This is a genomic window from Brevundimonas sp. 374 (genome assembly GCF_900102995.1).
GTDB classification, from domain to species: Bacteria; Pseudomonadota; Alphaproteobacteria; order Caulobacterales; family Caulobacteraceae; genus Brevundimonas; species Brevundimonas vesicularis_C.
The window spans coordinates 1-54,147 of the sequence record NZ_FNKT01000006.1 but is presented as its reverse complement, the minus strand read 5'-3'; the positions used below and the strand labels follow the sequence as shown (position 1 = coordinate 54,147).

60 protein-coding genes and 1 rRNA gene (1 of these 61 only partly in view) are annotated in these 54,147 nt (G+C 65.8%); 38 read left to right on the top strand and 23 right to left on the bottom strand.

Translation table 11 applies throughout. The features are described from left to right. Nucleotides 1-404 carry the 3' portion of an OsmC family protein gene (locus BLR19_RS13170; RefSeq protein WP_091751909.1) on the top strand. Its footprint begins 61 nt before the window's first position, so only the last 404 of its 465 coding nucleotides appear in the window; its start codon lies beyond the left edge, outside the window; its stop codon occupies nucleotides 402-404. Here BLR19_RS13170 and BLR19_RS13165 read toward each other — a convergent pair. Genes BLR19_RS13165 through BLR19_RS13155 form a run of 3 tightly spaced genes read right to left on the bottom strand, consistent with a single transcriptional unit; the run spans nucleotide 401 to nucleotide 2,607 of the window. Next, complete coding sequence (locus tag BLR19_RS13165; protein ID WP_255366668.1) at nucleotides 401-1,342, bottom strand: NAD(P)/FAD-dependent oxidoreductase; 942 nt, start codon at nucleotides 1,340-1,342, stop codon at nucleotides 401-403. The genes BLR19_RS13170 and BLR19_RS13165 overlap by 4 nt on opposite strands. Further along, nucleotides 1,320-1,799, bottom strand: a complete 480-nt coding sequence (locus tag BLR19_RS13160) for an RrF2 family transcriptional regulator (protein ID WP_091751901.1) — start codon at nucleotides 1,797-1,799, stop codon at nucleotides 1,320-1,322. Before BLR19_RS13160 ends, BLR19_RS13165 begins: the two co-directional genes overlap by 23 nt. Before the next feature lie 58 nt (nucleotides 1,800-1,857). Beyond that, nucleotides 1,858-2,607 carry a dienelactone hydrolase family protein gene (locus BLR19_RS13155; protein WP_091751898.1) on the bottom strand — a complete coding sequence of 250 codons (750 nt, stop codon included), beginning with the start codon at nucleotides 2,605-2,607 and terminating at the stop codon, nucleotides 1,858-1,860. A gap of 108 nt (nucleotides 2,608-2,715) precedes the next feature. Between BLR19_RS13155 and BLR19_RS13150 the strand changes: the two genes are divergently transcribed. Continuing rightward, on the top strand, nucleotides 2,716-3,345 hold the full coding sequence (locus BLR19_RS13150) for a PadR family transcriptional regulator (protein ID WP_091752104.1): 630 nt from the start codon (nucleotides 2,716-2,718) through the stop codon (nucleotides 3,343-3,345). Beyond that, entirely contained in the window at nucleotides 3,342-4,142 is an 801-nt protein-coding gene (locus BLR19_RS13145) for a siderophore-interacting protein (RefSeq protein ID WP_091751895.1), read from the top strand. Before BLR19_RS13150 ends, BLR19_RS13145 begins: the two co-directional genes overlap by 4 nt. Before the next feature lie 3 nt (nucleotides 4,143-4,145). Here the strand turns inward: BLR19_RS13145 and BLR19_RS13140 are convergent, their stop codons facing one another. Together BLR19_RS13140 and BLR19_RS13135 are read right to left on the bottom strand one after the other, a co-directional pair. Further along, nucleotides 4,146-4,784, bottom strand: a complete 639-nt coding sequence (locus tag BLR19_RS13140; protein ID WP_091751892.1) for an alpha-ketoglutarate-dependent dioxygenase AlkB — start codon at nucleotides 4,782-4,784, stop codon at nucleotides 4,146-4,148. Beyond that, the gene (locus BLR19_RS13135) at nucleotides 4,747-5,115 is read right to left on the bottom strand and encodes a hypothetical protein (protein ID WP_091751888.1); all 369 of its coding nucleotides are present in this window, start codon (nucleotides 5,113-5,115) and stop codon (nucleotides 4,747-4,749) included. The genes BLR19_RS13140 and BLR19_RS13135 overlap by 38 nt, the downstream gene beginning before the upstream one ends. Nucleotides 5,116-5,372: 257 nt before the next feature. On the opposite strand from BLR19_RS13135, the gene dnaK reads away from it, so the two are divergent. The 3 genes from dnaK (at nucleotide 5,373) to dapB (ending at nucleotide 9,437) form a co-directional block, all read left to right on the top strand. After that, the gene (gene dnaK, locus BLR19_RS13130; protein ID WP_255366673.1) at nucleotides 5,373-7,313 is read left to right on the top strand and encodes a molecular chaperone DnaK; all 1,941 of its coding nucleotides are present in this window, start codon (nucleotides 5,373-5,375) and stop codon (nucleotides 7,311-7,313) included. 175 nt (nucleotides 7,314-7,488) lie between these two features. After that, complete coding sequence (dnaJ, locus tag BLR19_RS13125) at nucleotides 7,489-8,691, top strand: molecular chaperone DnaJ (RefSeq protein WP_091751885.1); 1,203 nt, start codon at nucleotides 7,489-7,491, stop codon at nucleotides 8,689-8,691. After that, entirely contained in the window at nucleotides 8,688-9,437 is a 750-nt protein-coding gene (gene dapB / locus BLR19_RS13120; protein ID WP_091751883.1) for a 4-hydroxy-tetrahydrodipicolinate reductase, read from the top strand. Before dnaJ ends, dapB begins: the two co-directional genes overlap by 4 nt. 218 nt (nucleotides 9,438-9,655) lie before the next feature. Here the strand turns inward: dapB and dnaQ are convergent, their stop codons facing one another. The 5 genes from dnaQ to BLR19_RS13095 are packed head-to-tail and all read right to left on the bottom strand — an operon-like array spanning nucleotide 9,656 to nucleotide 13,357. Then, nucleotides 9,656-10,378 (bottom strand): DNA polymerase III subunit epsilon, encoded by a 723-nt coding sequence (gene dnaQ / locus BLR19_RS13115; RefSeq protein WP_091751880.1) that lies wholly within the window; start codon nucleotides 10,376-10,378, stop codon nucleotides 9,656-9,658. A gap of 24 nt (nucleotides 10,379-10,402) precedes the next feature. Next, the gene (gene coaE, locus BLR19_RS13110; RefSeq protein ID WP_091751877.1) at nucleotides 10,403-11,032 is read right to left on the bottom strand and encodes a dephospho-CoA kinase; all 630 of its coding nucleotides are present in this window, start codon (nucleotides 11,030-11,032) and stop codon (nucleotides 10,403-10,405) included. Continuing rightward, entirely contained in the window at nucleotides 11,029-11,859 is an 831-nt protein-coding gene (locus BLR19_RS13105; RefSeq protein ID WP_176758352.1) for a shikimate dehydrogenase family protein, read from the bottom strand. Before BLR19_RS13105 ends, coaE begins: the two co-directional genes overlap by 4 nt. Beyond that, nucleotides 11,856-12,491 (bottom strand): Maf family protein, encoded by a 636-nt coding sequence (locus tag BLR19_RS13100; RefSeq protein ID WP_255366666.1) that lies wholly within the window; start codon nucleotides 12,489-12,491, stop codon nucleotides 11,856-11,858. Before BLR19_RS13100 ends, BLR19_RS13105 begins: the two co-directional genes overlap by 4 nt. After that, the gene (locus tag BLR19_RS13095; RefSeq protein ID WP_091751869.1) at nucleotides 12,488-13,357 is read right to left on the bottom strand and encodes a pyruvate, water dikinase regulatory protein; all 870 of its coding nucleotides are present in this window, start codon (nucleotides 13,355-13,357) and stop codon (nucleotides 12,488-12,490) included. Before BLR19_RS13095 ends, BLR19_RS13100 begins: the two co-directional genes overlap by 4 nt. A gap of 449 nt (nucleotides 13,358-13,806) precedes the next feature. Between BLR19_RS13095 and hemE the strand changes: the two genes are divergently transcribed. The 11 genes from hemE (at nucleotide 13,807) to BLR19_RS13040 (ending at nucleotide 24,218) form a co-directional block, all read left to right on the top strand. Next, on the top strand, nucleotides 13,807-14,865 hold the full coding sequence (gene hemE / locus BLR19_RS13090; RefSeq protein ID WP_091751866.1) for a uroporphyrinogen decarboxylase: 1,059 nt from the start codon (nucleotides 13,807-13,809) through the stop codon (nucleotides 14,863-14,865). Continuing rightward, nucleotides 14,862-15,923 carry a ferrochelatase gene (hemH, locus tag BLR19_RS13085; RefSeq protein ID WP_091751863.1) on the top strand — a complete coding sequence of 354 codons (1,062 nt, stop codon included), beginning with the start codon at nucleotides 14,862-14,864 and terminating at the stop codon, nucleotides 15,921-15,923. The genes hemE and hemH overlap by 4 nt, the downstream gene beginning before the upstream one ends. Beyond that, entirely contained in the window at nucleotides 15,920-16,387 is a 468-nt protein-coding gene (locus BLR19_RS13080; protein WP_091751860.1) for a CopD family protein, read from the top strand. Before hemH ends, BLR19_RS13080 begins: the two co-directional genes overlap by 4 nt. A gap of 207 nt (nucleotides 16,388-16,594) precedes the next feature. Continuing rightward, on the top strand, nucleotides 16,595-18,028 hold the full coding sequence (rho, locus tag BLR19_RS13075; RefSeq protein WP_091751857.1) for a transcription termination factor Rho: 1,434 nt from the start codon (nucleotides 16,595-16,597) through the stop codon (nucleotides 18,026-18,028). Nucleotides 18,029-18,110: 82 nt separating this feature from the next. Continuing rightward, entirely contained in the window at nucleotides 18,111-18,335 is a 225-nt protein-coding gene (locus BLR19_RS13070; protein WP_091751854.1) for a DUF6489 family protein, read from the top strand. 36 nt (nucleotides 18,336-18,371) lie between these two features. Then, the gene (mnmE, locus tag BLR19_RS13065; RefSeq protein ID WP_091751851.1) at nucleotides 18,372-19,679 is read left to right on the top strand and encodes a tRNA uridine-5-carboxymethylaminomethyl(34) synthesis GTPase MnmE; all 1,308 of its coding nucleotides are present in this window, start codon (nucleotides 18,372-18,374) and stop codon (nucleotides 19,677-19,679) included. Nucleotides 19,680-19,781: 102 nt separating this feature from the next. Next, entirely contained in the window at nucleotides 19,782-21,662 is a 1,881-nt protein-coding gene (gene mnmG / locus BLR19_RS13060) for a tRNA uridine-5-carboxymethylaminomethyl(34) synthesis enzyme MnmG (RefSeq protein ID WP_091751848.1), read from the top strand. Further along, the gene (gene rsmG, locus BLR19_RS13055) at nucleotides 21,662-22,294 is read left to right on the top strand and encodes a 16S rRNA (guanine(527)-N(7))-methyltransferase RsmG (protein WP_091751845.1); all 633 of its coding nucleotides are present in this window, start codon (nucleotides 21,662-21,664) and stop codon (nucleotides 22,292-22,294) included. The genes mnmG and rsmG overlap by 1 nt, the downstream gene beginning before the upstream one ends. Then, nucleotides 22,275-23,093 carry a ParA family protein gene (locus BLR19_RS13050; RefSeq protein WP_039246649.1) on the top strand — a complete coding sequence of 273 codons (819 nt, stop codon included), beginning with the start codon at nucleotides 22,275-22,277 and terminating at the stop codon, nucleotides 23,091-23,093. Before rsmG ends, BLR19_RS13050 begins: the two co-directional genes overlap by 20 nt. 25 nt (nucleotides 23,094-23,118) lie before the next feature. Continuing rightward, nucleotides 23,119-24,009 (top strand): ParB/RepB/Spo0J family partition protein, encoded by an 891-nt coding sequence (locus BLR19_RS13045; RefSeq protein ID WP_091751842.1) that lies wholly within the window; start codon nucleotides 23,119-23,121, stop codon nucleotides 24,007-24,009. Between the two features lie 26 nt (nucleotides 24,010-24,035). Beyond that, nucleotides 24,036-24,218 (top strand): hypothetical protein, encoded by a 183-nt coding sequence (locus BLR19_RS13040; RefSeq protein WP_091751839.1) that lies wholly within the window; start codon nucleotides 24,036-24,038, stop codon nucleotides 24,216-24,218. Nucleotides 24,219-24,220: 2 nt separating this feature from the next. Here the strand turns inward: BLR19_RS13040 and holA are convergent, their stop codons facing one another. The 4 genes from holA to BLR19_RS13020 all read right to left on the bottom strand — a co-directional run bounded on the left by holA (nucleotide 24,221) and on the right by BLR19_RS13020 (nucleotide 28,970). After that, nucleotides 24,221-25,273, bottom strand: a complete 1,053-nt coding sequence (gene holA, locus BLR19_RS13035; protein ID WP_066553619.1) for a DNA polymerase III subunit delta — start codon at nucleotides 25,271-25,273, stop codon at nucleotides 24,221-24,223. After that, nucleotides 25,270-25,749 (bottom strand): LPS assembly lipoprotein LptE, encoded by a 480-nt coding sequence (lptE, locus tag BLR19_RS13030; RefSeq protein WP_091751836.1) that lies wholly within the window; start codon nucleotides 25,747-25,749, stop codon nucleotides 25,270-25,272. The genes holA and lptE overlap by 4 nt, the downstream gene beginning before the upstream one ends. After that, nucleotides 25,749-28,328, bottom strand: coding sequence for a leucine--tRNA ligase (leuS, locus tag BLR19_RS13025; protein ID WP_091752097.1), 2,580 nt, complete (start codon nucleotides 28,326-28,328; stop codon nucleotides 25,749-25,751). Before leuS ends, lptE begins: the two co-directional genes overlap by 1 nt. Nucleotides 28,329-28,505: 177 nt before the next feature. Next, the gene (locus tag BLR19_RS13020) at nucleotides 28,506-28,970 is read right to left on the bottom strand and encodes a DUF3576 domain-containing protein (RefSeq protein ID WP_017505409.1); all 465 of its coding nucleotides are present in this window, start codon (nucleotides 28,968-28,970) and stop codon (nucleotides 28,506-28,508) included. A gap of 363 nt (nucleotides 28,971-29,333) precedes the next feature. Here BLR19_RS13020 and BLR19_RS13015 point away from each other — a divergent pair, with 363 nt between their 5' ends. Next, on the top strand, nucleotides 29,334-29,714 hold the full coding sequence (locus tag BLR19_RS13015) for an NtrZ family periplasmic regulatory protein (protein WP_091751833.1): 381 nt from the start codon (nucleotides 29,334-29,336) through the stop codon (nucleotides 29,712-29,714). Between the two features lie 10 nt (nucleotides 29,715-29,724). On the opposite strand, the gene BLR19_RS13010 is transcribed toward BLR19_RS13015, so the two are convergent. After that, nucleotides 29,725-30,369, bottom strand: a complete 645-nt coding sequence (locus BLR19_RS13010; RefSeq protein ID WP_218119425.1) for a thiamine phosphate synthase — start codon at nucleotides 30,367-30,369, stop codon at nucleotides 29,725-29,727. Here BLR19_RS13010 and BLR19_RS13005 point away from each other — a divergent pair. From BLR19_RS13005 to BLR19_RS12990, 4 genes are all read left to right on the top strand, one after another. Continuing rightward, entirely contained in the window at nucleotides 30,368-31,084 is a 717-nt protein-coding gene (locus BLR19_RS13005) for a YggS family pyridoxal phosphate-dependent enzyme (RefSeq protein ID WP_091751830.1), read from the top strand. The two genes, BLR19_RS13010 and BLR19_RS13005, sit on opposite strands and share 2 nt — an antisense overlap. Nucleotides 31,085-31,149: 65 nt before the next feature. Further along, complete coding sequence (locus tag BLR19_RS13000; protein ID WP_039246636.1) at nucleotides 31,150-31,836, top strand: response regulator transcription factor; 687 nt, start codon at nucleotides 31,150-31,152, stop codon at nucleotides 31,834-31,836. 41 nt (nucleotides 31,837-31,877) lie between these two features. Then, nucleotides 31,878-32,384 (top strand): hypothetical protein, encoded by a 507-nt coding sequence (locus BLR19_RS12995; RefSeq protein ID WP_091751827.1) that lies wholly within the window; start codon nucleotides 31,878-31,880, stop codon nucleotides 32,382-32,384. A 35-nt stretch (nucleotides 32,385-32,419) separates the two neighbouring features. Further along, a complete protein-coding gene (locus tag BLR19_RS12990) occupies nucleotides 32,420-33,181 on the top strand; it encodes a S41 family peptidase (RefSeq protein WP_091751824.1) in 762 nt (253 codons plus the stop codon). 48 nt (nucleotides 33,182-33,229) lie between these two features. On the opposite strand, the gene BLR19_RS12985 is transcribed toward BLR19_RS12990, so the two are convergent. Then, nucleotides 33,230-33,817: a membrane protein YczE gene (locus tag BLR19_RS12985; RefSeq protein ID WP_091751821.1), complete on the bottom strand. Its 588-nt coding sequence runs from the start codon at nucleotides 33,815-33,817 to the stop codon at nucleotides 33,230-33,232. A 62-nt stretch (nucleotides 33,818-33,879) separates the two neighbouring features. On the opposite strand from BLR19_RS12985, the gene BLR19_RS12980 reads away from it, so the two are divergent. After that, entirely contained in the window at nucleotides 33,880-35,328 is a 1,449-nt protein-coding gene (locus tag BLR19_RS12980) for a MocR-like transcription factor YczR (protein WP_091751818.1), read from the top strand. A 3-nt stretch (nucleotides 35,329-35,331) separates the two neighbouring features. Here BLR19_RS12980 and BLR19_RS12975 read toward each other — a convergent pair whose 3' ends face one another. The 4 genes from BLR19_RS12975 to BLR19_RS12960 all read right to left on the bottom strand — a co-directional run bounded on the left by BLR19_RS12975 (nucleotide 35,332) and on the right by BLR19_RS12960 (nucleotide 38,997). Further along, entirely contained in the window at nucleotides 35,332-36,129 is a 798-nt protein-coding gene (locus tag BLR19_RS12975) for an exodeoxyribonuclease III (protein WP_091751815.1), read from the bottom strand. Nucleotides 36,130-36,345: 216 nt separating this feature from the next. Then, nucleotides 36,346-36,849, bottom strand: a complete 504-nt coding sequence (locus BLR19_RS12970; protein WP_045810938.1) for a hypothetical protein — start codon at nucleotides 36,847-36,849, stop codon at nucleotides 36,346-36,348. 47 nt (nucleotides 36,850-36,896) lie between these two features. Beyond that, nucleotides 36,897-37,829, bottom strand: coding sequence for a Gfo/Idh/MocA family protein (locus BLR19_RS12965; protein ID WP_091751812.1), 933 nt, complete (start codon nucleotides 37,827-37,829; stop codon nucleotides 36,897-36,899). A gap of 4 nt (nucleotides 37,830-37,833) precedes the next feature. Beyond that, nucleotides 37,834-38,997: a DegT/DnrJ/EryC1/StrS family aminotransferase gene (locus tag BLR19_RS12960; RefSeq protein WP_091751808.1), complete on the bottom strand. Its 1,164-nt coding sequence runs from the start codon at nucleotides 38,995-38,997 to the stop codon at nucleotides 37,834-37,836. Between the two features lie 176 nt (nucleotides 38,998-39,173). Here BLR19_RS12960 and BLR19_RS12955 point away from each other — a divergent pair, with 176 nt between their 5' ends. From BLR19_RS12955 to BLR19_RS12945, 3 genes are all read left to right on the top strand, one after another. Next, the gene (locus BLR19_RS12955; RefSeq protein ID WP_091751805.1) at nucleotides 39,174-40,250 is read left to right on the top strand and encodes an AGE family epimerase/isomerase; all 1,077 of its coding nucleotides are present in this window, start codon (nucleotides 39,174-39,176) and stop codon (nucleotides 40,248-40,250) included. Then, a complete protein-coding gene (locus BLR19_RS12950) occupies nucleotides 40,247-40,756 on the top strand; it encodes a D-glycero-alpha-D-manno-heptose-1,7-bisphosphate 7-phosphatase (protein ID WP_091751802.1) in 510 nt (169 codons plus the stop codon). The genes BLR19_RS12955 and BLR19_RS12950 overlap by 4 nt, the downstream gene beginning before the upstream one ends. A gap of 63 nt (nucleotides 40,757-40,819) precedes the next feature. After that, nucleotides 40,820-41,701: an alpha/beta fold hydrolase gene (locus tag BLR19_RS12945; RefSeq protein ID WP_091751799.1), complete on the top strand. Its 882-nt coding sequence runs from the start codon at nucleotides 40,820-40,822 to the stop codon at nucleotides 41,699-41,701. Here BLR19_RS12945 and BLR19_RS12940 read toward each other — a convergent pair. Then, a complete protein-coding gene (locus BLR19_RS12940; protein ID WP_091751795.1) occupies nucleotides 41,698-42,672 on the bottom strand; it encodes an ABC transporter ATP-binding protein in 975 nt (324 codons plus the stop codon). The two genes, BLR19_RS12945 and BLR19_RS12940, sit on opposite strands and share 4 nt — an antisense overlap. A gap of 185 nt (nucleotides 42,673-42,857) precedes the next feature. On the opposite strand from BLR19_RS12940, the gene BLR19_RS12935 reads away from it, so the two are divergent. From BLR19_RS12935 to polA, 5 genes are all read left to right on the top strand, one after another. Further along, nucleotides 42,858-43,142, top strand: coding sequence for a hypothetical protein (locus tag BLR19_RS12935; protein ID WP_255366663.1), 285 nt, complete (start codon nucleotides 42,858-42,860; stop codon nucleotides 43,140-43,142). Nucleotides 43,143-43,198: 56 nt separating this feature from the next. Further along, nucleotides 43,199-43,438, top strand: coding sequence for a zinc-finger domain-containing protein (locus BLR19_RS12930; RefSeq protein ID WP_091751789.1), 240 nt, complete (start codon nucleotides 43,199-43,201; stop codon nucleotides 43,436-43,438). Between the two features lie 81 nt (nucleotides 43,439-43,519). After that, entirely contained in the window at nucleotides 43,520-43,960 is a 441-nt protein-coding gene (locus BLR19_RS12925) for a VOC family protein (protein WP_091751787.1), read from the top strand. Continuing rightward, nucleotides 43,960-44,577, top strand: a complete 618-nt coding sequence (locus BLR19_RS12920; protein WP_017505427.1) for a DUF6655 family protein — start codon at nucleotides 43,960-43,962, stop codon at nucleotides 44,575-44,577. The genes BLR19_RS12925 and BLR19_RS12920 overlap by 1 nt, the downstream gene beginning before the upstream one ends. Nucleotides 44,578-44,614: 37 nt before the next feature. Then, entirely contained in the window at nucleotides 44,615-47,527 is a 2,913-nt protein-coding gene (gene polA / locus BLR19_RS12915; RefSeq protein ID WP_091752091.1) for a DNA polymerase I, read from the top strand. A 7-nt stretch (nucleotides 47,528-47,534) separates the two neighbouring features. On the opposite strand, the gene BLR19_RS12910 is transcribed toward polA, so the two are convergent. Further along, a complete protein-coding gene (locus BLR19_RS12910) occupies nucleotides 47,535-48,689 on the bottom strand; it encodes a hypothetical protein (protein ID WP_091751784.1) in 1,155 nt (384 codons plus the stop codon). Nucleotides 48,690-48,845: 156 nt separating this feature from the next. Between BLR19_RS12910 and BLR19_RS12905 the strand changes: the two genes are divergently transcribed. Next, entirely contained in the window at nucleotides 48,846-49,049 is a 204-nt protein-coding gene (locus tag BLR19_RS12905; RefSeq protein WP_055755048.1) for a twin transmembrane helix small protein, read from the top strand. Nucleotides 49,050-49,051: 2 nt separating this feature from the next. Next, entirely contained in the window at nucleotides 49,052-49,624 is a 573-nt protein-coding gene (locus BLR19_RS12900; RefSeq protein WP_091752089.1) for a cob(I)yrinic acid a,c-diamide adenosyltransferase, read from the top strand. 10 nt (nucleotides 49,625-49,634) lie between these two features. Here BLR19_RS12900 and BLR19_RS12895 read toward each other — a convergent pair whose 3' ends face one another. Then, the gene (locus BLR19_RS12895) at nucleotides 49,635-49,979 is read right to left on the bottom strand and encodes a hypothetical protein (protein WP_055755047.1); all 345 of its coding nucleotides are present in this window, start codon (nucleotides 49,977-49,979) and stop codon (nucleotides 49,635-49,637) included. Nucleotides 49,980-50,095: 116 nt separating this feature from the next. Here BLR19_RS12895 and BLR19_RS12890 point away from each other — a divergent pair, with 116 nt between their 5' ends. From BLR19_RS12890 to BLR19_RS12870, 5 genes are all read left to right on the top strand, one after another. Continuing rightward, the gene (locus tag BLR19_RS12890; protein ID WP_091751781.1) at nucleotides 50,096-50,860 is read left to right on the top strand and encodes an electron transfer flavoprotein subunit beta/FixA family protein; all 765 of its coding nucleotides are present in this window, start codon (nucleotides 50,096-50,098) and stop codon (nucleotides 50,858-50,860) included. Between the two features lies 1 nt (nucleotide 50,861). Next, nucleotides 50,862-51,791: an electron transfer flavoprotein subunit alpha/FixB family protein gene (locus BLR19_RS12885; protein ID WP_091751778.1), complete on the top strand. Its 930-nt coding sequence runs from the start codon at nucleotides 50,862-50,864 to the stop codon at nucleotides 51,789-51,791. A 76-nt stretch (nucleotides 51,792-51,867) separates the two neighbouring features. Further along, a complete protein-coding gene (locus BLR19_RS12880) occupies nucleotides 51,868-52,158 on the top strand; it encodes a DUF167 family protein (protein ID WP_091751774.1) in 291 nt (96 codons plus the stop codon). A 54-nt stretch (nucleotides 52,159-52,212) separates the two neighbouring features. After that, nucleotides 52,213-52,413: a hypothetical protein gene (locus BLR19_RS12875; RefSeq protein WP_091751771.1), complete on the top strand. Its 201-nt coding sequence runs from the start codon at nucleotides 52,213-52,215 to the stop codon at nucleotides 52,411-52,413. Nucleotides 52,414-53,083: 670 nt separating this feature from the next. Continuing rightward, a 16S ribosomal RNA gene (locus BLR19_RS12870) occupies nucleotides 53,084-54,147 on the top strand; the annotation flags it as partial.

Here is a 54,147-nt window from a genome sequence, read left to right as displayed (position 1 = left end):
GCTACAGCCGGGCCCATTCCTGGAGCTTCGACGGCGGAGCGGTGGTGCCGGGGTCGTCGGCGCCCTCCAGCGTGCCCGTGCCAATGTCCGATCCGGCCGGCGTCGATCCGGAAGAGGCGATGATCGCCTCTCTGTCCAGCTGTCACATGCTGTGGTTCCTCGCCTTCGCCGCCAACGCCGGCCTGGTGGTCGACACCTATGTTGACGAAGCGTCGGGCAAGATGGGCAAGGACGAGAACGGCAAGCGCTACCTCGCCGAGGTGACGCTGCGCCCCTTCACCAGCTTCACCGGCCGCGAACCCGATCAGGCCGAGATCGACGCCCTGCACCACCAGGCCCACGATCACTGCGAAATGGCCCATTCAGTCCGCGCGACCATCACGGTCGAGGCGACGATCGGTTAGGCGGCGACCGCCGTCTCTTCCTCGACCAGGGACCTGAACAGAGCGTGGGCGGCGATCATGCCGTCCGAGGTCGCCAAGGTGATTTTGGAGGCGGCGCGCGCCAGATCGCCGGCGGCGAAGACGCCCGGCTGGGTCGTCTGCTGCATGGCGTCCACCTTGATCACTCGCCCCATCGGGGTGTCGGTCATCTCGCAGCCCAGCCGCTCGGCGAACGGGCTGGCGACACGCACATTGGCGCCGACGAAGATGGCCTTCAGCTCGACGAACCGTCCGTCGGTCAGCCGCGCGCCGCTCAGGTCCGGCGCCTCGCCCTCCAGCCGCGCGATGGGCGTGGCTTCGATGGTGACCCCGCGTCGATCCAGCAGATGGGCCTCCTCGGGCGACAGGCCGACGTCCAGATCCATGAACAGGGTGACCTGGCCCCATTCGGCGACCGTCGCCGCATACTGGACCACGTGATCGCCGCGCCCCAGCACGCCGATGGGGCCGCCGCCGATCTCATAGCCGTGGCACCAGGGACAGTGCAGGGCGGTGCGGCCCCAGCGTTCCTTCACCCCCGGGATGTCGACCAGCACGTCCTCGACACCGTGCGACAGCAGCAGCCGGCGACCGCTTGTCCGTGTGCCGTCAGCGAAGGCGACCGAGAAACCGCCATCGATCCGTTCGACCTCGACCGCCTCCGCCATGCGGAAGGCGGCGGTCGGATAGGCCGCGACCTGGGCTCGAGCCGACGCCGTGATCTCAGCGCCGGGCTTTCCGTCATTCGTCAGGACGCCATGGGCGCGAGCGGCGAACCGATTGCGCGGCCGGCCGTCGTCGATGACCAGAACGCGGCGGCGCGCGCGGACCAGCTGCATGGCTGCGGACAGGCCGGCATAGGAGCCGCCTATGATCAGGGCGTCGTGCGGCATGACGTCAGGACTTTCGAGCGTGGGCATGCAGGAGGTCTCTCTTGGGATGTTCGGCCATGCGGCGCGAGAAATCCGCCGCCAGATCGGCCAGGGTTATGTCGTTCAGGCGCCCGATCAGCAGGGCGCGAGCGGCGGCGTAGGTCTCGGCCAGGGCGTCGTTGACCGCCGCCTCGACCAGGCAGCCGTCGGCCTCGATAGGCGGAGCGGCCGGAAACAGATCCGCGCCGCCGAGGGCCGCGTTCACCTGGCCCAGGGTGACCTGATCCAGCGATCGCGACAGACGCCAGCCCCCGCCATGCCCCTTTTCCGACGCCACCAATCCCTGCTCGCGCAGGCCAGCCATGGTTCGGCGCACCACCACCGGATTTGTCGAAAGGCAGACCGCCAGCTGATCCGAGGTCATGGGCGAGCCGGTGCGTGTCTCATGCTCGGCCATGTGCAGCAGGGCGTGGAGGATGTTGGACAGTCGGGAATCCCTTTTCATGTAACCGCAATTGTTACGTGATGGATCGCCCGTCAAGAGCGCGGGTCAGTTTTCTTTTTCAGCCGTGTGGGACGGCGTCGGTCAGGAAGGCGCCAAACCGGCGCAGGGCCTCGGCCGTCAGGGTCGGATCGTGGCGCATCGGCCCATTGTTGGTGGGTTCGTCGAAGGCGTGGGTGCCCCCGGCGATCCAGCTTTCGACCTGGGAGCCGCAGTTGCGGATCATGGCGTTGACCTGTTCGGCGTTGCGAACGGTCGTCAGGTGGTCGCGCTTGCAGGTGACGGCCAGAACGCGCGGGCAATGCCGCCAGGGCTTCAGCCGGTTGAAGGCGAACGGGCCGATGTAGGGATAGGCCAGCCACACCGCCTTGACGCCGGACAGGCTGGCCTCGGCGGGATCGGTCACGCCAAAGGCGCCGGGCGTCGGCGCGCCGCTCATCATCTCCATGATCGACCAGCCGCCGTGGCTCCAGCCGGCCAGGGCCAGCTTCGTCGCGTCGACATCGGGGCGGGCCGAAACGCCTCGGATCGCCGCCAGGACGTCGCCCACCCGTTCATAGCCCCGGAACGACAGGCCCGTGCAGACCGCCGCCAGAGTGAAGGCCCGGCCCCAGCCGCGCGGGCCGTAGGAATCGATGATGAAGGCGCGCCAGCCCGCCGCCTTGGCGACCTCGGCATAGCGGGGCAGGTGATCGCGCAGACCCCCGCAGCCGTGGAAAAGCAGCACGGCGGGGCGAGGCCGCTCGTCGTCCGGCCCGACGACGGTGACATGGGGCTCCAGCCGGGCCCAGCGGCGCTTCAGATCGTCCATTTCCGATTTACGCCGCAGCTTACGCTCCAACGCCAGCCCCTCTTGCGCATTTCCTCATTCAGATATATCTGAACCGCTGTGAATAGATATATCGAAAAGGAATCGATCATGAGGTCCAAGGGGATCTTGCAAGGACGCCGCAACGGATGCGGCGAAAAACACGGTCGCCATGGCGGCCTGGCCTTCGGACGTGGCATGCGCGGCGGGCGCGGCGCGGACTTCGGTCCCGGCTGGGAAGGCGGCGAGGCGCGCGGACGTGGTCACGGCCATGGCCGGCGCGGCGGCGGGCGCCTGTTCGACCACGGCACGCTGCGCTGGGTGCTTTTGTCGCTGATCGCCGACAAGCCCAGCCACGGCTATGAGCTGATCAAGGCGGTCGAAACGAGACTGGGCGGCGCCTACTCGCCCAGCCCCGGCGTCATCTATCCCAGCCTGACCTTGCTGGAGGAGATGGGCGCGCTGGAGTCCGAGGCCCAGGGCGGCAAGAAGCGGTACGCTATTACCGAGGCCGGACGCGCCATGCTGGCGGAAAACGAAGACGTGCTGAAGGCCGCCGAGGCGACGATGGACAAGTTCGCCGCGCGCGCTCTGCGTCCGACCGCCATCCAGGACGCCATCGGCCGACTGCGCCACACCCTCCATGGGCGGCTGACCGGCGAGATCGCCCTGACCGACGCTCAGGTCGAGGCCATCGCCGCCGTTTTGGCCGAGGCGGCCGACAGGATCGAAAAGGCATGAGCGCGCGCGAAAGCCGTCGCGTTCGGCACGAGCTGAAGTTTCGCACGCTTTCGGTCGTCTCGGTCGAAGGCCTGACGCCCACGCTGAAGCGGGTGATCCTGAGCGGCGACGACCTAGCCGGCTTCGTCAGCGCAGGATTTGACGATCATGTGAAAATCTTTCCCGTACGGGACGGAGAGACGCTGAACCTGCCGACCGTGGGGCCAGACGGGCCGGTGTTTTCAGAGCCCCCGCCGGTCGCGCGCGACTACACGCCTCGGGCCTATGATCCCGCGACCAACCGGCTGACCATCGATTTCGTCCTAGGACATAGCGGTCCGGCGACGGAATGGGCCGAAGCGGCGGCGCCTGGATCGATCCTGGGCGTCGGCGGGCCGCGTGGGTCGTTCATCGTCCCGGTCGACTATGCCGACCATGTCCTGATCGGCGACGAGACGGCCTTGCCCGCCATCGCCCGCCGTCTGGAGGAACTGCCGGCCGGGGTGCGCGTCCTGACTGTGATCGAGGTTGCAGACGCCGCCTCGCGATTGACGCTGACGAGCCGCGCGAACCTGACGTCAGTCTGGGTCGAGCGCGACGGCGATCATGAACAGGCCCGCGCCCTGGTTTCGGCCGCGAAGTCGGCGGCGGCCGACGTATCGCGCGACGACGCCTATGTCTGGATCGCGGCGGAAGCCCAGGCGGCCAAGGCGTTGCGCGGCGCCATGGTCGCACTCGGTTTCGCCCCCAAGGCGATGAAGGCGGCGGGCTACTGGCGTCTGGGCGATGGCGGCGCCCTTGGCGTCATCGAAGACTGACGTTCAACGCGCCCGGCGCAGCGTCAAGTTCAGCCGGCCGCCGCCGGGGATCAGGCGCGACGATCCGGCCAGCACGCGGTCGACGCCATGACGGGCCAGGCGCGCGGGGCCGGTCAGGGCGCAGACGTCGCCGCTGTCCAGCCTCAGCGTCGTGGTGCGTCCGCCCTCCGCCGCGCCGATGCGGAACGTCGCCGTGTCCCCTAGCGACACCGACAGTACGGGCGCGCCGAGGTCGGCTTCGTCCTTGTCCTGGTGCAGGCCCATCTTCGCCGCATCGCGATACAGATTGACCAGACAGGCGTCCGGCGGCGTGGGCCAGGCGACCGTCGCGTCCCACAGGTCGAGCAGCACAGTCGGGATCGCGGGCCACGGTCGCCCGGTTTCGGGATGGGTCGACTGATAGCGATAGCCGCCCCGGTCGGAGACCCAGCCCAGAGGCCCGAAGTTGCTCATCTGAACCGAAAAGGGCCGACCGCCCGGCGTGGTCGGCCGATAGAGGGGCGCATCTTCCAGCCGGGCGAACACCTCCCCGATCAGATCGGCCTGCGCCGCAGCATCGAGCGCCCCCGGCCAGAGCCGGAAGCCCTCAACGGCGGTCTTCACCTCAACGGGTGTAGGTGTATTCGCTGACCTCACAAACATTGATGCGCGACCGCGTCAGCTCCTGACCGTTGGTGAACTCGGCCTTGAAGTCATAGATGCAGGCGCCCGAGCCGTCATCGATGTTGATGCGCACATCCTGCCCGCTTTCCAGAACGTCCGAGCCCATGATGTCCTCTTCCCAGTCGTCGCTGCGTGAATCCGACGCGTAGAAGCGCAACATGGTCCAGCCGGTGCGGTTCTTGATGGTGACGTGCCGATCATAGCCGTCCTTCGACTGCACCATGGGCATCGCAGCAGGCGGCGCGGCGACCGCCGCGGAGCCGACAAGAACGGCAGCCGCGACGACGGCTTTGAGCAGGGTCTTGATCATTGTTTCCTCTCTCTTCCTCGATCGCGATCCCCAGAGCGCGATGCAAAATCTTATGCGCCGTAATCGCCGCGCCTGCATCTTCGAATTTCAACGTTCTTCGAAAGCGTTGAATCGCATAACGCCCTTGCGGGCCGGGGGGATTTTCCCATATCGGGGCCAGCTTCGGAGAAACCCCGCGAAACTTGGGGCTATCCAGCCTGATCCACGCCAACCCAACCGGGGGCGGTCACGCGCGGCGCTTCGTCGAAGGCCGCCGCATCGCCCGCCGAACCAGAGAGACTGAAGAACACATGGCCAAGATTATCGGCATCGACCTGGGCACCACCAACTCGTGCGTCGCCGTCATGGACGGCAAGACGCCGAAGGTGATCGAAAACGCCGAGGGCAACCGCACGACCCCGTCGGTCGTGGCGATCCAGGACGGCGCGGAAGTGCTGGTGGGTCAACCCGCCAAGCGCCAGGCCGTCACCAACCCGTCCAACACCTTCTTCGCGATCAAGCGCCTGATCGGCCGCAACTTCGATGATCCCGTCGTCGCCAAGGACAAGGGCATGGTGCCCTATGAGATCGTCAAGGGCCCGAACGGCGACGCCTGGGTGCGCGCCTTCGGCAAGGACTATTCCCCGCAGCAGATCTCAGCCTTCACCCTGACCAAGATGAAGGAAGCGGCCGAAGCCTATCTGGGCGACAAGGTCACCCAGGCCGTGATCACCGTGCCGGCCTACTTCAACGACAGCCAGCGTCAGGCGACCAAGGACGCCGGCAAGATCGCCGGCCTGGAAGTGCTGCGCATCATCAACGAGCCGACCGCGGCGGCCCTGGCCTATGGTCTGGAAAAGAACGACGGCCAGAAGATCGCCGTCTATGACCTGGGCGGCGGCACCTTCGACGTCTCGATCCTGGAGATCGGCGACGGCGTGTTCGAGGTGAAGTCGACCAACGGCGACACCTTCCTGGGCGGCGAGGACTTCGACCTGCGTCTGGTCGACTACTTGGCCGACGAGTTCAAGAAGGAGCAGTCGGTCGACCTGCGCCAGGACAAGCTGGCCCTGCAGCGCCTGAAGGAAGAGGCCGAAAAGGCCAAGAAGGAGCTGTCGACCACGACCCAGTACGAGGTCAACCTGCCGTTCATCACCATGAACGCTTCTGGCCCGCTGCACCTGAACATCAAGCTGACGCGCGCCAAGCTGGAAAGCCTGGTCGAGGATCTGGTCCAACGCACGATCGAGCCGTGCAAGAAGGCCCTGGCCGACGCCGGCCTGAAGGCTTCGGACATCGACGAAGTGGTTCTGGTCGGCGGCATGACCCGCATGCCCAAGGTCGTGGAAGCCGTGAAGGCCTTCTTCGGCAAGGAGCCGCACAAGGGCGTGAACCCTGACGAAGTCGTGGCCCTGGGCGCCGCCGTTCAGGCCGGGGTTCTGCAAGGCGACGTCAAGGACGTGCTGCTGCTGGACGTGACGCCGCTGACCTTGGGCATCGAAACCCTGGGCGGCGTCTTCACACCCCTGATCGAGCGCAACACGACGATCCCGACCAAGAAGAGCCAGACCTTCTCGACCGCCGACGACAACCAGTCGGCCGTGACGATCCGGGTCTTCCAGGGCGAGCGTCCGATGGCGTCGGACAACAAGATGCTGGGTCAGTTCGACCTGATGGGCATTCCGCCCGCACCGCGCGGCATGCCGCAGATCGAGGTCGCCTTCGACATCGACGCCAACGGCATCGTCAACGTCTCGGCCAAGGACAAGGCGACCAACAAGGAGCAGTCGATCCGCATCCAGGCGAACGGCGGCCTGTCAGACGCCGACATCGACAAGATGGTCAAGGAAGCCGAAGCCAACGCCGCGACCGACAAGGCCAAGAAGGATCTGGTCGAGGCGCAGAACGCCGCCGACAGCCTGATCCACTCGACCGAGAAGGCCCTGGCCGAACACGGCGACAAGGTCGGCGCGGACGAGAAGACGGCCATCGAGACCGGCCTGGCCGAGCTGAAGACCGCGCGCGAAGGCACGGATCCGGAAGACATCCGCGCCAAGACCAACACCCTGGTCCAGGCCTCGATGAAGCTGGGTGAGGCCATGTACGCCCAACAACAGGGCGACACCGCCGCGGAAGGCCAGCCGGCCGACGACGGCGTGGTCGACGCTGAGTTTGAGGAAGTGTCGGACACTGACGGCGACGACAAGAAGAGCGCCTGATCCGTCACAGGTCGCTGAAATGATACGGCCCCGCTTGTCTTGCGATAGGCGGGGCCTTTTCATGAAACTTGCATCATTGGTCCCGGACCCCATGTCAGCCGGGACATCGATTTCGACCAACGCTCGATAAGAGGCGAGGCGAAAGCGAACGGGGAAGTATGAGGACGAACGCCCGATGGCGCGTGATTATTACGAAGTTCTGGGTGTCGAACGCACGATCGACGCCCCCGGCCTGAAAGCCGCCTACCGCAAGCTGGCCATGATCCACCACCCGGACCGCAACGGCGGTTCGGAAGAGTCGATGGCCAAATTCAAGGAGCTGTCCGAGGCCTATACGGTGCTGTCGGACGACAACAAGCGCGCGGCCTATGATCGTTACGGCCATGCGGGTGTGAACGGCGGCGGGGGCGGCAATCCGTTCGGCCAGGGCGGCCAGGGTTTCTCGGACATCAACGACATCTTCTCCCAGGTCTTTGGCGACGCGTTCGGCGACGCGTTCGGTGGACGCCAGGGCCGGGGCCAGCAGGGCGGACCGCGCCGGGGCTCGGACCTGCGCTACGATCTGGAGATCACCCTGGAGCAGGCCTACAAGGGCGAGGACGTCGAGATCGACATCCCCTCGACCATGACCTGCGACACCTGCGAGGGGTCGGGGGCCAAGCCGGGCACCAAGCCTGTCACCTGCACCACCTGCCAGGGCGCCGGTCGCGTGCGCCAAGCGAACGGCTTCTTCCAAGTCGAGCGCACCTGCCCACGTTGCCACGGCCAGGGTCAGATGATCGCCGATCCCTGCACCACCTGCCACGGGCACGGCCAGGTGCGCAAAACCCGGACCCTGAACCTGAAAATCCCCGCCGGCGTGGACGACGGTTCGCGCATCCGTCTTTCGGGCGAGGGCGATGCGGGCCAGCGCGGCGGACCGCGCGGCGATCTGTATGTCTTCATCTCGGTCGCGCCGCACGACCTGTTCGAGCGGGACAACCTGGACCTTCTCGTCACCGTGCCCGTGCCGATGACGGTGGCGGCTCTGGGCGGCGAAATCGACGCCCCTTGCCTGGTCTCCACGGCCTGCGACGGCAAGTGCAAGGCCTCGGTCGCCGTGCCGGCCGGCGCCCAGACCGGCAAGACCGTGCGCATCAAGGGCAAGGGCATGCCCCATCTGAACGGCCGCAACCGGGGCGATCTGGTGGTCGAACTGTTCGTCGAGACGCCCACCGATCTGACCGCGCGCCAGCGTGAGTTGCTGGAAGAGCTTGCCCTGTCGTTCGGGGAGGGGCAGAACCCCAGGAATTCCAGCTTTGCCGGAAAGGCGAAGCGTTTCTGGGCCGACATCCTGGGCAGTCAGGACGCGGACGGGTCGAAAGAGAACGCGGTTTGAGCGCAATCTTCCACGCCGGCATTTCCGGCTATCGCGGCCGGATGGGGCGTGCGGTCTCTCAGGTTCTGGACGCTCGCGAAGACGTGGTGGTCGCCGCCCGCTTCGATTGGGGCGAAACCGCCGACCTGTCGCTGTGCGACGTGATCATCGACTTCTCGACCCCGGCCGCCTCGGTCGCCCTTGCCCAGAGCGCCGCCGAGCGCGGCGGCCCGGCCCTGGTGATCGGCTCGACCGGCTTCACGGACGAGCAGGAAGCCGACCTGATGAAGGCCGCCGAGAAGGTCGCCATCGTCAAGAGCGGCAACTTCTCCCTGGGCGTGAACATCCTGATCGGCCTGGTCCAGCATGCGGCCCAACGTCTGGACGCCCAGGATTGGGACATCGAGATCACCGAGGCCCACCACCGCCGGAAAGTGGACTCACCTTCGGGCACGGCCCTGATGCTGGGCGAAGCGGCAGCCGAGGGGCGGTTCGCCGATCTGGCTCAGTTGCGCACCGCCCCCTACGACGGCGTGCAGGGCGAGCGGGAGACCGGCAAGATCGGCTTTTCCTCGATCCGCGCCGGCGGGATCGTGGGCGAACACACGGTGCTGTTCGCCTCAGAGGACGAGGTTCTGACGCTCAGCCATTCGGCCATCGACCGGTCGCTGTTCGCCCGCGGCGCCGTCGCCGCCGCGGCCTGGGTCCGCACCCGCCGCCCCGGTCTCTATGACATGCAGGACGTGCTTGGCTTCAGGCAGGCCTGATGCCCAAGGGCGATTGCCGCCCTGCTATGTTCGCGACTCGGTCACGACGTCAAAACAGATCATCTCCGTCATTCCGGGGCGGCCAAAGGCCGAACCCGGAACCCAGGAGCGCAATCTCATTCTAGAAATGCGTCCGGCATCCCGGCCTCACGCCTAGCTTCCGGGTTCCTTGCTCCGCTCAGCCCCGGAATGACGACGGCTTTTCAGGGTCGTCTTGGCTACGCGGCGTCTTCCTGCGCCGGCAGGCCGTAGGCGTCCCACAGCGACCGATCCTTCAGCGCCCTGGCGAGGAAGGCGACGTGGGCGGCCTGTTCCTCGGGTGTGGAGCGCGGCGCCAAGGGGCGAGGGCGCTGGCCGTAGGCGGCGGTTTCGATGACGCCGCCGGGACCACGGCCGACCGGCGCGGACGACAGGTCCAGCACCCGTTCCTTGCCGCCGCGAAGCTCCAGATAGACCTCGGCCAGCAGACGAGCGTCGATCAGGGCGCCGTGCAGCGTCCGCTCGACCAGCGACACCTTGTAGCGTTTGCACAGGGCGTCCAGTGAGTTGGGCATGCCCGGAAACCGCGTCTGGGCCAGTTTCAGCGTATCGATCCAGCGCGCCTCGCCGGTGATCGGCCGGCCGCACCGCGCATATTCGAAGTCGATGAAGTTCCGGTCGAAGGCGGCGTTGTGGGCGATCATCTGCGCATCGCCGATGAATTCGATCAGGTCGTCGGCGATCTCGGCGAACTTGGGCGCATCCTTGACCTTCTCGTCGGTAATGCCGTGAACCCGGATGGCGTCGGGCGGGATCAGCCGCTCGGGATTGACGAACCGATGGAAGGTCCGCCCCGTCGGCAGCAGGTCCTGTATCTCGATACAGCCGACCTCGATCAGCCGGTCGCCCGTCTTGGGGTCGAAGCCGGTGGTTTCCGTATCCAGAACGATCTCGCGCGCCATTCGCCCTTAATGGCGGCATTCGCCTCAGCGCGAAAGGCTCGCCGCGTCGCGCCGGGGAGATATCCACGACGGGGCCAGAACGGCGGCCACGATCGCCTCGACCTCGGCCCGAGCAGCCTCCAAACCCCGGCCGGTGTCGATGACGAAATCGGCGCGGGCGCGCTTTTCCGCGTCCGGCATCTGGCGCGCCAGGATGGCGTCGAACCGTTCGCGGGTCATGCCGCGAGCCAGGACCCGCTCCGCCTGGATCGCCGGATCGGCGGTGACCACCACGACGGCGTCGACGGCCCTGTTCCCGCCCGTCTCGAACAACAGGGGAATGTCCAGAACCGCCAGTTTCACACCGGCCGTGCGCGCCGCCTCCAGGTCCGCCGCGCGCCCCTGGGCGACCAGGGGGTGGACGATGGCTTCCAGACGACGGAACGCCGTGTCGTCTTTCCCAAGCGCCTCGGCCAGACGCGTGCGATCGACCGCGCCGTCCACCACGACGCCGGGAAAGGCATCGCCCACAGGGCCGACCGCCGCACCGCCAGGCGCGTAGAGGCGGTGAACCGCATCGTCGGCGTTCCAGACGACCGCACCCAGATCGGCGAACATGGCCGTCGTCGTCGACTTGCCCATGCCGATGGAGCCGGTGAGACCGAGCAGGATCATGCCGTCTCGCCCAGATGCGTCATCAACAGGGCGCGAAGATCGAGAGGCGGCGGCGGGCGGCGGAACAGGGCTTCGAACGACGGCGCCGCCTGGCCGATCAGCATGGCCAAGCCATCCACCATCGGCAGGCCGCGTTCGCGCGCCGCCATCAGGAAGGGCGTGGCCAATGGCTTGTACGTCATGTCCATCACCACCGTGCCGGGCGCGATCCGGTCGAAGTCGATGGTCGGCGGGACGCTGAGCGCATTGATGACCAAGGCTGCGCCGTCAAAAGCGTCATCGGCCGTCATGACCCGAATCGACGGCCCGAGATCGGCGGCCAAGGCCTCGGCGCGTTCGGGGGAGCGGTTGACGATGCGCACCTCGGCGCCGGCCTCGACCAGGGCGCCGGACCCTGCGCGGGCCGCGCCGCCGGCGCCCAGCATCACCACCGGCCGCCCGGCCACGTCCAGGTCCGGCGCCTGTTCCTTCAGGCCGCGCATCAGGCCGGTCCCGTCGGAACTGTCGGCCAGCACCCGCCCGTTTTCGAACTGCAGTATATTGGCCGAAGACGTCAGCCTCGCCGCCGCCGTCGCCTGATCCGCCAAGGCGAAGGCCTGTTCCTTGAACGGGGCGGTGACGTTCAGTCCCATGATCAGACCGGCACGTCCCGCTGCGACCAGGGCCTCGAACCCGGCCGCATCGGCAGGGGCGAAGGGGACATAGGCGCCGTCGATGCCGCCGGCCGCCAGCCAGGCGTTATGGATGACCGGGCTGAGCGAATGGGCGACCGGGTTTCCGGCGATCCCGGCGACCATGGCGGTCCCGGTTATGCGGTGCGTGCTCATGCCGCGATCACCCCCGCCCGACGCAGCTCTTTCAACACCGGCCAGAGCGGCAGGCCCAGCACCGTGAAATAGTCGCCGTCCACCGCCTCGAACAGCTGCGAGCCCAGCCCCTCAAGCCGGTAGGAGCCGACGCAGGACAGCAGGGCCTCGCCCTCGGCCGCCAGATAGGCGTCGAGGAAGGCGTCCGAGAAATCGCGCATCCGCATCTGAACCGTATCGACGCCGGACCAGACGATCTGGCCCTTGATGGCCAGCGCTGCGCCGGAGTGCAGTTGGTGAGACTTGCCGCGCATGGCCTTCAGCCGCTCGCGCGCCGCGTCCAGAGACCTGGCCTTGGAGACCAGGCCGCCGTCAAAGGCCAAGGTCTGATCCGAGCCCAGCACCCAGGCGGTCTCGTCGTCGCGCGAAACGGCCAGGGCCTTGGCTTCCGCAAGACGAACGGCGAGGGCGGCGGCGTCCAGATCGGTCGAGACGGCCTTGATCGCGTCCTCGTCCACATCGGCGACGCGCACCTCGAAGGCGACGCCGGCGTTTTCCAGCATGGCGCGGCGGGCCGCGCTCTTGGAAGCCAGGATGAGAGTTCCGCGCTCAAGCAGCCCGGAGGGCGATAGCGCAGCAGGAATACTTTTCACCAGGTCGTCCCGATCTTGTGGTTGCGATGCTCGCTCAGCAGATTGGTGATCGCCGCCGCCGTCTCTTCCACCGAACGGCGGGTCACATCGATGGTCGGCCAGCCGCGCCGCTCGAAGGCCCGGCGCGCCTTGATCGTCTCGTCGCGCACGGCGTCCTGATCGGTATAGTTCGACGACTGGCTGGCGTTCAGGTTGTCGATGCGGTTGCGCCGGATCTGAACCAGCCGATCCGGCGATACGGTCAGGCCGATCACCAAGGGGTTCTTCAGCTTGGTCAGCCGCTCGCCGTCCTCCTGACCCGGCACCAGGGGCACGTTGGCCGCCCGGATGCCCCGGTGGGCCAGATAGATGCAGGTCGGGGTTTTGGACGTCCGGCTGACCCCGCACAGAACGACGTCGGCGCCTTCCAGCTGATCCAGAGAGCCCTGGCCGTCATCATAGGCCATGGCGAAGTCCAGCGCCGCGATCCGGTTGAAATAGTCGTGGTCCAGCGCGTGCTGGGCGCCGACGCGGGTGGACAGGGCCGCGCCGAGATAGCGCGACATGGCGCCGACCAAGGGATCCAGCGCGCCGATCTGCGGCATGTCCAGGCGACGGCAGCCTTCTTCCAGCTGCTCGCGCAGATCGCGGTCGACCAGGGTGTGGAGAACGACGCCCGGCGCGGCCTCCACCTCCTGCAGCACCCGCTCCATCTGCTTTGACGATCGCACCAGGGAATAGATGTGCTCGATCGGAATGACGCCGTCGAAGCGTGCGGTCACTGCCTTGGCCATGGCGTTCAAGGTCTCGCCGGTGGAGTCCGACACCAGGTGAACGTGGAAATAGGTGGCCAGACGGGCCGGTCCCGAGGGTCTCGCAGGGCTCATGAGACTGTCTGTCTCCCTGTTGAAAGTTGGGGGACGGCGTTGGACCGTCGGGGCGCCGTTTTTCTTAGCCGCTGATCGATCCGCCCGCGAGCGGGGATGATGGTGGATCGCGTTGGTCGTCCGCCGCCGGATCATCCCAAGGCGGAAAACCGAATTTCCAACCGCTGTGGAAATCCTAATGAAAGGTTAACGGCGCTTAACCGCGTTCACAGCCGCAAGTCCCCGCAAACCCTTGCCCGTTAAGGTTTCGTTAGGGATTGTCCACCGGCGGGATTGGTCGTTTCGACATCCCCGTTAGGGATATGGCAGACGTGGATATCCGCTTTTGTTCCGCCGCCTCCGATCGAGTCATCCCCGCCATTCCACCGCCCTACCTGCCACTTCGAATCTTTTAATTCTTAATCTGATTAGGGATTGAGAGCGGGGGGCTGTGACCTTAATCCTCCGGGATGACCGATCAGACCCAGAATGCCGATCCGACACCCTTGGTGCTCCGGGCTCTCCGCGGGGAGACGCTGGAGCGTCCGCCGGTGTGGTTCATGCGCCAGGCCGGTCGGTATCTGCCGGAATATCGCAAGCTGAGGGCCGAGGCGCCCGACTTCATCGCCTTCTGTCTGAACCCTGAAATGGCCGCCGAGGCGACGCTTCAGCCGATGCGCCGGTTCGGCTTCGATGCGGCGATCGTCTTCGCCGACATTTTGCTGATCCCGCGAGCCCTGGGCCAGGACGTCTGGTTCGAGACGGGGGAGGGGCCGCGTCTGGGCGAAATGCCGATTCCGGGTCGGATGGCCGAGCTCGCCCCGGCGGCGGGCGAGCATCTGTCGGCGGTGGGTGAGACCCTGTCGATCGTGCGCGCGGCCCTGGAGCCGGAACGCGCCCTGATCGGCTTCGCAGGCGCGCCCTGGACCGTGGCGACCTATATGCTGGACGGCCAGGCGCGCACCATCGGCAAGGGTGAACGCGCCCAGGCCCGCACCTACGCCTATGCCGATCCCGAGCGCGTCGATGAGACGCTGGAGGTTCTGGTCGAGGCCACGGCCCGATATCTGAAGATGCAGGCCGACGCCGGCGCCCAGGTTCTGAAGATCTTCGAGAGCTGGGCCGAGGGTCTGCCGGATGATCTGTTCGAAAGATTGGTCTTGAAGCCCCACCAGGCGCTGGTGAAGCGCACGCGGGAGCTGGGGGTCACTGTACCCCTCATCGGCTTCCCACGGGGCTCTGCGGCGCTCGCAGAGCAGTATGCCGAGGCGGTCGAAGTCGACGCCGTCGCCCTGGACACCGCCTGCCCGCTCGAGGTCGGAAAACGCGTGCAGCAAATCAAGCCGATCCAGGGGGCGCTCGACCCGCTGTTGCTGCGCGTCGGCGGCGATCTGCTGGACCGACGCGTCGATCAACTGATGGAGGCGTGGGGGCAGGGACCCTGGCTCTTCAACCTGGGCCACGGCATCCTGCCGGACGTGCCGATCGACCATGTCGAACAGGTTCTGAGACGGATCGGCGCCCAATGAGCGATGCGACCCCCGGCCGCCGCATTGCGGTGGTGTTGTTCAATCTGGGCGGGCCGGACGATCAGGCTTCGGTCAAGCCGTTCCTGTTCAACCTGTTCAACGATCCGGCCATCATCGGCCTTCCGGGTATCTTGCGCACGCCTCTGGCCAAACTGATCTCCAGCCGGCGCGAAACCAGCGCCCAGGCCAACTACGCCCTGATGGGCGGGGGATCGCCGCTGCTGCCCGAAACCCGTCGCCAAGCTGAGGCTTTGCAGGCGGTGCTTGGCGCGCGGCTTGGCGGCGATGAGGTCAAGGTCTTCATCGCCATGCGCTACTGGCATCCGTTGACCGAGGAGACGGCGGCCGAGGTCGCCGCCTTCGGACCCGACGAAGTCGTCCTGCTGCCGCTCTATCCGCAGTTTTCGACCACGACGACGGAATCCTCGCTGAAGGCCTGGAACGCCGCCTATGCCGGCCCGGGCGTCAGCCGCGCCGTCTGCTGCTATCCGGCCGCGACAGGCTGGGTTGAGGCCCAGGCCCAGGCGATCGGCGAGAAGCTCGACGAGGCGGTAGGTCAGCCGGTGCGGGTGCTGTTCTCCGCTCATGGCATCCCCGAGAAGCTGGTGACCGGCAAGGGCGATCCCTATCAGGAGCAGATCGAGACGACGGTCGCCGCCGTGGTCGCCGCCATCGAGGCCCAGCGCGGACCGATCGACCACGCCATCTGCTACCAAAGCCGGGTCGGGCCGATGAAATGGCTGGGCCCGTCAACGCCTGAAGCCATTGAAACGGCGGCCAAAGACGGCGTCGGCGTCGTCGTCACGCCTATCGCCTTTGTCTCGGAGCATATCGAGACCCTGGTCGAACTGGATATCGAATATGGCGAACTGGCCCACGAAAAAGGGGCCAGTCCCTATTTGCGGGCGCCGGCGGTCGGGATCGAGCCGCTGTTCATTGACGCCTTGACCGATGCGACCGTGGGCGCGCTATCCCACGCGGGCGTCGCGCCGTTCGGCCAGGGCTGCAAGGCGGACTGGAAGGCTTGTCCGCATCGTAAGGGAAGGCAGGCGGCGTGAACACCTATGATCTCGCACGCGGGCTGCACATTCTGGCGGTGATCGCCTGGATGGCGGGACTGCTGTTCTTGCCTCGGCTCTACGCCTATGACGCCGAGCAGAACGCCAAGCCAGAACCGCTGAAAAGCGAGATGCAGACGCTGCTGCGCCTGTGGCAGACGCGACTGCTGCGCATTATTCTGAACCCGGCGATGATCCTGGCCTGGGTCTTCGGGCTGTGGCTGATCCACATCGACGTCTCGGCGCGCGGCGCCGCCTTCTTGGGCGAGCCGTGGATGATCGCCAAGCTGGCGGGCGTCTTCCTGCTCAGCGGTTGGCATGGCTTCCTGGCGGCCCAAAGGAAAAAGATCGCGGCCGGCACGTCGAAATATTCAAGCAAGTTCTGGCGCATGACCAATGAAGTGCCCTTCGTTCTGGCGATCATCATGGTGCTGTCGGTGACGACCGAGTGGACGTTCCGTTAAGCGGCTCCGCTTGACCTGACCCGCCGCCTGTGGTTCCGCTGGCGGCGAACCGTTCGGCGTCCCGCGCCGGCGGTCCCTCTCTTTCGTGACGCCTGCAGGCCTTGGAGCCAGCGGGAGCCCGTCGCACCTCCCTTCGGCCTTCCGGCCAGACATTTTCAGAGACCCGCGCCGCAGCCGTCTGGCCGCGTGCGCCCGCGAGCCTGCATTATGACCGACATCCGCGACACCAATACCGACGCCCCCGAGAACGAAGGCGTGGAGGTTGAAACCCCCACCCATCACGGCGCGGCGCATGAAGCCGGCGAGGCGGCGGGCGCCGATTCTGGCGTGGACACGACGGCAGACGACGAAGAGGACGGCGAGCCCGTCGTCGCCAACGGCCGCATCACGCTCGCCGAACTGAACGAGAAGACACCGGCCGACCTGGTCGCCTTCGCTGAACAGCTGGAGGTCGAGAACGCCTCCAACTTGCGCAAACAGGATTTGCTGTTCGCCATCCTGAAGGCCCTCGCCGACGAAGAAGTCGAGATCATCGCCGACGGCGTCCTGGAAATCCTGCCGGACGGGTTCGGCTTCCTGCGCAGCTCGGACGCCAACTATCTGCCGGGTCCGGACGACGTCTATGTCTCGCCGTCGCAGATCCGCCGCTTCGGCCTGCGCTCGGGCGACACTGTCCATGGGGCCGTGCGCGCGCCGCGCGAAGGCGAACGCTACTTCGCCCTGCTCAAGGTCGACACGATCAATCTGGAAGACCCCGAAGCGGTTAAGACCAAGGTCCTGTTCGACAACCTGACGCCGCTCTATCCCGAAGAGCGACTGCACATGGAGATCCAGGATCCGACGTTGAAGGATCGCTCGGGCCGGGTCATCGATATCGTCGCGCCGCTGGGCAAGGGCCAACGCTGCCTGATCGTGGCGCCGCCGCGCGTGGGTAAGACGGTGATGTTGCAGAACATCGCCAAATCGATCGAGCGGAACCACCCGGAGGTCTTCCTGATCGTCCTGCTGATCGACGAACGCCCCGAAGAAGTGACGGACATGCAGCGCACGGTGAAGGGCGAGGTTGTCGCCTCGACCTTCGACGAGCCTGCCACCCGCCACGTCGCCGTCGCCGAAATGGTGATCGAAAAGGCCAAGCGTCTGGTCGAGCACAAGAAGGACGTGGTGATCCTGCTGGACTCCATCACGCGTCTGGGCCGAGCCTACAACGCCACCGTCCCCTCCTCGGGCAAGGTGCTGACGGGCGGTGTCGACGCCAACGCCCTGCAACGGCCCAAGCGCTTCTTCGGCGCTGCGCGTAACGTGGAGCAGGGCGGTTCTCTGACCATCATCGCGACGGCCCTGATCGACACCGGCAGCCGCATGGACGAAGTGATCTTCGAAGAGTTCAAGGGCACCGGCAACTCGGAAATCGTGCTGGACCGCAAGGTCGCCGACAAGCGCATCTTCCCCGCCATCGACGTGCTGAAGTCCGGCACCCGCAAGGAAGATCTGATCACACCGAAGGATCAGCTGGCCAAGACCTACGTCCTGCGTCGCATCCTGAATCCGATGGGTCCGCAGGACGCGATCGAGTTCCTGCTCGACAAGCTGCGTCAGTCCAAGAACAACTCGGACTTCTTCCAATCGATGAACACCTGATCCGTCATCCTCAAGCAGCCACGCGCGCGGCGCGTGGCGTTAGGGTAGAAATGGCGTTTCACGTGAAACAGGAGGCCATGCGATGAAGGTCAATGTGGAAGTCGATTGCACGCCGGCGGAGGCGCGCGCCTTTCTCGGCCTGCCGGACGTGACGCCGCTGAACGAGGCCATGGTCGCGGAGATGCAGAAGTGGATGGAGGCCAATGTCGCCGCCATGCAGCCCGAGGAACTGATGAAGACTTGGACCAGCTTCGGCCTCCAAGCTCAGGACCAGTTCCGACGCCTGATGGAAGCGGCGGTAAAGTGAGCATCCGCCCGGTTCGGAGCCGCTCGGTCTGAGTTGATGATCGATACCATATTCGCCTTGGCAACGCCGCCCGGCCGAGGCGCCATCGCGGTTCTCCGTTTGTCGGGCCCCGGCGTAGAGGCCGCGTTGACGGCGCTGGGCGCGACCCGTTTAACGCCGCGCATGGCTTCGGTGCGCAACCTCAGCCATGCCGGCGATCACATCGATCAGGCGCTGGTGCTGCGTTTCGTGGCGCCAAACAGTTACACGGGTGAGGACGCAGCCGAGCTGCATCTGCATGGCGGTCGTGCCGTCATCGAGGCCGCCAGTCGCGCCTTGATCGCACTGGGCTTGCGCCCGGCGGACCCCGGCGAATTCACGCGCCGCGCGTTTCAAAATGGCCGCATGGATTTGGCGCAGGCCGAGGCGGTCGCCGATCTGATCGATGCGGAGACCAGCGCCCAGGCCAAGCAGGCGTTGGGTCAGTTGGATGGCAAGCTCAGCGAAACCTATGCCTGCTTCCGCCGTGATCTTCTTCACGCCTTGGCTCTGGTCGAGGCCGAGATCGATTTTCCGGATGAAGAGGTCCCGGACAATCTGGCCCGTACGGCGGGGCCTGTGCTGGACCGGCTCGGCGCCGACCTGAGACGCGCGGTCGATACGGGGCGGCGTGGCGAACGGGTGAGGGATGGTTACCGCATCGTCCTGATCGGTGAGACGAACGCCGGCAAGTCGTCGTTGTTCAATGCGCTCGTTGCACGTGAGGCGGCCATCGTGACGCCGATCGCCGGCACCACGCGGGATGTGCTGGATGCCGATCTGGTGATCGGGGGCTATGCCGTGACTTTGTCGGATACGGCAGGCTTGAGAGACAGCGACGACCCCGTCGAGGCCGAGGGCGTGCGCCGCGCCCGGCTTCGCGCCGAACAAGCCGACTTGCGTGTCTGGGTTCGCGCGCCGGGTGATCCGGACGGGGTGGCTGCTAACTACGTCAAGGATGGCGATCTGATCGTGGCGACCAAGTCCGACCTAGGCGCCGGCTCAGCCGATGACGAGTATGAGACTTTAGCGGTGAGCACCGTGACCGGTGCCGGCCTGGCTGAGCTTCGAGAATGGATTGCTGCCCGTCTTGCCCGGGACCTGTCAGGCGCCGACTTCCCTGCCGTGACGCAAGAGCGCCATCGGCTGCGTTTGCTTGAGGCGTTGGAAAGCGTCGATGCGGCGCGGGCTGCGCTCAATGTGGCGCCGGAAATGGCTGGCGACGATCTGAGACGGGCTGCCGACGCTCTGGGGCGCGTGACAGGTGCGATTGGTGTTGAGGACATTCTGGGCGAAGTCTTTTCGACCTTCTGCATCGGAAAGTAGGTCTAGCCATACCAGCGTTTCACGTGAAACAGAGGCGAGGCACAGCGTGACGAGGTTCGCCTGCCTCTGGCGATCACACCCTTTTTGCCCTATGTGGCAGCGATGATTTCTCCCTCAGATCGCGTATTCGACGTCGTCGTCATCGGCGGCGGCCACGCCGGCTGTGAAGCGGCGGCGGCGTCCGCGCGGGCGGGCGCCCGCACCGTCTTGCTCACCCAGAAGGTGGAGACGATTGGCGAGATGTCGTGCAACCCGGCTATTGGGGGGCTGGGGAAGGGGCATCTCGTTCGCGAGATCGACGCAATGGACGGCGTGATGGGACGGCTGGCCGATGTGTCAGGCATCCAATTCCGCCTCCTGAATCGATCCAAGGGCGCCGCCGTCAGGGGCCCGCGCAGCCAGATCGACCGACGCCTCTATCGCGAGGCCATGCAGGCCGAACTGCAAGGGACGCCCAATCTGACCCTGATGGCCGGGACGGCCGAGCGGCTTGTCCTTGAAGGCGACCGTGTGGTCGGCGTCGTGACCGGCGCGGGAGAGACGGTTCGCGCTGGGGCGGTCGTCCTGACGACCGGCACCTTCCTGAATGGCGTCATCCATCGCGGCGATGAACGCATCCCGTCGGGGCGGCATGGTGAGGAGCCCTCGACGGGTCTGGCCGCCGATCTTCATGCCGCCGACCTGATGATGGGACGTCTGAAGACAGGCACGCCCGCACGCCTCGACGGTCGGACGATCGCCTGGGAGCGTCTGGAAATGCAGCAGGCGGACGAGGCGCCGTCAGCCTTTTCCTTCCTGACCGACCGGATTGACGTGCCCCAGATCGCCTGCGGCGTGACCCACACGACGGAGGAGACCCATCGGATCATCGCTGAGAATCTCGGCGAGAGCGCCGTCTATGGCGGCAAGCTGTCGGGGCGGGGCCCGCGATATTGTCCGTCGATCGAAGACAAGGTCGTTCGGTTCGCCGACAAGACGAGCCATCAGATCTTCCTGGAGCCGGAAGGATTGGACGATCCGACGGTCTATCCGAACGGCATCTCAACCTCGGTGTCGGAGCCGACGCAGCTCGCCTTCCTGCGAACCATCCCGGGATTGGAAGCGGTCGAGGTGTTTCGATACGGCTACGCCATCGAATACGACTATGTCGACCCGCGCGAGCTGACGGCCGCGCTGGAGGTGAAGAAGCGTCCGGGACTATATCTCGCCGGACAGATCAACGGCACGACCGGCTATGAGGAGGCCGCGGCGCAGGGGCTGATGGCGGGACTGAACGCCGCGCGTTCAGCGGCGGGCCAGGAGCCGGTGATCCTGGGGCGTGATCAGGCCTATATCGGCGTCATGATCGACGACCTGGTGACGCGCGGCGTTACCGAACCGTACCGTATGTTCACCAGCCGGGCGGAATATCGGCTGACGCTGCGAGCCGACAACGCCGACCTCCGGATCACACCCCTTGCGATCGAGCTGGGCATTGTCGGGGGGGAGCGGCGGATTCGTTTTGAAGCGAAGGCTTCGGCGCTTGCGGCAGCCAGCACTGTTTCACGTGAAACACTTTTCACGCCCAATGAGGCCGGCGCGCTAGGCATCTCGGTCAATGCTGATGGTCGTCGGCGCTCGATGCGCGAACTGCTGGCTTTCCCCGATGTGACCTTGGAGCATTTCATCTCGGCAGTGCCCGTCATCGCCGATTGGACCGATGACGTCCACGAGCAGGTCCAGATCGACGCCGCCTATGCCAACTATCTGGATCGACAGTCGCAGGATGCGGATGCGCTGAGGGCGGAAGAGGGGCTGATGCTTCCGACCGATCTCGACTATGGCGCCGTTGGCGGTCTGTCGAACGAGGTGAAGGAAAAGCTGGCGCGCGTCCAACCGCGCACCTTGGGCCAAGCCGGTCGGATCGAGGGCATGACACCCGGCGCTTTGACGGCGCTTTTGGCCTATGTGAAGCGCGCACCCAAGGCGTCGGTCGCAGCTTGATGTTGGAGGCTGAACAAAAGGCGTTCCGTGCACGCGCCAATGCGTCAGCGGAACAGATCGCCGATCTTGAAGCCTTTCGACTGAGATTGGTCGAGGCCAATGCGGTGATGAATCTAGTGGGACCGGACAGTCTGCCGGACTTCTGGAACCGCCATGTCTGGGATAGTGCGCAACTGCTTGATCTGGCGCCGGACGCGAAGACCTGGGCGGATCTGGGGGCAGGGGCCGGCTTTCCCGGACTGGTTCTTTCCATCATGCTGAAGGGGCGGGAAGGGGCGCATGTCTGGCTGATCGACAGCTTGGCAAAGCGCTGCCGGTTTCTTCAGGAGGTGGTGGATGCGCTGTCCTTGCCGGCGACGGTCATCGTCGGCCGGGCTGAGGCGCAGTCTGTGACGTGTGACATCGTCACCGCACGTGCCGTGGCACCCATGGAGAAACTGCTGGGTTATGCACAGCCCTACTTCCAAAGAGGTGCACAAGGTCTGTTCCTGAAAGGGGAACGTGCCGAATCCGAGTTGATCGAAGCGCGGAAATCCTGGCATTTCGAGGCTGAACTGGCCCCGTCGCAAAGCGACGTGCGCGGCCGCATCGTGACAATCCGGAGCCTCCGCCGTGCCCGCTCAACGCGCTAGAAAGCCCGCCCGCGTCCTCGCCGTGTCCAACCAGAAGGGCGGGGTCGGCAAGACGACGACGGCGATCAACCTCGGCACCGCCCTGGCCGCCATCGGCGAGCGCGTGCTGATCGTGGATATGGACCCGCAGGGTAATGCCTCGACGGGTCTGGGTGTTCCACGTGAAACACGGCGCGTCACCATCTACGACGTCGTGGTGGATCAGCGCTCCATCGCCGATGCCTCGGTGCAGACGACGGTGCCGGGTCTGTGGATCGTGCCCGCCGACGCCGACATGTCGGGCGTCGAGATCGAACTCAGCCAGGCGGATCGCCGGTCCTATCGGCTGCGCGACGCCCTGCGCGCCCACGACGATGGCCCTACCGCGTATGACTATGTGCTGATCGACTGCCCCCCGTCGCTGAACTTGCTGACTTTGAATGCGATGGCGGCGGCGGATGCGGTGCTGGTGCCGCTGCAATGCGAGTTCTTCGCCCTGGAAGGCCTGAGCCAGCTGATGCGCACCATCGATATGGTCAAGCACAGCCTCAATCCATCGCTGGAAATCCAGGGCCTGGTTCTGACCATGTTCGACCGTCGTAGCGCCCTGTCGGGACAGGTGGCGAACGACGTCCGGGCCCACTTCGGCGACAAGGTCTATGAGAGCGTGATCCCGCGTAACGTCCGCGTCGCCGAGGCGCCGTCGTTCGGCAAGCCCGCGCTGATCTATGACCTGAAGTGCGCCGGCAGCCAGGCCTATCTACGGCTGGCCAAGGAAGTGGTGAAGCGCGAACGCCAGCGGCTGAAGCTGGCCGCCTGAAATCTATTGGAAACGGAACAGTATCTTGGCTGAACGACAAAGAGGTCTGGGCCGCGGCCTGTCGGCGTTAATGGGACAGGACGCCGAGGCTCCGGTCGCATCCGACGCGCCCGTGCCCGCCGGCGTGCAACGCGTGCCGATCGAAAGCCTGAAGCCCAATCCGGACCAGCCGCGCAAGACCTTCCGCCAGGAGGATCTGGAGGAGCTGACCGCCTCGATCCGCGACAAGGGCGTGCTACAGCCGATCCTGGTGCGGACCCAACCGGGTGAGGACGGCGTCTGGCAGATCATCGCCGGCGAACGCCGCTGGCGCGCGTCACAGGCGGCGCGCCTGACCGAAGTGCCGATCGTGGTCCACGAAATGGACGACGTCGAGGTGTTCGAGGTCGCCATCGTCGAGAACGTCCAGCGCGCGGACCTGAATCCTCTGGAAGAGGCCGAAGCCTACCGCGTGCTGATGGAGCGCTTCGGGCGGACGCAGGATGCGGTGGCGGGCGTGGTCGGCAAGAGCCGCAGCCATGTGGCCAACACCATGCGCCTGCTGCAACTGCCTGAGCGGGTGCTGTTCTATGTGCGCGAGGGCAAGCTGTCTGCGGGTCACGCCCGGGCGCTGATCAACACACCCGATCCGGGCCAGTTGGCGGACATCGCCTTCGTGGATGGTCTGAGCGTTCGTGAGACCGAGGCCCTGGCGCGCCGCGCGGTCGAGGGGCCGAAGCCGACGAAGGCCAAGTCGGCGCCGGCGGCCGGAAGCGGGGAGGGGGCGGCCGATGTCGCCGCCCTTCAGCAGGATCTGGCCGACGCGCTGGGCCTGAAGGTGCAGTTGTCGGACAAGGGCGGTAAGGGTGAACTGACGATCGGCTACGGCTCGCTGGAGCAGCTCGACGACCTGTGCCGCCGTTTGATGCGCGGCTGAGCGGCGGACTGTGCTAGGGTGTCGATATGACTCAAGACACGACACCCACCGCCGCCGAAAAGCTGAAACAGGCGCTCGCCGCCAAGAAGGCCAAGGCGGGCCATGGGTTCAACGCCCAACCGGGCGCCAAGGCCGAAGAGAAGGCTGTGTCGGCGCGCAACGTCGCCATGGCCCAGCCCGCCTTCCGCAAGGCGTCCAAGCGCGGCTAGGGCTACAGCCCCAGCCGTCTGGCGCGACCAGCGATTTCCAGCAGCAGGCGTTCGGCGATCAGTTGGTCCGGCATTCCGGTCGTCTTGGTGGCGACATCGGCCGTGTTGATGCTGTCCAAGACTTCGTCCAGGGCTTCGAGCCGCCAAGATCGCGCCTGACGCAGCATTTCCGCCTCCTGTTTCCAGAAGACGCCGGCGGCCTTTGCGGCCTCCTTGGCGTTTGCGCCGTTGGCCTGCAAGATGTTGATCCGGCGTAGCTTTCCGAGATGGATCGCGGCGGAGCGAACGGCGAGCACCGACGATTCGCCCTCGGCGAAGGCGCGCCTGAGCCCCGCCTGCGCCGGGCCGGGACGCGCGCCGAAAGCCTGAAGCGCCGCATCCGACAGGGAGGCGTCCGGCTCGACGCCCAGATGGTGCTCGAGCGCGTCCATATCCAGAGTCTTGCCGGAGCCGGGGCCGATGAACAGGGCCAGTCGCTCGATCTCCTGCCGCATCAAGCCCCGCTCGCGCGGCAGGCGGGCGACGAAACGGTCCAGGGCGTCGGAGGTCAGGCCCACCTTGTCGGCGGCCAGGGCTTCACGGACCATGCGGGCGACATCGCCGGTTTCGTCCTCGTAGCAGACGATGCCGACCGCGCCGTTTTCCTTCTCGGCCGCCTTTCTGAGCGCGGATTCGCGGCCCAGCTGGTCGGCCTCGACCACCATCATGGCGTCGGGATTGTAGCCGCCGTCGGCGTGGATCTTCAGCGCGGCTGCGACAGCCTTGTCCACGCCGGGCTTCAGCGCCGACAGACGGATGCGCACCAGACGACGGCCGCCCATCAGGGACATGGCCGTCAGCGCTTCTTCCAGCTTCGTTTCATCGCCATCGATGTCGCTGTCGGTCAGGACGGTGACGTTGAAGGGGTCGTTCAGGTCGGGCGTGACCGTTTTGCACAACACCTCGGCCCGCTCGGCGACGCCCGACCGGTCCTTGCCGTGGATCACCGCCGCCCGGATCGCCGGATCGGGCGCCTTCAGGAAGCGATCGATCTCGGGGCGTTTGGCCAAGATCACGGGTTCGACAGCGCCTGCATAAGATCCAGTCGGATCAGGCGAGCCAGTTCGGCCGCGGCGCGCTCCTCGCCGTCCTGCTGGGCGGCGATGGCGGCATAAGGCTGGTCGGCGGTGGCGTAGGTCGTGGTGACCGTTTCCGTGCCGCTGACAGGCGTTCCCCCGGCGGCCGGGGTCAGGGTCCAGGTCGCCTTGACCGTCAGCTCATAGCGGGTGGCGGTGTCGTCGATGCGGCGACCCAGCGAGCGGCGGTTCTGCTGGACCTCTGTCGTCAGACGATACAGCGGCGTCGCGCCGCGATCCCAGGCGAGGACGTCTTCCAGCTGCTCGCGCAGGCGATAGCCAAGGCGGTCATCCTGGGTCGTGACGGCGATCCGGCGCAGGGAAGAACCCACGGCCGGCTCGGCGTACATGGGCGTGAAGCCGCAGGCGGAAACCGCCAGAGACGCGAGAACCGCGCAAGCCGCCGCAATACGCATCAGCCGGCCACCAGATTGACGATGCGGTCCTTGACCACGACGATCTTCTTCACACTCAAACCCTCCAGCCGCGCCTTGACCGTTTCGTCGGCCAGGACCAGGGCTTCGACCTCGGACGGCTCCATGCCGCGCGGCACGCGGATTTCCGCGCGACGCTTGCCGTTGATCTGGATGGGTAGAACCACCTCATCGTCGGCCGCGAGCGCAGCGTCCCACACGGGCCACGGCGCGTCCAGAACCATCCCGTCTTCCCCCAGGCGCGTCCAGGCCTCTTCGGCCAGGTGCGGGGTGAAGGGGGCGATCAGACGGGCCAGCGCCGACAGGGCCTGACGCTTGGCGTCGCCGCCAGCCTGTGCGGTGTCGCGAATGGTGGCGACGAAGGCGTAGAGCTTGGCGATGGCCGAGTTAAAGCGGAAGCCTTCGACCCCTTCGGACACGGCCTTGATGGCCTTGTGCGTCTCGCGCAGCAGGTCGGCGTTGGCCTTGTCCTCGCCGGCGAAACCGGCGTCATAGGTGTCGAACAGGGTCCAGGCGCGCTGGACGAAGCGGCTGGCGCCCTCCACGCCGCCAGGGGTCCATTGCACGTCCCGCTCGGGCGGGCTGTCGGACAGGACGAACAGGCGACCGGCGTCCACGCCGTGGCTTTCCAGGATTTCGGCCGGAGCGACGACGTTCTTCTTGGACTTGGACATCTTCTCGATGTCGCCGATGACCAGGGTCTCGCCGGTCGAAAGCTGGCGGGCCGAGCGGATGCCGTTGTCGTTCTTGAGCTCCACGTCGGTCGGCTCGACCCAGGCGCCGTCGGCGCGGCGATAAGTTTCGTGGACAACCATGCCCTGGGTGAACAGGCCGGCGAACGGCTCCTTTACCGACAGCATGCCGGCGTCGGACAGGGCGCGGGTGATGAAGCGGGCGTACAGCAGGTGCAGGACCGCGTGCTCGACCCCGCCGATATACTGATCGACGGCCAGCCAACGGTCGGCGGCGGCCTTATCGATGGGGGCCTCGGCCGTCGGATCGGTAAAGCGGGCGAAATACCAGCTGGAATCGACGAAGGTGTCGAGCGTGTCGGTCTCGCGCGTAGCATCCGCGCCGCACGACGGGCATTTGACGTGCTTCCAGGTCGCGTGACGCGCCAAAGGATTGCCCGGCACGTCGAAGGTCACATCATCGGGCAGGACCACCGGCAACTGATCGGCGGGCACCTCGACGACGCCGCAGGACGGGCAGTGGATGATCGGGATCGGGCAACCCCAATACCGTTGGCGCGAAACACCCCAGTCGCGCAGGCGATAGATGGTCTCGGCGCGGCCCTGGCCTGCGGCCTCCACCTTGGCGATCGCGGCGGCCTTGGCGGCCTCGACGTCCATGCCGTTAAGGAAGTCGGAGTTGAAGATGCGGCCGGGGCCGACATAGGCCTCGGTTCCGATCTCGACCGTGTCGGCGTCGTCGGGCTTGACCACAGGCGTCACCGGCAGATCGTATTTGCGGGCGAAGTCGAGGTCGCGCTGGTCATGGGCCGGGCACCCGAAGATGGCGCCCGAACCATAGGTCGACAGCACGAAGTTGGCGGCCCAGACCGGCAGGGTCTTGTCCGGATCGAAGGGGTGGCGGACGCGAACGCCCAGATCCACGCCCAGCTTCTCGGCCTTTTCGATCTCGGCTTCGCTGGTGCCCGTCTGAGCACAGGCCTTGATGAACTCCGCCACGTCCGGTCGGTGTTCGGCGATGGCCTTTGTCAGGGGATGGTCGGGCGCCAGGGCCAGGAAGCTGGCCCCGAACAGGGTGTCGGGGCGGGTGGTGTAGACCTCGATCGGATCGCGGGCGTGATTGGGTTCGCCCTCGGGGGAGGCGGGCAGGAAGGCCGGCGCCTCGGCGATGTCCCACCACAGGGTCGCGCCCTTGGACTTGCCGATCCAGTTCTCCTGCATCAGCCGAACCTTTTCCGGCCAGCGGTCCAGGGTCTTCAGGCCGTCGATCAGGTCGTCCGCATAGTCGGTGATGCGCAGGAACCACTGGTTCAGCTTGCGCTTCTCGACCAAGGCGCCCGAGCGCCAGCCGCGTCCATCGATCACCTGTTCGTTGGCGAGGACCGTGTTGTCGACGGGATCCCAGTTGACCACCGCATCCTTGCGATAAACCAGACCGCGCCGATACAGCTCCAAGAACCAGGCCTGCTGCTTGCCGTAGTATTCCGGGTCGCAGGTGGCGAACTCGCGCGACCAATCCAGCGACAGACCCAGCAGCTTCAGCTGCTCGCGCATGTTGGCGATGTTGGAATAGGTCCAGCCCTTGGGATGGATGCCGCGCTCCATGGCCGCGTTTTCGGCCGGCATGCCGAAGGCATCCCAGCCCATCGGGTGCAGAACATCGTACCCTTGCGCGCGCTTGGACCGCGCCACCACGTCGCCCATCACATAGTTGCGGGCGTGACCCATGTGGATGTTGCCCGACGGATAGGGGAACATCTCGAGCACGTAATATTTCGGCCGGCCGGTGTCCTTCGTGACGAAGGCGGAAGCCTCGGCCCATCGGGCCTGCTGGCGGGGTTCGGCGGTCTTGGGTTCGTAACGGGCCACGGTCGTCCTGAAAGTCGAAAGGGCGCTGACGCCCTCCCGGCTCAACTAGCCCGAAGGACGACAGCGCCCAAGAAGTAATGCGTTTCGGCGTTCCCAGCAGGTCTGACGAAACTAAACCAGTAGGCGCTCAAGTAGCCCAAAGGGCGGTAGCGCCTAGAAATAAAGCGAGCGTCGGCTTTAGCCGGCGTTCGACAGGTTCAGCTGGCGCGCCTTGGTCAGGATGGCGTTTTCCAGATCGGCCTCGGTCTGGGCGGCAACCGGGGCGGCGGTCCACTGACCATCGGCGCCCTTCACTTCCTTGGTCACCGTGACGTTCAGCGCGTCGGCGCGCAGACGGGTGTCCAAGATGAAGACGGTCGCCTTGAAGCGCTCGTTCGGCGTCTGGGGGTTGATGTACCAGTCATAGTTGATGACGCCGCCCCACGGATCGGCGGTCAGCAGCGGCATGAAGCTGAGGGTGTCGAGCGAGGCGCGCCACAGGAAGGCGTTGACGCCGATGCCCTGTTGCACGTTCGTCTTGGGCGCAGACTTCTTGCCGCCGACGAAGGGAATGCTCGAGCAGGCCGACAGGGACGCGCCCAGGGCCACGCCCGAGACCAGCACGACCGCGACGTTCCGAACCAGGGCCTTGTTGAGGCTCATCAAGAGAAGTCTCCGTAAACTCAGGGACGTGAGAGCCCTCGCCCGCACGCGCGCACGGCATGAGAAATGCCGACTGCCAGGCTCTATAACACGGCGAAAAGGGGCGATGACAAGGCGAAGTCGGTTCCCGTCGCATCGCACGTCGCGGTGTTTTGTGAAGGGCATGTGAGATTTCGCCGGAATCCGCCTGAATCCCGTGACGCTTGAGACACATACGCCGACAACAATGTGCGGGAACCTTGTTATCGCCGGCTCATTGCGTTGACCGCGTAGACACCCGGTGTCTAATCGCGGGGCTCACGACCATATAAGGTCGGTTCAGGGTTGAAACGCCGCCTCATGGCGGGGTTCGAAGGATTTGGTATGCGGTTCGGTGGTTTCCTGGCTGTGATGGTGGCGACGACGGCGATGGCAGCGTCGACGTCGGCGCTCGCCCAAAGCACATCCACCGTTTCCCTTTCGGAGGCCCAGGCGGCGCAGCGCAACGCGCCGGCGCCGCAGCGTCGCGGTCTGCGCCTCAACGACCGTGGCCGCTGGGGTCTGGATTTCAACCTGAATCAGCCCGTGGGTCGCGAGACCGACTGGGGTGATGTCGAGGCCGGCGCCTATTACCGCCTGAACGACCGTCTGCGTGTGGGCGCCGCCGCCGCCGTCAGCTCGCCGGAAGCCGATCCGGCCCGCGCGCCCGAAACCAACGGCCGGGCCCAGCCCCGCGTCCGTCTGGAAACCATCTTCAAGTTCTGATTTCGACCGGTCAGCGAAACGCTGACTGAATCGCATTCACCGCTGCTAAGCCGCATGCGCCTGTGCGTGCAAGCGTTGCGGCGTTCTCTGGCGTGACGCCGCCCAGCGCATAGACCGGCAGGCCGGCGGCTTTCACATGCTGTTCGAATGCAGTGACGCCCAATGCGGCTTTACCGGCGGACGCGCCGCCCGCCGAAAACACCGGCGACAGGATCAGGGCGTTCAGGTCTTCGGGCGCGGCCGAAGAGCCATGCCAGGCCGCCGTCAGGATCCAGCCAGGTCGGTCCGAGCGGATGCGCGCTGCTTGGTCCGCCGCCCGTTCGGGCAGGTGTAGCCCGTCGGCGTCGATCGCCTCGGCCAGATCAGGGTCCAGCCCAACCAGCAATTTCACGTCCCGACCGGCCGTCGCATCCCGAAGCCGATGCCCCGTCTCGACGGCATTGGAGGCGCCAAAGGCGCGATAGACCACCGCCGAGCCGGCGGGCAGGCGCGCCGCCGTCTCCCACGGTCTGGGCGTGCGATCCGGGTCGGTGAAGAACAGCATCGGCGGCAAGGCTGCGGCTGCCGGGCTGACAGCGGCGGCGGCGCGGTTTAGAGCGGTCGCGGCGTTCCAGAGCGCGCGCGCATCGTCGCTGTAACCGGCCGGCAGGATCATGACCTCTTCTTCCTCCGCTTTTTCCGCCCCGTCCATCGCCGAAAGGGTCGCCGAGGTGCAGGCGCGTATCGACGCCGCCTGCCATGCAGCCGGTCGGGATCCAGCGGATGTGACCCTGACCGCCGTCTCCAAGACGCAAGCCCCCGAGGCCATCGACGCCATACTGGCGACGGGTCAGCGGATCTTCGGCGAGAACCGGGTGCAGGAGGCGCAGGGCCGTTGGGCTGACCGTCGCGGGGAACTGCCGGGTCTGGAACTGCGGCTGATAGGCCCGTTGCAGACCAACAAGGCCGAGGATGCAGTCGCCCTGTTCGACGTGATCGAAACCCTGGACCGTGAAAAACTGGCGCGAGACTTGGCGCAGGCGGGCGAAAAGCGCGGCCGATCGCCGCGCGTCCTGGTCCAGGTGAACACGGGCGCGGAGCCCCAGAAGGCCGGGGTCCTGCCCGATGCCGCCGACGCCCTGATCGAAGCGGCCCGCGACACCTATGGGCTGACGGTCGAGGGTCTGATGTGCATTCCCCCGGCGGATCAGGACGCAGAGCCGCATTTTCAGATGTTGCGGGCCATGGCCGAACGCAACGGCTTGTCGGTCCTGTCGATGGGTATGAGCGGCGACTACGAGACCGCCATCCGGTGCGGCGCGACGCACGTCAGGGTCGGAACGGCCTTGTTCGGGGAACGAAATCGACCCGAAACGCCCTCTAGCTCGTAACCCGATGTGAATATTCGCACCCCCAAGCCTTGGCGCGGGGGCCAAGCCTCGCCATTGTCTGTCCCATGCCTACGCCCAAGACCATTCTGATCATCGACGACGACGACGACCTGCGCGAGGCCCTGGCCGAGCAGCTGAACCTGCACGAGGAGTTTCGCACCCAGCAGGCGTCGACCGCCACGGACGGGGTGCGGATGGGGCGCGAGATCCGCGCCGACCTGATCCTGCTGGACGTCGATCTGCCCGACATGGATGGCCGCGAGGCCTGTCGCCTGTTGCGCAAGGACGGGGTTTCGACCCCGGTGATCATGTTGACGGCGCAATCGGCGGACGCCGACGCCATCCTGGGTCTGGACGCCGGGGCCAACGACTATGTCACCAAGCCCTTCCGGTTCGCCGTGCTGCTGGCGCGCATCCGCGCCCATCTGCGCAGCCATGAACAGTCGGAAGACGCCGTCTTCACCATCGGCCCCTACGAGTTCCGGCCCGCCGCCAAGGTGCTGATGGACTCAAAGGGCAAGAAGGTGCGGTTGACCGAGAAGGAAACTAATATCCTGAAATACCTCTATCGCGCCGGGGCCAAACCGGTGTCGCGCGAAGAGTTGCTGACCGAGGTCTGGGGCTACAACGCCGGGGTCACGACCCATACGCTGGAAACCCATATCTATCGCCTGCGCCAGAAGATCGAACCGGAACCGGGCCATGCGCGTCTGCTGCTGACCGATGCGGGCGGGTATCGACTTCAACCCTGAAAGCGCCTGGACGACAGCGTTCGCGCAGGCGATGAAACGGCATGATCGCCGCCTTCGCCCTCGCCGCCTTGCTCCAGCAATCACCGATGCCGTCCGTGGCGCCGGACGGCGTATTCCGATCGCGCGGCTATGGCCTGGTGATCGTCCGCGCCGGGCAAGACCTCCGGGTCTATCACGAGGCTGGCGGGGTCTGCTGGCCCGACCCTGATGGGGAAGATCTGAAAGACAGCTTCGCCGCCGTCGTCGCCGTGGCTGGCGGCATAGGCTTGACCGAAGCGCACGACGATCAGGCGAGCATCTATGTGTTCGACAGGCTGCCGGCTTTGCCCCCGGCCTGCCAACATCCAGATTCGAGCGACCGTGCCGCCGTCCTGGCCATCTCGGATTTGATGCAGGCCTACTATCCCGGTTTCGAGGCTCGAAAGATCGATTTCCAAGCCCGTCGCAGCGAGGTGCTTAGGCGTCTTTCACAGACGCCAACCCCCCTCAGGCGTTCGCCGCCGCCGCCGACCTTCTATCAGGACTGGATGACGCACATATCGAACTGAGCGCAGAAATCGAAGGCCGCGATCAGGACCTTCAGGTGTCGAGCGGACGAACCCTGGACGCGGTCAACGCCCGCTCCGAGCCAAGACCCGAGAGAGCGTGGCTGGGCGCGTGGCGCGAAGGCGTCCTTCAGACCATCCTTGACGGTGAAGGTCACGCCGTCGCCAACAATCGGGTCTTCTGGGATGTGAACGACGGCGTAGGCTATCTGGCGATCGTGACCATGGGAGGGTTCGACGCCGAGGACGCCGCTTCCACAGAGCCGCTGGAAGCCGCGCTGGACGAAGCGATGATCGCTTTCGACGGGACGCGAGCAGTCATCGTGGACGTGTCCAACAATCGCGGCGGTTATGACTCTGTCAGCCGGTTGATCGCGTCGCGTTTCGCCGACCAGCCGCGCGTCGCCTACACCAAGAGGGGCTGGGGATCGGGCGTCGCTCCGCAGGTCGTGGAGGTGCGACCCTCGGATCGACCGGGCTATCACGGCCCTGTCTGGCTTCTGACCAGCGATATCACCGTCAGCGCCGGCGAGACATTCAGCCAGATGATGACGGTTCTGCCCAATGTCACGCACGCCGGGACCCGGACGAGAGGCGCGTTTTCGGATCAGAGCCCCGTGGTTCTCGCCAATGGTTGGCGCTTCGCCATGCCCATGGAGCTTTACGTCGATCCGCAAGGCCATCTGCTTGAAGGACGCGGGCTGACGCCGCAGGTCCGCATCGACCTCTATCCCGAGGGCGATCTGGACCATGGTCACGCCAAGGCCGTGAAGGCCTTGATGCGACGACTTTCGCATTAGGCCGCTTCACCTCGATCAAACCGGCGGACGGCCCAAGGCTGACGGAAGTTATCGGCGGATCGTGAAAAGCGGCAGGAAGACGTGGACCAGCGGGCCGATGGCCAGGGCGTAGAGCACCGTGCCCACCCCGACCGAGCCGCCCAACAGCCAGCCGACGGCGATAACGGCTAGTTCGATGGCCGTCCGCACCCATTTCACCGGCCAGCCTGTGCGCGCAACGATGCCGGTCATCAGGCCGTCGCGGGGGCCGGGACCGAGGCCTGCGCCGATATAGGCCCCGCTGGCCACGCCGTTCAGGACGATGCCGCCGATCAGTAGGCCGGCCCGGAGCGGTAGGTCCAGGTCGGACGGGATCCAGTCCAGGCCGAAATTGGCGACCGTGCCGATGACCAGCACATTGGCGACGGTCCCGATCCCTGGCTTCTGGCGCAGGGGAATCCATAGCAGCAACACGGCCATACCGATCAGATTGACCACCAGACCGAAGTTGATCCCGGCGGGTTTCGCAAACCGCTCGAACACCCCTTGGTTCAGCACATCCCACGGATCCAACCCGAGATCGGCGCGGACGATCAGGGCGATGGACAGGCCGTAGAGAAAAAGGCCGGCGAAGAGCTGGATCAGGCGACGGGTCATAAATCGATCTGATGCGCCAAACTGGCTATCGAAAATAGAGCCAGTTATGCCATTCTGGCCTCATGTCGTCGCGGTCGATCGGTCTTGTTTCTCTAACGCGCCATCTCGGCGCCTGGCGGTCGCCGGGCGCGGGCGCGGCCTATCGACAGCTGGCGGGTGCGGTACGACTGCTGATTCTGGACGGACGACTGCCTTTGGCGGCGCGGTTACCGGGCGAGCGGGAACTGGCCCAAGCGCTGGGCTTGAGCCGAACGACCGTCTCGGCCGCCTACGGACGCTTGCGGGATGACGAGTTCCTGACTGGCGGGCAGGGCGCCGCTGCACGCACCAGCCTGCCGAACGGACCGACGCCACGTCACGAGGCGACGCAAACGGACAAGCCCGGCCTGATCGACTTGACCGCCGCCGTCCTGCCGGCCGATCCCAATGTGCATGCGGCCTATGTGCGGGCGCTGGAGCGGTTGCCGGCGAACCTGCCAGGACATGGTTATGAGACGGCGGGGCTGGAGGAACTGCGTGAGGCGGTGGCGGCCGGCTATCGGCGGCGCGGCCTGGCGACCTCGTCGGGGCAGATTCTGATCACGCATGGCGCGCACAACGGACTGGTCCATCTGCTGCGCCTGACGACGCGCCCCGGCGCCCCGGTGGTGTTCGACCATCCCACCTATCCGCAGGCGATCGACGCCATCCTGGCGGCGGGCGGTCGCGCCGTGCCCGTCGCCTTGCCGGACGGCGAGGGCGAGGAGGGTTGGGATGTCGAGGGTCTGATTGCGGCCTGCCGAAGCAGCAACGCGGCGATGGCCTATCTGGTGCTGGACCACAACAATCCGACCGGGCGGATGATGCGAGCGGCGGACCGGACGCGCTTGCTGGCGGGGCTGAAGGGGTCGGAGACTCTGCTGGTGCTGGACGAGACCCTGGTCGAACTGACCTTGAGCGGACCGCCGGCGCTCAGCGCCTCGGCCGTCGATGCGCCGCGGATCGTCAGACTGGGTTCGATGTCCAAGAGCGTGTGGGGTGGTTTGCGGATCGGTTGGATTCGCGCTGACCGGGCGGTGATCCAACGTCTGGCCCAAAGTCGCGCCAGCTTCGATCTGGGCGTTCCGATCCTGGAGCAGCTGGCGGCGGTCGAACTTTTGAACGACGGCGGCAAGGCCTTGGCGGCGCGCCGGCCCCTCTTGCGCGCCCGGCGGGATCATCTGCGGGCGCGGCTCGCTGAAAAACTGCCTGACTGGGTCTGTCCGCGCCCGGCTGGAGGCCTGTCTCTATGGGCGCGGCTGCCGCAGCCGATCAGTTCCGCTCTCACGATCGCGGCCGAGGCCGAAGGCCTGCGCCTCGCCGCCGGTCCGCGATTCGGCGTCGATGGCGCCTTCGAACGCCGGCTGCGCCTGCCCTATACTTTGCCGGAAGATCAGCTGGACGAGGCGGTGATCCGGCTCGGGCGCGCCGCCAGAAAGGTCGGCCGGGGGCGAAAGGCGCCGGCGTCGGTCAAGCCGGTCGCCGTCTATTGAGGATCAGACGTCCAGATCGACCGTGACCGGCGCATGGTCGCTGGGACGATCCCACTCGCGGACATCGTCGTGGATGCGGGCGGTGTCCTTCACCACGGCGGGGGTCAGGCCGGGCGACGTCCAGATGTGGTCCAGGCGCAGACCGCGATTCGATTTGCGGAAGTCGGCGGCGCGATAGCTCCACCAGCTGGCCAGTTTCTGGGGCTCAGGGAAACGGTCGCGCAGCACATCGGCGAAACCGCCCGTCTCCTGAAGCCGGTTCAGGGTCTCCACCTCGATCGGCGTGTGGCTGACGATCTTGGACATATAACGGTGGTTCCAGACATCGCCCTCTCCCGGTGCGATGTTGAAGTCGCCGGCCATGACCAGAGGGCGAGACCTGTCCTGCCTGGCCACGATGGCGGTCAGCTGTTCGTAGAAGTCCATCTTGTGATCGAACTTGGGGTTCAGGGCCCGGTCGGGAACGTCGCCGCCGGCCGGGATATAGAAGTTCTGCACATCGATGCCGGACACGCGGGCCGAGACGCAGCGCGCATGACCCAGTTTGCAGACTTGGAATGTGTCGCTGTCCTCAAGGGGCAGGCGGCTGGCGATCGCGACGCCGTGCCAGCCCTTCTGGCCCGCCACGCGAAGGTGGGGCAGGCCCATCTCCTCGAAGGCGCCGCGCGGGAACTGGTCCGTGGTGCATTTGATCTCCTGCAGCATCAGGACATCTGGCGCGCGTTCGGCGACGAAACGGGCGACCTGGTCGATGCGCAGGCGGACGGAGTTGATGTTCCAGGTGGCGAGGCGAAGGGTCATGCCCCCGTCTAGCAGGCGCGCGGCGTAAAAAAAGCCCGGCCGCGACGGGCCGGGCTCTGGGAGGTTCGTCTCTCTCGCCGCCGGGGAGGGGGATATTCCAGGGCGGTAGAACGGCCGCCGCCGTTCCTGTGCTCAAAGTGTCACTGGTGAGCATAAAAGTCAAACCGTCACAATCGACGCTTGCGCGTGCTGATTATGAAACAGTCAGGACGCGGATCAGTCTCGCGGCGTTTGCGCCTGCGGCGCCGTCGCCCATTCGCCGCGCCAGTCGTAGCTGAGCGTCACGCAGTGCCGATAGGCGCCGTCCGACCACCGACCCACAGCCTGCATGGTCAGGGGACGGGGCGCACGCACGCGGCCCATGATCAGCCAAACCTCGTCGGCGCCGGGACACAGGGCGCGCGACAGGCCGCGGCCGTCGCCATCCTGATCGATGGCGTAGATGTCGTTTTCCTCAGCGCCTTGCGGCAAAACGCGTCGCGCGGCGTCCGGTCCGCCGCGCGTGAAGCCCGCAGTGCCGCGTGCAGTAGTGGAGAACAGACGCTCGACCTGCACCGCGCCGAACAGACCGCGCCGCACCTGCAAGGTGACGCCCTTGGTCAGCGCCTGGGTTATTCTGTCCGATGCATTATAGGCCAGGTAGCGGGTGTCCGCATGGGCGGGCGCCGCCGCCGAACCAACGGCGATCAGGGCGAGAGCGGTGGCGGTGATACGGCGCATACGTTTCTCTTCCTCAGGTTTTGCGGCGAGAACGGGGCCTGACCCGATCAGTGCTCGCCGAGGCAGCGCAGCGCGACCTCGAGATTGCGCAGACCGTCTTCGCCGGTGACGGCCGGTGTTTCGCCGGTCGTGATGGCGCGGGCGAAGGCCTCCAGTTCTTTTTTCAGCGGTTCGGCCGGCCAGCTGTTCAGCATCCGGGTCGAATAGGAGCCGTCCGGTTGCTGGCCGAAATATTCGGTGACCTGGCGCGTGATCAGATCGGCGACGATGAATTTGGTTTTGGTCGCGACCTGCAGCGTGCGGGTCTTGTAGGGGGTGACCCAGTTGGTGGTGATGTGGGCGATCACCCCGCTGTCCAGGCGGAACTGAAGCAAGGCCGTGTCCTCGCGGTCCGCGCGCGTGCGGGCCAGTTGCGGCTGGACCTCGACGATCTCGGAGCCCGTCAGGTGTCGGATGATGTCGATGTCGTGCACCGCCAGGTCGATGACCACGCCGACCTCGCCCATGCGGGGCGGGAAGGGACCGACGCGGGTTATCTGGATCGAGATGATGTCGTCGTCGGCGACGGCGCGCTTGACGGTTTCGACCGCAGGATTGAAGCGCTCGACCTGACCGACCATCAGAACGCGGTCATTGGCCTTGGCCGCATCGATCATGCGCTGGGCGTCGGCGACGCTGGCGGCGATCGGCTTTTCCACCAGAACGTGGACGCCCTTTTCCAGCAGGGCGACGCCGATTTCGGCGTGGAATCGGTTGGGCGTGGCGACGATGGCGGCGTCCAGACCGGCATCGACGAAGGCTTCAGCCGCCGTGACGGGCGATGCGCCATACGCGGCGGCGACGCCCTCGGCCGTCACCGCATCGGGATCGAAGACGGTGGTCAGATCGAACTCGCGCATCTCGGCCGCGACGCGCGCATGGTTGCGGCCCATGACACCGACGCCGGCGACGCCGATCTTGAGGGCGGGAGTATTCGGCATCGGCTTAGCCCTTGTAGCTGGCGACGGCGGCGACGACCTTGTCCTGGGTCGCCTCGTCCAGATCGGCGTGCATCGGCAGGCTGAGGACCCGGTCCCTCAGTCGTTCGGTGACGGGCAGGCCACCCGCGCCCTGCGGGAAGCGCTGATAGGCCGGCTGCATGTGCATCGGCACCGGATAATAGACGGCGGTGGGCACGCCGCGATCCTTCAGGTGCGCGGCCAGCCCGTCGCGATCCTCATGCTCGATCGTGTATTGCGCCCAGATGGAAACGCCGCCGTCGATGACGTGGGGCACGGCCGAGACATGGGGTGCGAGGCGTTCGTTGTAGCGGGCGGCGATCCGGTTGCGCCACTCGATCTCCTGACCGAAGACCTTCAGCTTCTCGATCAGGATGGCGGCCTGGATGGTGTCCAGCCGGCTGTTCATGCCGATGCGCATGGCCAGATATTTGGGGTCGTGGGCGAAGGCGGCGGCGCCGGCCTCCAGGTCCTTGGCGACGACCTTGCCGTGCACGCGAAGGGAATCCATTTCCTGAGCCAGATCGTCGTCGTCTGTCAGCACCGCCCCGCCGTCGCCGTAGCAGCCCAAAGGCTTGGCCGGGAAGAAGCTGGTCGTGGTGACATCGGCCCACTTCAGCGGATGGTCGCCGTTCAGGGTGCATCCGAAGCCCTGCGCCGAATCCGAGATCAGCTTGAGCCCGTGGCGGTCGCAGATAGCGCGGATGGCGGGATAGTCGGCCGGCTGACCAAACAGATCGACGGCGATGACCACCTTGGGCGTCAGGCGACCTTCGGCCTTGACCGCTTCGATGGCCGCCTCAAGCTTGGCCGGGTCCATATTGTAGGTGTGGGCGTCGACGTCCACGAACACGGGCGAGGCGCCCAGCCACGGCACGACCTCGGCCGTGGCCGTGAAGGTGAAGCTGGGGCAGAAGACGGCGTCGCCGGTGCGAACGCCCCAGGCGATCAACGGCAGGATCAGGGCGTCGGTGCCGTTGCCGCAGCCCAAGGCGTGTTTGGCCTGACCGAAGGCGGCGAGGTCGGCCTCGAACTGGCGGACCTGCGGACCCATGACCCAGGCGCCGCCGACAACGGCTTCCTGAACGGCGGCCTCGATCTTGCCGCCGAGGCGCTGGCGCTGGGCCTGAAGGTCGATGAAGGGGATCATGGGGGACGCTCTCCACGGGGGAATCGGGGGCGGCGGCCGGACAGGCGGGCCGCGAATGTCGGGTCGTCCTAGCAAGATCGGGCGCGCGGGCCAAATCGCGCGGCGTCACATCGCGTTGCCCTTTGCTACCGCACACAGGTCTTGGCGCCCGTCGGCTTGCGGCCTAAGCCAGCGCCATGACGACGCTTTCCGCCACCCGGACCAGGGTCTCGAACTGGCTGTTCGACCATGTCCTGCCGCTGTGGGCCGAGCGGGGCGTGGACGCTCAGGGGCGCTTCTTCGAGCAACTGGATTTCGACGGCCGGCCGGTGACCGGCCTTCGTCGTCGCACGCGGGTTCAGGCGCGTCAGATCTATGTGTTCTGCGAAGCGGCCGCCTTGGGATGGGCGCAGGGCCGTGCGGTGGCCAAGGCCGGGCTGGATCAACTGATAGCCGACCGCCGGCGTGACGACGGCCTCTGGGTCTCGGCGACCGATGACGACGGCGTGGTGGTCGATGAGACGCCCGATCTCTACGACCTGGCCTTCGTCCTGTTCGCGCTCGCGGCGGCGAACCGCGTCCTGGATGATGCGCGAGCGCGGCCTCTGGCGCTTGAGACGCTGGCTGCGATCGATCGGTTGATGGCGTCTTCGCAGGGAGGATGGGAAGAGGCTTTGCCGCCACGCCTGCCGCGTCGTCAAAATCCCCACATGCATATGCTGGAGGCCACGCTCGCCTGGCAGGCGATTGCGCCCGATCCCGCGTTCGAGGCGGCGGCGCGGGTGTCGCTGGACCTGTGCAAACACCGCTTCCTGATCGACGGCGCGATCCGCGAATACTTCACCGAGGACTGGTCCGCCGATCCGGCGACGGGTCGTGTGATCGAGCCGGGCCACCTCGAAGAATGGGCCTGGCTGCTGAAACAGGCCGGGGACGACTCAGATTTGGCCGCGGCGCTGCATCGTCGAGCGGCGGCGCAGGGTTATCGCGACGGGTTCGCCATCCGTGAGATCGGCCCGACGGGAGAGGTGCTGGATGACGGACGCCGTCTTTGGGCCCAAACCGAGGCCATCCGCACGGGGTTGAGTTTTGGCGACGCAGGCGTTTCGGCAATGATCGCCGCCGTGTTCGACACGCATCTGGCCACCGCTGTGCCGGGCCTCTGGGTGGACAGCTACGACGCCCAAGGCCGCTCGCACGATGCGGCGGCGCCCGCCTCCAGCCTCTACCACCTGATGACCGCCTTTTCTGAACTGCTTCGGAGCAACGCATGACCCGCTGGCCCGCCGCCTTTCTGGATCGGGACGGGGTGCTGATCGAGGACAGCGGTTATCCGCATCGTCCGGAGCATCTGACGCTGATCCCGGGCGCGGCGGCGGCGGTGCGGCGGTTGAACCAGGCCGGTTATCGCACCGTGATCGTGACGAACCAGTCGGGTGTGGCGCGAGGCCTGTTCAGCGAAGAGACGATGAACGCCTTCAACGATCTGCTGGTCGCGCGACTGGCCGAAAAGGGGGCGATCATCGACGCCGTCTATTCCGCGCCCTTCCATCCCGAGGCGATCGAGGCGCGCTATCGCCATCCCGACCACCCTGATCGCAAGCCCAATCCGGGCATGTTGCTGCGCGCCATCGAAGAGCATGATCTGGACCCGACGCAGTCATTCATCGTCGGCGATCAGAAGCGGGATCTGCAGGCCGGTGAGCGGGCCGGGGTGGCGGGCTACCTTTTCAAAGGCGGAGATCTGGACGCCTTCGTGCGCGATGTGGTCGGTCTCTAAGACCGGGCGTCGCATTTCCTCGCTTGGTGAATTATTTTGAGCCAAAATCGGAGGACATCGCCAATGAGCGCGCCCTATCCATTCGTTGAACGCCGCTGGACCTCGCCGGATGGGCTCACGCTCTTTGCGCGGGATTATGCGCCCGGTTCCGGCGTCGCGCGTCCCCCGGTGATCGCCATCCACGGCCTGACCCGCAACAGCGCCGATTTCGAAGCCATCGCGCCACTGCTAGCCCAGAGCGGGCGGCGGGTGCTGGCGGTGGATGTGCGCGGGCGCGGCCTGTCGGACCGTGCGCCCGACCCCATGACCTATATGCCCGACGTCTATGCGCGCGACGTGCTGGCCCTGATGGAGCAGGCCGGGATCGATAAAGCGGTCTTCGTCGGCACCTCCATGGGCGGGTTGATCACCATGGCGCTGACGGCGATGCGGCCCAAGGCGGTGGTCGCCGCGATCCTGAACGACATCGGGCCGGAGGTGGCGCCGGAAGGTCTGGCGCGCATCGCCGCCTACAGCGGCCAGCCGGTCGAGATCGGCTCCTGGGCCGATGCGACGGCCTATGCGAAGCGGATCAATGCGGTGGCCTTCCCGCACTATACCGATGCGGACTGGGACGCCTTCGCCCGGCGCATTTTCCGCCAGCAGCCCGACGGCGAGATCGCGCTGGACTACGATCCCGACATCGCCGTGCCGATCCGAGCGGCGGGCGCCAAGGCGCTGGTCCCGAACCTGTGGCCCATGTTCCGACGCCTCGCGAAGAAGAAGCCGACGCTGCTGGTGCGGGGCGCCGGCTCGGATCTGCTGAGCGCCGACATCGCCGCGCGGATGAAAAAGGCGGCCCCGACCATGGCCTATGTCGAGGTTCCCGGCATCGGCCACGCGCCCATGTTGGACGAGGCCGAGGCCAAGGCGGCGATCTTCGAATTCCTAGCCGAGGTCGATTAGTCCCTGGTCGGATCGACCCGCGACATGTCACCGTAGGTCAGGGCCAGGAAGACGTCCTCCAAGTCCGGATCTTCGGTGGTGATGTCGGCGATGGTGACGCCGGCGGCGCGCACGGCGTTGATGACCTGCTCGACCGACGACTGCCCCTTCTTGTAGGCGACCGCGAAGGCGCCGCCCGGACGGGGCGTCACCTCGAAACCGGCCAGCGCCGGCGGCGTCGCCTGGGGCGTTTCCGGCGTCACGACGACATTTCGGCTGTCCAGACGGCGCAATAGCTGCGGCGTCGGCTCGCAGGCCACCACTTCGCCCCGGTTGACGATGGCGATGGTGTCGCAAAGCTCCTGGGCCTCCTCGAGATAGTGGGTGGTCAGGACGATGGTCACCCCCTCTTCGTTGATGCGGCGGACGTAGGCCCACAGCTGGCGACGCAGTTCGACGTCCACGCCGGCCGTCGGCTCGTCCAGGATCAGGATGGGCGGATTGTGGACCAGGGCCTTGGCCACCATCAGGCGGCGCTTCATGCCGCCGGACAGGGCGCGGACATAGGCGTTGGCCTTGTCCGACAGGCCCAGCGCAGCCAGCAGTTCGTCGGACCGCCGCTCGTCCTTGGGCACGCCGTAAAAGCCCGCCTGCACCTCCAGCGATTCGCGCGGGGTGAAGAAGACGTCGGCGACGATCTCCTGCGGCACGACGCCCAGAGCGGCGGCGGCGTCGCGCGGCTCCTTGTCGATGTCGCGACCCCAGATGGTCACCGAGCCCTCGGACTTCTTCACCACCCCGGCCAGGATGTTGATCAGAGTCGACTTGCCGGCGCCGTTCGGGCCCAGCAGGCCGAAGACCGAGCCGCGCGGAATGACCAGATCGACGCCGCGCAGGGCCGTCTTGGGCGCGGCCTTCTTGGATCCGGCATAGGTCTTCTTCAGTCCCCGCACCTCGATGGCGTTGTCGGGCAGGGCGGGGGTCTCTGACATGGTCGGCTATTCACTCGGACGGGACGGCGAGCGGCATAGGTAGGGCGAGTGACCGCAATCGCCAACCTGTCTCGCCGACGCCATCCGACAAGCAGACCTGTCCATGTGTCAATGGTGCTTGACGCCACCCATCTATGTGTCTAGCTTGCTTGTCATAAAGACAACCGACCTTGATGGAGATCGCCGTGACCCCCGTTCAAAAAGCCAAGACGCCTCTGACCCGCACCCGCCTGATCGGCTTCGTCGCCATGGCGGTCTGCGCCATCGGCTATGTCGGTGGAGGACTGGCGCTGCTGGCGGGCAAGACCGGTCAGATCGAGATGACACATGCCGCCATCGCCGGCGCCGCCCTGCTGCTGATCGGCGAGATCGGTCTGTGGGTCGGCGCGGCCTGTCTGGGCCTGACGCTGTTCAAGAAGCGCAAGGCGATGCTGAACCGGCTGCTGGGTCGCCGGACCGCCGAGGTTTGACCTTCAGGCCTGCGCCGCCTAGGAAGCGCGCAAGCCTTTCAGACCCGGACCGGACCATGCCTCCCCGCCATTCCGACGCCATCATCCCGCCGCCCGAAGAGATCGTCGTCTCGACCAAACGCGTGGCCTGCGACGGCGGCGGCGGGGCCCTGGGTCATCCGCTAGTCTATATGGACATGGGTGAGGACGACTTCATCGAGTGCGGCTATTGCGACCGGCGTTTCGTCCTGTCGGCCCAGACCCACGACGAGAACGAATATCTGAGCCCCGCCGCCCGCGCGCCCGAGGCCCACTGAGACCGTAACCTCAGTTCAATCGCGGTGTTGCGGCGGTTGGGTCTATAGACGGCTGACACGCTGTTCGGACGGAGACGAGCCTTGCGCTATCTGCACACCATGGTCCGGGTAAAGGACATCGACGCCTCGCTGCACTTCTATTGCGACCTTCTGGGTCTGCAGGAGGTGCGCCGCACCGAGAACGAGGCGGGCCGGTTCACGCTCGTGTTTCTCGCAGCGCCCAAGAATCTGGAACAGTCGGCGGCGGAACGCTGCCCCGAGGTCGAGCTGACCTTCAACTGGGATCCGGAAGAGTATCAGGGCGGCCGCAACTTCGGTCATCTGGCTTACAAGGTCGATGACATCTACGCCGCCTGCCAGAAGCTGATGGACGGCGGGGTGACGATCAACCGTCCGCCGCGCGACGGCAACATGGCCTTCGTCCGCTCGCCCGACGGCATCTCCATCGAATTGCTTCAGGAAGGCGCGTCGCTGGCGCCGGCCGAGCCCTGGGCCTCCATGCCGAACGTCGGCGCCTGGTGATGACGGCGCGGACGGCGGCTCTGCTGACGGTTGCGGCGGTCGTGCTGTCGGCCTGCGCCTCGACCACCGAGAGCAACACCGGCCGCACGGCGACGGAGCAGCTGCTCTTGGCGCGCGCCTCGGACCGGGCGGTCGAGGGGCTGGTCCTGCCATTGCCGACGGGCGCTTCGGTCTTCATCGACGACGCCTACTTCCAGGGCGAGGGCACACGCTACGCCGTCAGCGCGATCCGGGGGGCGATCTCGGACGCCGGTTTCAGCCTGGCCCGCAACAAGGACGAGGCGAACGCCGTGTTCGAAATCCGCGCGGGCGCGCTTTCGCTGGAGCAGATGCGGCGCGTCTTCGGCATTCCCGAGATGCGGATCCCGATCAACGAGACCTTCAACGTCGTCTCCCTGCCGGAACTGTCGGTCTACAGCCACCGCGACCGGGTCGGGGTCGCCGAGTTCTCCGGCTTCCTCTACGAAGCCAAGACCGGTGCCCCGCTGGGCGCCGTGGTGCCGATGATCGGCACCTATCGCATCCGCAGCCACAAGGCCTTCATGGTCGTGTCCTGGGGTCAGCAGCAGGCCCAGCCGGGTCAACGCGATCCCGGATCGAGCTGGACCGAATTCTGACGCTGACGCGGGGGCGTTGGAGCCCTATGTTCCGGCCATGACCGAGACGACTGCGCCCGAAAATCCAGAGACCGAACGCCCGATGACGCAGGACGGCCCTGCGCTGCGGCTGTGGATGATCGACGCCTCGGCCTACATCTTTCGCGCCTATCACGCCCTGCCGCCATTAACGAGAAAGTCCGACGGCCTGCCGGTCGGCGCGGTCCAGGGCTACTGCAACATGTTGTGGAAGCTGCTGAAGGACATGAAGGGCGCCGATGGTCCGACCCATCTCGTGGCCATCTTCGACCACTCGGAAAAGACGTTCCGCAACACCCTGTACGATCAATACAAGGCCCACCGCCCGCCGCCGCCCGAAGATCTGATCCCGCAGTTCCCGCTGGTGCGCGAGGCGACGGCGGCGTTCGGCGTGCATTGCGTCGAACTGCCCGGCTATGAAGCCGACGACCTGATCGCCACCTACGCCTGCAAGGCGCGCGATGCAGGCGGGGAGGCGGTGATCGTCTCGTCGGACAAGGATCTAATGCAGCTGATCGGCGGCGGCGTTGTGATGTGGGATCCGATGAAGGACCGGCGTCTGGCCGAGCCCGAGGTCTTCGAAAAGTTCGGCGTTGCGCCTGAGAAGATGGTCGATCTTCAGGCCCTGATCGGCGACAGCGTGGACAACGTCCCCGGTGCGCCAGGCATCGGACCGAAGACGGCGGCGCAGCTGCTGGACGAATACGGCGATCTGGACACCCTGCTGGCCAACGCCGGTGAGATCAAACAACCCAAGCGCCGCCAGACTCTGATCGACTTCGCCGACCAGATCCGTCTGTCCCGCGAGCTGGTGCGCCTGACCTGCGATGCGCCGGCGCCCGAGGCGATTGACGATTTCGCCGTGCGCGATCCCGATCCCGCGATCCTGTCGGCCTTTCTGGAGACGATGGAGTTCCGCTCGCTGCAGCGCCGCGTTGGCGACGGCAAGGCCGGGCCCAGCGACGTCTCCGCCTTTGCGCCCAAGCGCGCGCCGAACCTGAACGCGCCGGTCGCGACGCCTCGCTACGGCCAGGTCGTCGAAGGTCCGGCCGAGGTTCAGACCTTCGATCACGCAGCCTACGAATGCGTTCAGACTGAAGAGGCGCTGGATCGCTGGATCGCGCGTGCGACCGAGGTCGGCGTCGTCGGCTTCGACACCGAGACCGATACGTTGTCGGCGACCCATGCGGGCCTGTGCGGCGTGTCGTTGGCGGTGGGGCCGAATGAGGCCTGCTACATCCCCCTGACGCACGAGCACGAGCCGCAGGCCGGCGAGGGCGGTCTCTTCGGCGAAGCGGGCGAGGCGCCGGAGCCGATCCATCAGCTGGATAAGCCCACGACCCTGGCCAAGCTGAAGACGCTGCTGGAAGACCCGTCGGTCCTGAAGGTGCTTCAGAACGCCAAATACGACATCGCCGTCATGGCGCGTCGAGGCATACGCGTCGCGCCCTATGACGACACGATGCTGATCTCCTATGTGCTGGAGGGCGGACTGCACGGGCACGGCATGGACGAGCTGGCGCGCCTGCACCTGGGCCACGAGCCGATCCCGTTCAAGAGCGTGGCGGGTACTGGCAAGAGCCAGAAATCCTTCAGGCACGTCGCGCTGAAACCGGCCTCGGAATATGCCGCCGAGGATGCGGATGTGACCCTGCGGCTATGGCGTATTCTGAAACCCCGTCTGGCGCGTGAGGGCCTGTCCACCGTCTATGAGACGCTGGAGCGCGGCATGCCGACGGTGCTGGCGGACATGGAGTTGAATGGGGTTCGCATCGATCCCGACCGGCTGAAGCGGCTGTCCAGCGAGTTCGGCCTTCGCATGGCCGAGCTGGAGGCCCAGGCCCATGAGATCGCCGGACGGCCCTTCAACATCGGCTCGCCGCGCCAGATCGGCGAGATCCTGTTCGGCGAACTGAACCTGCCGGGCGGCAAGAAGACCGCCTCGGGTCAGTGGGGCACCGACGCCAGCGTGCTGGAGGAACTGGCTCTCAGCCACGATCTGCCGCGCGCCATCCTGGACTGGCGCCAGCTGTCGAAGCTGAAGGGCACCTATACGGATGCCCTGACCGCCGCCGCTGATCCCAAGACCGACCGGGTGCACACCAGCTATCAGCTGGCCGCCGCCACCACGGGCCGTCTGGCGTCCAGCGATCCCAACCTGCAGAACATCCCGATCCGCACCGAGACGGGCCGCGAGATCCGCCAGGCCTTCATCGCCGCGCCCGGCAATGTCCTGATCAGTGCCGACTACAGCCAGATCGAGCTGCGCCTATTGGCCCATATCGGCGACATCCCCGAGCTGAAGCGCGCCTTCAAGGCGGGACTGGATATTCACGCGGCGACGGCGTCCGAGATGTTCGGCGTCCCGGTCGAGGGCATGCCGTCCGAGACCCGCCGGCGCGCCAAGGCCATCAACTTCGGCATCGTCTACGGCATTTCGGCCTTCGGCCTAGCCAACCAGCTGGGCATCGATCAGGGCGAGGCGGGGGCCTATATCAAGACCTATTTCGAACGGTTCCCCGGCATCCGCGCCTATATGGACAAGACCAAGGCCGAGGTGCGCCAGACCGGCTTCGTCTCGACCGTCTTCGGCCGCCGAATCCACATCCCGGCCATCCACTCCAAGTCCGGCGCCGAGCGCCAGTTCGGCGAGCGCGCCGCCATCAACGCCCCGATCCAGGGCGCGGCCGCCGACATCATCCGCCGCGCCATGATCCGCATGCCTGCCGCCCTGACCGACGCCGGCCTCGGCGCGCGCATGCTGCTTCAGGTTCACGACGAACTGGTGTTCGAGGCGCCGGAAGCCGAGGCCGACCGCGCCATCGCCGTCATCAAACGCGTGATGGAAAACGCGTCGGACCCAGCCGTGGCCCTGACAGTTCCGCTGGTGGTGGATGCCCGCGCGGCCTCGAACTGGGACGCGGCGCACTAGGAACGGGCTAGGCGGCGATCATGCCGATGTCGTCTGGGAGTTCGCCACGGCCGAGCAGGCCGGTTTCGAAATCCATGAAGATGTCCATCAGCTCCTCGACGTTCACCGGAGAGGCCGACGGGCCGAAGCGGAAGCGCCAGTAGCTGACGATGTGCTGGACGGCGCCCAGTTGGTCGCCCAGCTTGGCGAACATGGACGGGGCGTCCAGCAGGAAGTCGCGGAAGGCGATGGGGCGGCCTTCCTGGGTCAGTTTGGCGTAGGCGTCGTCATAGACCCGCAAGGTTCTACTGACCTCGTCGCAGGTCTTGATGATGCGACCGCGCAGGACATCGCGGCTGCGCGCCAGATATTCCTTGGCGGCACGATCGACCTTGCCGACGGGCTTGATGGTTCGCACGGCCTCGGCGACACCGGCGACCTCGCCCAGCAGGGCGGCGAGCGTCCATTTGTAATAGAGGAAACCTTTCCAGCAGAAGACGCCCTCCTGATACTGTTCGGGCGCCAGGCGCAGCGTCAGTCTCAGGGCGTCCAGCTGATCGCCGGGCGTGTTCGACAGAATCTTGGACGCCATCCGCCCGGCGGAGTCCGAATTCACGGCCACGGTATCCGCGCCCAGGCTCAGCGTCACCAGCGGCTCGATCTCGCTGCGGACGAAGGCCAGCATGCGCTGAAGATCACTGTCGCTGATCGAGAAGTAGCAGGGCGAGGGGTCCAGGCCGCCGCGACGCAACTGCTCCCGCAGCAAAAAGGGGTCCAGCGACGGCAGTTTGTCGATCAGGCGCAGGGTTTCGATATCGGGGTGGTTGGGCGCAACGCCGAACGCCTCCATCATCATCCGCTCGAAGCCGATCTGATTGACGAAGACGTATCGGCCGCCGGTCTTCAGGTCCGCATCGTCGATGGGGATGACGACCTTGGTCGCGACCTGCCGTCGGCCGGTGAACAGATCGGTCTCGTTGCGCCGGAGACGATGTTTGATGATCAGGGCGCGGTTCAGCGCCGCCGTACGGAAGATTGGACGCGCCGCCCAGTCGGGATTGCGCACGGCGCCGTCGGGCGCGCTGTCGCCGTTCTCCTCCCACACGCGCAACAAATTCAGCACGCGAGCTGTGGAGGCCGAGCTCTTGAGATGCTCCAGGTTGCGGACGGCGCGATCAGTCATGGCGCTGACGTTACGCCAACAATCGTCACCAAATGGCTTAGCTCGGGAAATAAAATATCTGCGGTCCGCGAATTTCTGCCGTTCGACCCCTCTCACCGAAAAGGTCTCTGAGCGCTGCGCTGGCGCGTGACGGCGATCCGGGTCTAGAACGACGGCATGCAGATTTTCGACATTCTGATCATCCTCGCGATCCTGGCCGTGACCATCACGCTGGGCTTCGGCCTCTATTCGCTGTTCCGGGGCGGGGACTATGCGCGCAGCCATTCCAACAAGCTGATGCGGCTGCGCGTCGGGCTTCAGGCGGTCGCCGTCATTCTGCTGGTCGTCGGCATGATGTGGAAGGCGACGCAGGGAGCCTGATCATGGTGACGCTGAACAAAATCTACACCCGCACGGGCGACGACGGTCGCACGCGTCTGGCGTCTGGCGCGCCGGTGTCCAAGAGCGACGCCAGGGTCGAGGCCTATGGCGCGGTCGATGAGCTGAACGCGGTGATCGGGGTCGCCCGGCTGAACAGCGGCCAGAACGACCGGATCGACGCCATGCTGGGCCGGATCCAGAATGAGCTGTTCGACCTGGGCGCCGATCTGGCCACGCCTCTGGGCCCGCCGCCGGCCTGGGAGGCCTTGCGCATCGTCGAGAGCCAGGTTGCGCGGCTGGAGCAGGAAATCGACTGGATGAACGAGAGCCTGAAGGCGCTCGACAGCTTCATCCTGCCGGGCGGCGCCCCCTTGTCGGCCCATTTGCATGTCGCGCGCACTGTCTGCCGACGGGCCGAACGCGAGGCGGTGCGCCTGATCGAAAACGGCGAGGCCGTGAACGTCGAGGCGGTCAAATATCTGAATCGCCTGTCCGACCATCTGTTCGTCGCTGCTCGACGCGCCAACGCCAACGGTGCCAGCGACATCAAATGGAAGCCCGGCGCGACCCGCTAGGCGAAACCGGTCAGGCGGCGGGACGCGCCGCCGCCAGTGCGGCTTTCTGACGCTCGGCCTCTGCGGCGCGGGCGCGGCTCTGGGCGGCGAGGTCCTGTTCGATGCGAACCAGCTCCCGGTTCTTCTCGGCCGAAGCCTCGGCGCGCGACACGCCATTGGGGCGGCCGGTGATCTGGGCGATGGAGATAGGCTGGGCGCAGATGCGGCTTTCCATGTCGTACCATTTTCCGGCCGCCTCGCAGCGTTTGCCGGGCGCGACCCAATAGTCCTGCAAGGCAAAAATCCCGACGACCGTGATGCCGAACAGGCCGAAGAAGATCATCGCCAGGCGGGGAAAGGTCAGGAAACGCTTCATCTCGTGGTCCGTTGGATAGGGATCGAAGCCACAGCTTGACCCCACGTTACGTTGACAGGCCTTCGCGACCGCTCCATGTCCTGCCCACACATTCAGGCGATTTCACGGATAGACCCATGAAGGTACTCGTCCCCGTCAAACGGGTGATCGACTATAACGTCAAGGCCCGCGTCAAGGCGGATCAGTCGGGCGTCGATCTGGCCAACGTCAAGATGAGCATGAACCCCTTCGACGAGATCGCCGTCGAAGAGGCGGTTCGTCTGAAGGAAGGCAAGGAACACCATGCGGCCGGCACCGCGACGGAAATCGTCGTGGTCTCCATTGGCGTGACCCAGGCCCAGGAAACGATCCGCACGGCGCTGGCCATGGGCGCGGATCGGGGGCTGCTGATCCAGTCGGATACGGACCTGGAGCCGCTGGCGGTCGCCAAGCTGCTGAAGGCGGTGGTCGAGGAAGAAAAGCCCGACCTGGTCCTGATGGGCAAACAGTCGATCGACGGCGACAACAATGCGGTGGGCCAGATGCTGGCCGCCCTACTGGACTGGCCCCAGGCGACCTTCGCCGGCAAGCTGGTGATCGAAGGCGGCAAGGCCACGGTGACGCGCGAGGTCGATGGCGGCCTGCAGACGATCGCCGCCGAACTGCCGGCGGTGGTGACGGTGGACCTGCGGCTGAACACGCCGCGCTACGCCTCCCTGCCGAACATCATGAAGGCCAAGAAGAAGGAGATCGCCATGAAGGCGGTCGCCGACTACGGCGTCGATGTCGCCGACCGTCTGAAGGTCATCAAGGTCACCGAGCCGCCCAAACGGTCGGCTGGCGTCAAGGTGGCCGATGCGGCCGAACTGGTTTCCAAGCTCAAGTCTGCGGGAGCGCTGTAATATGGCTGTCCTCGTCATCGCCGATCACGACGGTTCGACCGTTCGCGACACCACCCACAAGACCGTGACCGCCGCGCTGGGCCTCTCGTCCGATGTGGACGTTCTGGTCCTGGGGCAGGGGGCGCAGGCCGCCGCCGATAGCGCCGCCAAGATCGCGGGCGTCCGCAAGGTACTGTTGGCTGATAGCGCCGGTCTGGGCAAGATGCTGGCTGAGGCGGTCGAGGCGACCGTCCTGCCGCTGGCCGGGGGCTACGACGCCATCCTGACGCCTGCGACAACGGACGGGAAGAACTTCGCCCCGCGTCTGGCCGCCAAGCTGGATGTCGCGCCGATCTCGGACATCATCGAGGTGGTGTCGGCCGATACCTTCGTGCGCCCCATCTATGCCGGCAATGCGCTGGAGACGATCCAGTCGGCCGACGCCAAGAAGGTGATCACGGTGCGCCCGACCGCCTTCGCCGCCGCCGCCGAGGGCGGATCGGCTGCGGTCGAGAGCGTCGCCGGCGCCGATGCGCCCAAGACGGCCTTCGTGTCCGAGGAAATGGTCAAGTCGGACCGGCCCGAACTGGGCGCCGCCAAGATCATCGTCTCGGGCGGTCGCGCCCTGGGCTCGGCGGACGAGTTCCATGCCGTGATGGAGCCGCTTGCCGACAAGCTGGGCGCCGCCATCGGCGCCTCGCGCGCAGCGGTCGACGCCGGCTATGCGCCCAACGACTATCAGGTCGGTCAGACCGGCAAGGTGGTCGCCCCGGCGCTCTACATCGCCATCGGCATCTCGGGCGCGATTCAGCACCTGGCCGGGATGAAGGACTCCAAGACCATCGTCGCCATCAACAAGGACGCGGACGCCCCGATCTTCCAGGTCGCGGACTATGGTCTGGTCGGCGACTACAAGACGGTGGTGCCGGAACTGATGGCCGCCTTGGGCTAGGCCCAGGTCGAATCGATCTGAAGAGGGCGCGGCGCCGATCGGAGCCGCGCCCTTTTTCTTGCCCGTAGAGGACGGCATGGCGAACTTGCCCATAAGGCTGCAGCCTGGCGCTGCGGCCGATCGCATTGATGGCTGGGCGACCGACGCCGAGGGACGACCCGTGCTCAAGGTGCGCGTCCGCGCCCGTCCGATCGAGGGAGAGGCCAACGACGCCCTAATCCGGATGCTGGCCAAAAGCCTTTGCGTGCCGAAGTCGTCGATCAGCGCGGGACGCGGCGCTCAATCACGTTTGAAGATGATTGTTGTGCAGGGCCTGGATGACGAAGAGCTGCGCTCGCGCCTCGTCGACGGCCTTTCTGGCGATTGAGGAGAGCCATCCGGCCGATTGGTGCGTTCTGCATCGGAACAGGAGACCAGCCCAATGACGATGGACGCCCGCATCCTCCACGCCCGCAGCGGCGTGACGCTCGAGCAGAAGGGCGATGTCTATGCGGTTTCAAGCCTGCGGCTGTCCGAGCCGGCGACTTTTGCGGACGAGGCGGATGCCCAACGCGCATTCGACAATGAGGTCGTGGCCTCCGAGCAGGATCCCGAACTGATGTCGCGTCTCGGCGGGGCCTGAGAAGGCGAAACGCCTGTATTTACGGGCTTGAAAAAGGCTCGAGGATTACGATTCCTGATCGCCGATCATGAGTCTTCGAGAAACTTCCCCTTGTTGGTCAGAATCCGCTTGCTGACAAATCCGCCTCTCCGTATAGAGCCGCCTCGCTCGGAAACGGGCCGGCCGGCGGGGCCGCGGGGGTTTAGGTCCTCACGGTTTCACGGAAGAAAGAAGCGAAAAACTTCTTGCTTTCATCGGTTGGTTTAACTAGGTTCCGCGCTCCAATCGAATCGCCGACGGGTTTTTAGAGGTAAGCCTCGCTTTCCTCCGGTGGTTTCTTGCGGTCTGAAGGGTTCGCTCTTCTCTCCGAAAGATCTCTGAAAAGAGCGGTTGACACGGGGTTTGCGGTTCTCTAAATCGCCGCCTCCGCCGACGACACGGCGCTAAACGGTCGGGCCTCTCCGGAGGTTCCAGGTCTTTGACATTGTTGATTTGGAAAGAGAAACGCAGGCGGCGGTGTTCTTGCGATGACCCTAGAAGGTCATCATACGACACTGACTATCTGCGGTCTTTTTGAAAAGATACCATGCGTCGGTCTTTGGATCGATGACGTGGGAACTCGTCAATAAAATACGTAGAACTAATGCCAAGACCGCTTCGGTGGTCTTCAAGCTTAGGTCAGAAGTCAACTCAACCTGAGAGTTTGATCCTGGCTCAGAGCGAACGCTGGCGGCAGGCCTAACACATGCAAGTCGAACGAACTCTTCGGAGTTAGTGGCGGACGGGTGAGTAACACGTGGGAACGTGCCTTTAGGTTCGGAATAACTCAGGGAAACTTGTGCTAATACCGAATGTGCCCTTCGGGGGAAAGATTTATCGCCTTTAGAGCGGCCCGCGTCTGATTAGCTAGTTGGTGAGGTAAAGGCTCACCAAGGCGACGATCAGTAGCTGGTCTGAGAGGATGATCAGCCACATTGGGACTGAGACACGGCCCAAACTCCTACGGGAGGCAGCAGTGGGGAATCTTGCGCAATGGGCGAAAGCCTGACGCAGCCATGCCGCGTGAATGATGAAGGTCTTAGGATTGTAAAATTCTTTCACCGGGGACGATAATGACGGTACCCGGAGAAGAAGCCCCGGCTAACTTCGTGCCAGCAGCCGCGGTAATACGAAGGGGGCTAGCGTTGCTCGGAATTACTGGGCGTAAAGGGAGCGTAGGCGGACATTTAAGTCAGGGGTGAAATCCCGGGGCTCAACCTCGGAATTGCCTTTGATACTGGGTGTCTTGAGTATGAGAGAGGTGTGTGGAACTCCGAGTGTAGAGGTGAAATTCGTAGATATTCGGAAGAACACCAGTGGCGAAGGCGACACACTGGCTCATTACTGACGCTGAGGCTCGAAAGCGTGGGGAGCAAACAGGATTAGATACCCTGGTAGTCCACGCCGTAAACGATGATTGCTAGTTGTCGGGATGCATGCATTTCGGTGACGCAGCTAACGCATTAAGCAATCCGCCTGGGGAGTACGGTCGCAAGATTAAAACTCAAAGGAATTGACGGGGGCCCGCACAAGCGGTGGAGCATGTGGTTTAATTCGAAGCAACGCGCAGAACCTTACCACCTTTTGACATGCCTGGACCGCCACGGAGACGTGGCTTTCCCTTCGGGGACTAGGACACAGGTGCTGCATGGCTGTCGTCAGCTCGTGTCGTGAGATGTTGGGTTAAGTCCCGCAACGAGCGCAACCCTCGCCATT

Bases quoted from the DNA above. Each gene is read 5' to 3' on its own strand.
- rsmG (WP_091751845.1), top strand. From the start codon at position 21,662: ATGTTGGAGGCTGAACAAAAGGCGTTCCGTGCACGCGCCAATGCGTCA.
- BLR19_RS13155 (WP_091751898.1), bottom strand. From the start codon at position 2,607: ATGGACGATCTGAAGCGCCGCTGGGCCCGGCTGGAGCCCCATGTCACC.
- BLR19_RS12905 (WP_055755048.1), top strand. From the start codon at position 48,846: ATGCAGATTTTCGACATTCTGATCATCCTCGCGATCCTGGCCGTGACC.
- BLR19_RS12910 (WP_091751784.1), bottom strand. From the start codon at position 48,689: ATGACTGATCGCGCCGTCCGCAACCTGGAGCATCTCAAGAGCTCGGCC.
- BLR19_RS13010 (WP_218119425.1), bottom strand. From the start codon at position 30,369: ATGATCCTGCCGGCCGGTTACAGCGACGATGCGCGCGCGCTCTGGAAC.
- BLR19_RS12900 (WP_091752089.1), top strand. From the start codon at position 49,052: ATGGTGACGCTGAACAAAATCTACACCCGCACGGGCGACGACGGTCGC.
- hemE (WP_091751866.1), top strand. From the start codon at position 13,807: ATGACCGATCAGACCCAGAATGCCGATCCGACACCCTTGGTGCTCCGG.
- BLR19_RS12940 (WP_091751795.1), bottom strand. From the start codon at position 42,672: ATGTCAGAGACCCCCGCCCTGCCCGACAACGCCATCGAGGTGCGGGGA.
- mnmE (WP_091751851.1), top strand. From the start codon at position 18,372: ATGATCGATACCATATTCGCCTTGGCAACGCCGCCCGGCCGAGGCGCC.
- polA (WP_091752091.1), top strand. From the start codon at position 44,615: ATGACCGAGACGACTGCGCCCGAAAATCCAGAGACCGAACGCCCGATG.
- BLR19_RS13000 (WP_039246636.1), top strand. From the start codon at position 31,150: ATGCCTACGCCCAAGACCATTCTGATCATCGACGACGACGACGACCTG.
- BLR19_RS12875 (WP_091751771.1), top strand. From the start codon at position 52,213: ATGACGATGGACGCCCGCATCCTCCACGCCCGCAGCGGCGTGACGCTC.
- BLR19_RS13150 (WP_091752104.1), top strand. From the start codon at position 2,716: ATGAGGTCCAAGGGGATCTTGCAAGGACGCCGCAACGGATGCGGCGAA.
- BLR19_RS13135 (WP_091751888.1), bottom strand. From the start codon at position 5,115: ATGATCAAGACCCTGCTCAAAGCCGTCGTCGCGGCTGCCGTTCTTGTC.
- BLR19_RS13015 (WP_091751833.1), top strand. From the start codon at position 29,334: ATGCGGTTCGGTGGTTTCCTGGCTGTGATGGTGGCGACGACGGCGATG.
- BLR19_RS12885 (WP_091751778.1), top strand. From the start codon at position 50,862: ATGGCTGTCCTCGTCATCGCCGATCACGACGGTTCGACCGTTCGCGAC.
- BLR19_RS13165 (WP_255366668.1), bottom strand. From the start codon at position 1,342: ATGCCCACGCTCGAAAGTCCTGACGTCATGCCGCACGACGCCCTGATC.
- lptE (WP_091751836.1), bottom strand. From the start codon at position 25,749: ATGCGTATTGCGGCGGCTTGCGCGGTTCTCGCGTCTCTGGCGGTTTCC.
- BLR19_RS12960 (WP_091751808.1), bottom strand. From the start codon at position 38,997: ATGATCCCCTTCATCGACCTTCAGGCCCAGCGCCAGCGCCTCGGCGGC.
- mnmG (WP_091751848.1), top strand. From the start codon at position 19,782: ATGATTTCTCCCTCAGATCGCGTATTCGACGTCGTCGTCATCGGCGGC.
- BLR19_RS12920 (WP_017505427.1), top strand. From the start codon at position 43,960: ATGACGGCGCGGACGGCGGCTCTGCTGACGGTTGCGGCGGTCGTGCTG.
- dnaQ (WP_091751880.1), bottom strand. From the start codon at position 10,378: ATGGCGCGCGAGATCGTTCTGGATACGGAAACCACCGGCTTCGACCCC.
- BLR19_RS12895 (WP_055755047.1), bottom strand. From the start codon at position 49,979: ATGAAGCGTTTCCTGACCTTTCCCCGCCTGGCGATGATCTTCTTCGGC.
- BLR19_RS12955 (WP_091751805.1), top strand. From the start codon at position 39,174: ATGACGACGCTTTCCGCCACCCGGACCAGGGTCTCGAACTGGCTGTTC.
- BLR19_RS13070 (WP_091751854.1), top strand. From the start codon at position 18,111: ATGAAGGTCAATGTGGAAGTCGATTGCACGCCGGCGGAGGCGCGCGCC.
- BLR19_RS12945 (WP_091751799.1), top strand. From the start codon at position 40,820: ATGAGCGCGCCCTATCCATTCGTTGAACGCCGCTGGACCTCGCCGGAT.
- rho (WP_091751857.1), top strand. From the start codon at position 16,595: ATGACCGACATCCGCGACACCAATACCGACGCCCCCGAGAACGAAGGC.
- dnaJ (WP_091751885.1), top strand. From the start codon at position 7,489: ATGGCGCGTGATTATTACGAAGTTCTGGGTGTCGAACGCACGATCGAC.
- BLR19_RS12985 (WP_091751821.1), bottom strand. From the start codon at position 33,817: ATGACCCGTCGCCTGATCCAGCTCTTCGCCGGCCTTTTTCTCTACGGC.
- BLR19_RS12995 (WP_091751827.1), top strand. From the start codon at position 31,878: ATGATCGCCGCCTTCGCCCTCGCCGCCTTGCTCCAGCAATCACCGATG.
- BLR19_RS13140 (WP_091751892.1), bottom strand. From the start codon at position 4,784: ATGTTTGTGAGGTCAGCGAATACACCTACACCCGTTGAGGTGAAGACC.
- BLR19_RS13040 (WP_091751839.1), top strand. From the start codon at position 24,036: ATGACTCAAGACACGACACCCACCGCCGCCGAAAAGCTGAAACAGGCG.
- BLR19_RS12975 (WP_091751815.1), bottom strand. From the start codon at position 36,129: ATGACCCTTCGCCTCGCCACCTGGAACATCAACTCCGTCCGCCTGCGC.
- BLR19_RS13005 (WP_091751830.1), top strand. From the start codon at position 30,368: ATGACCTCTTCTTCCTCCGCTTTTTCCGCCCCGTCCATCGCCGAAAGG.
- BLR19_RS12970 (WP_045810938.1), bottom strand. From the start codon at position 36,849: ATGCGCCGTATCACCGCCACCGCTCTCGCCCTGATCGCCGTTGGTTCG.
- hemH (WP_091751863.1), top strand. From the start codon at position 14,862: ATGAGCGATGCGACCCCCGGCCGCCGCATTGCGGTGGTGTTGTTCAAT.
- BLR19_RS12930 (WP_091751789.1), top strand. From the start codon at position 43,199: ATGCCTCCCCGCCATTCCGACGCCATCATCCCGCCGCCCGAAGAGATC.
- coaE (WP_091751877.1), bottom strand. From the start codon at position 11,032: ATGATCCTGCTCGGTCTCACCGGCTCCATCGGCATGGGCAAGTCGACG.
- BLR19_RS13095 (WP_091751869.1), bottom strand. From the start codon at position 13,357: ATGAGCCCTGCGAGACCCTCGGGACCGGCCCGTCTGGCCACCTATTTC.
- BLR19_RS12880 (WP_091751774.1), top strand. From the start codon at position 51,868: ATGGCGAACTTGCCCATAAGGCTGCAGCCTGGCGCTGCGGCCGATCGC.
- BLR19_RS13105 (WP_176758352.1), bottom strand. From the start codon at position 11,859: ATGAGCACGCACCGCATAACCGGGACCGCCATGGTCGCCGGGATCGCC.
- BLR19_RS12890 (WP_091751781.1), top strand. From the start codon at position 50,096: ATGAAGGTACTCGTCCCCGTCAAACGGGTGATCGACTATAACGTCAAG.
- BLR19_RS12950 (WP_091751802.1), top strand. From the start codon at position 40,247: ATGACCCGCTGGCCCGCCGCCTTTCTGGATCGGGACGGGGTGCTGATC.
- BLR19_RS13145 (WP_091751895.1), top strand. From the start codon at position 3,342: ATGAGCGCGCGCGAAAGCCGTCGCGTTCGGCACGAGCTGAAGTTTCGC.
- BLR19_RS12965 (WP_091751812.1), bottom strand. From the start codon at position 37,829: ATGCCGAATACTCCCGCCCTCAAGATCGGCGTCGCCGGCGTCGGTGTC.
- BLR19_RS13020 (WP_017505409.1), bottom strand. From the start codon at position 28,970: ATGAGCCTCAACAAGGCCCTGGTTCGGAACGTCGCGGTCGTGCTGGTC.
- BLR19_RS13160 (WP_091751901.1), bottom strand. From the start codon at position 1,799: ATGAAAAGGGATTCCCGACTGTCCAACATCCTCCACGCCCTGCTGCAC.
- BLR19_RS12980 (WP_091751818.1), top strand. From the start codon at position 33,880: ATGTCGTCGCGGTCGATCGGTCTTGTTTCTCTAACGCGCCATCTCGGC.